Below are 56,524 nucleotides of genomic sequence, written 5' to 3' on the forward strand. Positions count from 1 at the left end.
GTCGCAGGCCGAAGAAGGCGACCAGGAACACGACGACGATAAAGGCGCCGGCATTGATCAGCGTGCCGGTGTATGTGCCGATCGAGGCGAGGATGCCCGGCTGGTCGATCGGCTCACCGTCCAGCCCGTCGATGAACTCGACCGCCGAGACATCGATGACGTCGCCGCGCTTCTCCTCAAAGCCAGTGGCGGAGGCCACCATCTTCTGGATATCGGCGACGCGCTTGGCAATCTGCTCGGGGGTGGCGTCCTTGCCGAGGATGGTCTTCAGCCGATCCTGGTTGACGACGACGGCGATCGACATCTTGGTCACCGAGTAGCCGTTGGAAACGGTGGCGATCTTCTTGGAGTTGATCTCGTAGTTGGTGATCTCCTCCTTGCGGTCGTTCTGCGAGGAGGACTGCGGCCCTTCAGTCGTGGTCGTCTGCGTCTCGGGCAAGTTCTGCTCGACGCTGGTCGGGTTCGAGGCCTGCTTCTGGTTGCTGGCCTCGTTGGTGCGCACCGACTGCACCGAACGCTCGACGCGGGATTCGGGATCGAAGATCGTTTCTTCGGTCTGACGGGTGTCGGTATTGACGTCGGCCTTGACGCTGGCGCGGAAATTGTCGGGGCCGAGATAAGGCGTCAGCGCGCGGCGGATGTTGTCACCGATCTGCGCCTCGACCGTCTGCTCGACGCCGAGCGTGCGGGCAGCACTTGTGTTCGAAGTGTCGTCGCCGGCGGCGAGCAGATTGCCGTTGGAATCGAGCACGGTCACCTTGTCGGCCGACAGGCCGGGAACCGCTGCGGCGACGAGGTGGCGGATCGACTGGGCGCTCTTCTCGGCATCGACGCCGGCATAGCGGATGACCACCGAGGCCGAGGGCTGCTGCTCGTCGCGGCGGAAATTGGCACGCTCGGACATGACGATGTGTACGCGCGCCGCCTTGACGCCGGCGATCGACTGGATGGTGCGCGCGATCTCGCCTTCCAGCGCACGCACGCGGGTGATCTGCTGCATGAACGAGGTGAGGCCGAGCGAGCCGACATTGTCGAACAGCTCGTAGCCGGCGTTGGCGCTGGTCGGCAGGCCCTTTTCGGCGAGCAGCATGCGCGCCTGCGCGGTGGTGCCGGCCGGCACCAGCACCGATGTTCCGTCGGCGCCGACATCGAAGCCGATGCCGGCCTCGCCCAGCACCAGGCCGATCTGGTTCACGTCGCTGCGGTCGAGCCCGACATAGAGCGTCTCGTAGGCCGGGCGATTGAGATAGACCGAGCCGACGCCGATGACGGCCATGACCAGCGCGGCGATGCCGCCCATGAGAGCGAGACGCCTGACGCCGAAGCCGCGGAGGTTCGCGATGAGGCTCTGGATCTGTTCCGGCACGATTCAACCGCTCCCAGCATGACTTTCCGCCGGAAGACTAGACCGCGAAGCTTGTGCGAGGATGATAGCGCATGCGGCCAGAGGCTATGCGAGGCCCGAACGGCCCGGAGGCAGCGGTCCGACGCGCAAGAAAAAGGCCGCGCTCAGGACGCGGCCTTGCGATGGAGGGGTTGCCTCAGCGGAAATATCAGCTCTTGAACAAGGCCAGGATCGACTGCGAGTTGCCGTTGGCGATCGACAGCGCCTGGATGCCGAGCTGCTGTTGCACCTGGAGCGCCTGCAGGCGGGTCGATTCCTTGTTCATGTCGGCATCGACGAGGGCACCGACGCCCTTGTCGATCGAATCGGACAGGTTCGACAGGAAGCTCTGCTGGGTGTCGATGCGCGACTTGGCGGCGCCAAGGTAGGCAGCGCCGGTGGAGAGCTTGGCAAGCGCGGTTTCAACGCTGTCGAGCGCGGTGTCGACGGCGGTGTCGGAAACGGCCGCGGCACTCGGATCGAAGAAGGTCGTCGCAAGCAGCCCGCCGACGATGCCGCCGGTGCCCGCCGTGTCGAGAACCTGCGTGTCGGTCGCTGCCACGTCGATGGTGTCGATGGAGACGGTCGTGCCGGTGCGGTTGTACGAAGCCACGACATGCAGGTCCGAGGCGGCCGTGCCGTCATTCTGCAGCAGGTTCGAACCGGCATAGCTGGCATTGGTGACCGACGACCTGATCTGGTCCTGGATGGCCTTGATTTCGGTCGCGATCTTCTGCTGGTTGTCCTGACTGGCGCCGCGCGCGGTGACCAGCTTGGCCTTTATCGCGTCGACCTGGTCCTTGATGTCGGTGATGGCGGTGTAAGCTGTGTCGACCTTGCCGGCGCCGAGGCCGAGCGCGTCCTGGACGGCCGAGAGCGCCTTGTTGTCGGACCGCATCGAGGTGGCGATCGACCAGTAGGCGGCGTTGTCGGAAGCGGTGGCGACACGGTAGCCGGTCGAGATGCGGCCCTGCGTCGTCTCAAGCGCCTTGTTGGTGGCGTTGAGGCTTTGCAGCGCGGTGAGCGCGGCGGCGTTGGTCATGATGCTTGCCAAGATACACCCCTTCTCAAAGCAGGCATGCCTCGCGCATGCCGGTCAACTCTCTGGCGGGGGCGGTCATGCCTGTCGACCGTCGGTCGGCCCGTCATAGCGATTGGTTAACCATAGCTAGCGCGTCACAGTTAACGGCGCGTTAAAAGCCAGCCTTGAAACCGCGGTGCGGTAATATTTCTCGAGGGAAGAGGCGCGCCTCGGAGGGGCAGCAGCATCAAAAATGAAAATCGGGCCGCGCTGGTGGCGCGACCCGACAAAAATGCCTGAATTTCGCTGGGCGATCAGCCGCGGAAGAGCGACAGGATCTGCTGCGAGTTGCCGTTGGCGATCGACAGCGCCTGGATGCCGAGCTGCTGCTGCACCTGGAGGGCCTGCAGGCGGGTCGATTCCTTGTTCATGTCGGCGTCGACCAGAGCGCCGACGCCCTTGTCGATCGAGTCCGACAGGTTCGACAGGAAGCTCTGCTGGGTATCGATGCGCGACTTTGCGGCACCGAGCGAGGCGGCGCCGGTGGACAGCTTGCCGAGCGCCGTTTCAACGGTGCCGAGCGCGGTGTCGATGGCGGTGTCGGCGACGGCGGCGGAGCTCGGATCGAAGAAGGTCGTCGCAAGCAGACCGCCGACGATGCCGCCGGTGCCCGCCGTGTCGAGGACCTGCGTGTCGGCAGAGGCCACCTTGATGGTGTCGATGGTGACGGTCGAGCCGGTGCGGTTGTACGAAGCAACGATGTTCAGATCGGAAGCAGCCGTGCCGTCGTTCTGCAGCAGGTTCGAGCCGGCGAAGTTGGCGTTGGTGACCGACGACTTGATCTGATCCTGGATGGCCTTGATTTCGGTCGCGATCTTCTGCTGGTCTTCCTGGCTGGCGCCGCGGGCGGTAACCAGCTTGGTCTTGATCAGGTCCACCTGATCCTTGACGTCGTTGATGGCGGTGTAGGCTGTGTCGACCTTGCCGGCGCCGAGGCCGAGCGAGTCCTGAACGGCCGAGAGCGCCTTGTTGTCCGACTTCATCGAGGTGGCGATCGACCAGTAAGCGGCGTTGTCGCTCGCGGTGGCGACACGGTAACCGGTCGAAATGCGGGACTGGGTGGTCTCGAGCTGCTTGTTGGTGTTGTTCAAGCTCTGCAGCGCGGTCAGCGCAGCGGAATTGGTCATGATACTGGACATGATACTCGTACCTTGGTTTTTGCACGGATTTTTTTGACATACCGGCTTGTCCGGTATGACGGTGCGGCATCATGCCAATGATCGCTGAGACCCGATCACCCGCCATCTGGAGCGGACTATGCGGGCAAGTTCCTACCAAACGGCTAAACTGGACGGTTAATCCAAAATAATTCGCGCGGGCTTTAGCAGCCGAGGCCTTAGCGCTTTGAATGCAGTCCTGGAGCCCGGCGGGGCGGTCAGGTAAAGGATCGCACCAGGCTGCCGACCAGAAGGTTCCAGCCGTCAATCAGCACGAAAAACAGGATCTTGAACGGCAGGGAAACCACCGTCGGCGGCAGCATCATCATGCCCATCGCCATGGTCACGGTGGCGACGATGAGATCGATCACCAGGAACGGCAGCACGATCAGAAAACCGATCTCGAAGCCGCGCCTGATTTCCGAGATCATGAAGGCGGGCACCAGAATGCGCAGGTCCACGGTGTCGCGCGAGACGGTCTGGCCGCGCTCGCGGGCGAGATCGGCAAAAAGATCGAAATCCTTGTCGCGCACATTGTGCAGCATGAAGCTGCGGAACGGATCCGAGATCTTCTCGAAGGCCTCGGCCTGGGTGATCTGGTTGTCCATCAGCGGTTTGACGCCGGTGTTCCAGGCCTGGTCGAAGGTCGGCGCCATGACATAGAAGGTCATGAACAGCGACAGCGAGATCAGGATCAGGTTGGCCGGCGTCGACTGCAGGCCGATGCCGGCGCGCAGGATCGAGAAGGCGATGACGAAGCGGGTGAAGCTCGTCACCATGATCAGCAGGCCCGGCGCCACCGAAAGCACGGTGAGCAGCCCGAACATCTGGATGAGATAACCGACGGTGGTGCCGTCGGCCTTGCCTATGCCGCCGAGATCGAGCTGCTGGGCCGCGGCGACAGAGGTGGTGACGACGATGAGCGCCGTGGCGATGAGGAACTTTCTCATTCGAGCAGCATCGTCCTGATGAGAACCTGTTTGACGTGGCCGCCGCTGCGCAGCGCCGCACGCTCGTCGAGATCGGCCTTGAGATGCTGGTAGCCGCTGGCGCCTTCGATCTGATGCATCTTCAGCGTGCGCACGAACGCCAGCAGGTCCTGATGGATCTGCTCGGTCATATCCTGCGGCTGCGGCGCGTCGTAGAGCACCGATGCTTCCAGCCTTATCCAGACTTCGCTGGGTGCGGCGAGATTGGTGGTGATCGGCGCCAGTTGGACCACCGTCGGTCCGGCGATCTGTTTGCCCACTTCGGCCGACTTCTCCGGGTTGCCAGCGTTCTCGGGTGCGGCAGGAACCGGCGCCGGGGCTTCTCCCTGCTTGAGATAGCCGCCCGAGAACCAGCCCATGCCGACGGCCGCGCCCGTCATGGCCAAGAGCATGGCGAGCTGGACCACAAGGGAAGGTCCCTTCTTGGACTGAGCCTGCTCGACATTTGCCACGACAGCGATCTCCCCGGCCTAGAAAGGAAGGACCTGGTCGAGGATCTGCTGACCGTAGGCCGGCTGCTGGACCTCGCTCACGCGTCCGCGTCCGCCATAGGAGATACGTGCCTCGGCGATGCGCTCGTAGGGGATGGTGTTTTCGGCGCCGATATCGGAGGGACGCACCATGCCAGCGATGGTGAGGACCCGAAGTTCGTAATTGACGCGCACTTCCTGCGACCCCCTGATCATCAGATTGCCGTTGGGCAGCACTTCGATGACGACGGCGGCGACATTGAGCTCGAGATTCTCCGAGCGATTGATCTCGCCGTCGGCGTTGGTCTCGGTGCTGGAGCTCAAGCCGGCATCGCCCTTGCCGCTGGTGCTCTTGCCGTCCCAACCGAGCGTCACGTCGTAGCCGAGCTTGCGCGCGGCGGTGCGGCTGCGGTCGTTCTTGTTCTTGAAATTAGCCTTGTCGTTGAGCTTGATGTTGACGGTCAGGATATCGCCCTCGCGCAGCGCACGCGGATCGGTGAAAAGCCTGCTCTGGCGATCATCCCAAAGCGAGAATTTCTTGACGGGTCTCGCCGGCGGCTCCGGATAGGAGTAGGGGGCAGCGCCGCCATTGCCGATGCCGGAGCCGACCGGTGAGAGCGCAGGCTCCCGGCCGACTTCCTTGAGATCGGTGCCGCAGCCGGACAGTGCCGCCGCCGCGACAAGGACGAGCAATTGCAACTTCATGACGGATCAACCCTTCGCGCCGCGCTGGCCATGATGCCGGTAAGCGTCGCCGCCGCCTTCTGGTCCATTTCGTTGAGGATGACGCCGGCCTTGCGCGCATCGAGCTTCATCAGGATTGCCGCAGCGAGCTCGGCGTTGACCATTGCCAGGCGCTCGGCTGCGGCGTCTGGCTTCATGCCGGCATAGATCTTGACGACGCTCTCTTCGGCGCGCGCCAGGAATACCTCGCGGCGCTTCAGCCACTGCTCGTACTCGGCGCGTTTTGTCTCCAGCGCTTTCATGCGCTCGTCGATGCCTGCCTGGAGCTGCTTCAGCTCCTCGGCCTGCAAGGCGTAGCGGCGGTCGCGAGCTGCATCGGCGATGTTGGAGCAGAAGCGCTGGATCTCGCTCTCGTCCGGCGCCTTCCCGCGCGCGAGATCAGCCGGCTGGGCCGGGGCCTGTCCGCCGGGCAGCACCTGGCGGACTTCTTCCGCGCGACCCGGAGTGCCGCCCATCAGCGCAGCGATCGCGACAGCGGCTAGCAGCTTCATGGTCGTATGAAGTCTCGGGCGACGATGCGGGTTTGAGGAGAAGAGCTCGATCATCGGCATGCCTATTGGAGAACCAGGTCGGCCTGCAGGGCGCCGGCCGACTTGATGCCTTGCAGGATGGCGATGATGCCGTCGGGCTTGACGCCGAGACGGTTGAGACCGGAGACGAGCGTTTCAAGGTCGGGGCCGTCGAGCACGGCGACGCGGGCGTCGGGTCGCGAGGCCTCGATGGCGGTGAAGGGTTCGACCGCCGTCTCGCCCTTGGAGAAGGGCTCCGGCTGAACCACTTTCGGCGCCTCGGTGATGCGCACGGTGAGCGTGCCGTGGCTGATCGCGACGCGCGAGATCTTGACGTTGTTGCCGATGACGATGGTGCCGGTGCGCTCGTCGATGACGACGCGGGCAGGCGCATCCGACTCGACGACCAGGTTTTCGATCTCGGCATAGAAGCGCGCGGCCGATACGTTCTTCGGCCGTCTGATCTGCACGGTGCGGGCATCGCGCTCGGCCGCAACCCGCATGCCGAAGCGCTGCGAGGTGTAGTCGTTGATGGCGTCCGCGATGCGGATGGCGGTCGAGAAATCGGGATTGCGCAATTGCAGCGTCAGCACGCCCTGGTCATCGAACTCGGCGGGCACCGAGCGCTCGACGATGGCGCCGTTCGGCACGCGGCCGGCGGTGGGCACGCCTTGCGTCAGTTGCTCTGCCTGGCCCTGGGCGGTGAAACCGCCCACGATCACCGAGCCTTGGCCGACGGCGTAGATCTCGCCGTCCGCGGCCTTGAGCGGCGTCATCACCAGGGTGCCGCCGGCAAGCGAGGTGGCATCTCCCATCGAGGAGACGTCGATGTCGATGCGCGCGCCCGACTGGACGAAGGGCGGCATGTTGGCGGTGACGATGACGGCGGCGACGTTCTTGGCGCGCGCGCTGCCACCTTCGGTGGCGATGCCGAGGTTCTCCAGCATGGCGCGGATCGACTGTTCGGTGAACGGCGAGTTGCGCAGGCTGTCGCCGGTTCCCGCTAGGCCGATGACCAGGCCGTAGCCGACGAGCTGGTTGTCGCGCGCGCTCTGTAACTGGGCAATGTCCTTGATGCGCGCGGCGACCTGGCCGGGCGGCAGCGTGCTCGGTCCCGTCGAGACGCGGAACATGCGGGTGGTGGTCGCCGGATCGTATTCCGGATCGTCGTAGACGCCGCCATTTTTCTGCGCAAGTTCGCGCTTGGCCTTGGACGTGAGCCCATCGGCGAATGCGGGCTGAAGACCGATCGCGGCGCTCAGCAGAAGGGCAAAGACGGGCCTCACGATGCGCCGACCCGAATCGTGCCGTCGGCCATTACCGTGCCGGAAATGATCTTGCCGCTGTCGACATTGCGAATTTTGATGAGGTCGCCGGCGGCGCCCGGCTGCAGCGTGACGCCGGCGGCCGAGATGGTCAGCGCTCCGGCGGTGAAATAGACCTGCACCGAGGCACCCTGCTCGACCAGCCAGGCATCGCGGATCGCGGCCGCCGGAATGTAGCGGCCGGGCACGAGGGTGCGCTTGGCGACCTTGCCCTGAAGTTCCTCGGAGCGCGTCGCCATTCCGTCCGGCTTGTGCTTGCCCGGGACAAGCGTCACCTGCTTCAGCGCCGCACGTTCGATCGTCTCGCCGGGATAGATGACCCGGTTGGGGATCAGCACGGCTTCGCCGACCGCTTGATTGGCGGCGAGCTGGTTGGCCGACTCCCCGGATCGCAAGGGAGATGGGCCCGTCTCTTGCGCAAGTGCCGGCACGCCGACGACCACCAGCGCAAGGGCCAGCACGACGCGACGAAAAGCAGGGCAGGAAGCCGGCATGGCCATCGTCGGTTACCTGATGTTCTTTGAGACCACCGAGGCCATGTCGTCAGCGGCCTGGATGACCTTCGAGTTCATTTCATAGGCGCGCTGCGCCGAGATCAGCTCGGTGATTTCCTTGACCGGATCGACGTTGGAGGACTCCAGATAGCCCTGCTCGATGGTGGCGAAGCCCGGATCGCCTGGAACGCCGACATTGGCCGGGCCGGAGGCCGCCGTCTCCTGGAACAGATTGTCGCCGAGCGGCGCCAGGCCCGCCTCATTGGCGAAGTTGGCGATCTGAAGCTGGCCGAGAAGCTGAAGGTCGGTCTGGCCGTCGATACGGGCAAAGACCTGGCCGGTCTTGTTGACGATGACCTCGACCGCGTCGGTCGGCACGGTGATCGCCGGAATGACGGTGGCGCCGTCGGCGGTGACCAGCTGCCCGGTGGCATTGGTGTTGAAGGCGCCGGCGCGGGAGTAGAGCGTGCTGCCGTCGGCGCCCTCGATCTGGAACCAGCCGCGGCCGGTCAGCGCTAGGTCGAAGCTGTTGCCCGTGCTGGTCAGCTCGCCCTGTGTGTGGACGTTGCGCACGGCCGTCGTCTTGACGCCGAGGCCGATCGAAACGCCCTCGGGCACCAGCGAGGTGTTGGAGCGGTTGGGCACCCCTTGGGTGCGATCGACCTGATAGAGCAGGTCGGAGAATTCGGCGCGCGCCCGCTTGTAGCCGGTGGTGTTGATGTTGGCGATGTTGTTGGCGATGACTTCCAGATTGGTCTGCTGGGCGTTCATGCCGGTCGCGGCGATGGCAAGGGCTTTCATGACGCGGTCCTAGATACTCATGCGGCTGATTTCGAGATAGGCCGAGACGACCTTGTCGCGGATGGCGATCGTCGTCTGCAGGGCCTGCTGGGCGCTCAACACCGCATCGGCCACCTGGCGGGTGTCGGCGTCGCCCTTCAGCGCCTGGATCGACATCTGTTCGGCGTTCTGCAGCGTGTTGACGGTCTTGGTCGCAGCCTGGCCGAGAGCCTCCGCGAAGCTGCTGCCGACGCTTTCGCCTGCTTTGGTGCCGACGCCGCCCTGAAGCAGGCCCGGCGAGGCGGCCTCCGCGCCGTCGATTGCCGGTTTGAACTGTAGTGCCCCGATACCGCCGATCATTACTGGTTCCTCATCAGGTCGATGGTCATGGAAATCAGATCGCGAGCCTGCTTGATGACCTGCAGGTTGGCCTCATAGGAGCGGTTCGCCTCGCTCATGTCGGCCATTTCGACCAGCACGTTGACGTTGGGCATCTTCACGTACCCTTTTGCGTCGGCGGCCTCGTTGCCGGGCTGGAACTCGATCGGGAAGTCCGACGGGTCGCGCGCGATCGAGCTCACCTCGACCAGCGAACCACCGCTCGTCCGGTCGAGCTCGGACTGGAAACTGATCGTCTTGCGGCGATAGGGATCGGCGCCAGGCGTGTTGCCCGTCGATTGCGCATTGGCGAGGTTCTCCGACACCACGCGCAGACGCTCCGACTGGGCGCCAAGGCCGGATGCCGCGACTTTGAGGGCTGCGGTCAGGGCGTCCATGGTCAGCTCTTCACCACCATCGTCATCATCGAATGGAAGGCTTTGACGATCGCCGTGTTGAGCTCGAAGGAGCGGCGCACTTCGCCGGCCTTCATCAGCTCGTCCTCGAGCACCACCGTGTTCTTCGACGGCATTATCGAGCCCGTGACATCCTCCGGCTTGAGATTGAAGCCGGCATTGGTCCCCTCGGCGCCCAGATGGCCGGTCTGGGTGGCCGCCAGCGTCACCGCAGTCCGGTCGAGGACCTTTTCGAACGGTTCGACGTCGTTTGCCGTGTAGCCCGGCGTGTTGGCATTGGCGATGTTGGATGCGATCGCCGACTGGCGCACGGCTAGCCATTGCGACTGCCGGGTGGCGAGGTCAAAGAGGTTGACGGATTCCATGGGACTCTCCGGGCGAGTACGCACAAGACTAGGCCGCCAGTCTTGCGCGGACCTTGCGCGGAGCGAGCCCGCGGCCCGTTACGAGACCATCACCTGGAAAGCTGGATCACCTTGTTGGCATCGGTGACGATCACCCACTTGCCACCGCGCTGCTCGATCGCGGCGACGCGGCTGGAGTCCGGCAGGACGGAGCCGCGCTGGACGATCCACAGGCCGGTGTCGTCCTCGATCATCGCGCGGCCATTGGCGACATGCACCATCCTGAATTCCGCCGCGGCCGCAGGGAAGGGCTGGTCGCCAGGCGCCGGCGGGGGTTCGTCCTGCACCGTTCCGGTGGCCAGCAGGTCGATATCGGCGTTGGGAACGTCCTTGGCCGTCAGCGGTCCGCTGCGTTCGGCCGCGACGCCGCCGCCGTCGCGTCCCGAATTGCTGCCGCTGCAGCCGAACTTGATGGTCTGGACGCCGAACTGCTCCTGGTTGAAAAAGATATACCAGGGAAACAGCGCGCAGATCAGGCCGAGCGTGATGCCGAGCGCTGCGACGACGAAATCGCTGCGCCGGTCCGCTTTCCTGTTCGCGAGGCGGGGGAACTGGGGCGGCGGCGGCTGCGGCCACTCCACCTTTTTCGGGAACAGGCCGTTGATGAGCGAGTCGCGGCTGGCGTCGGCCTCCTCGGCGGCCTTGGCCTCCGCAATCATCTCACGCAGCATGCGCTCGGTCTGCTGCAGGTCAGTCTCCTTGATCGCCATTCTGCTTCCCCTTGAGATGGCGGGCGAGATCGGTGAAGGGATCGGCCGATGCGCGGTCCCTCGGCGACTGCGTGAGCGCCTCGTAGATCAGCGGCACCTGGCGCACGGCGATGTCGAGCTCGGCGTCGGCGCCCCCCTGATAGGCGCCGAGCAGACGGATGTCGCGCGTGTCCTCGAAGCGCGCGATCATCGCTTTCAGCCTTGTCACCAGCATGCGCTGCTCGGCGCTCCAGGCCTTGTCGGCGAGACGTGAGATCGACGACAGCGGATTGACCGGCGGGTAGCGTCCCTGCTCGGCGATCGCGCGGTCGAGCACGACGTGGCCATCGAGGATGCCGCGCACCGAATCGGCCACCGGATCGTTGTGGTCGTCGCCGTCCACCAGCACCGAGATGATGGCGGTGATCGAGCCTTTGCCCTCGGCGCCTGGTCCGGCGCGCTCGAGCAGCTTCGGCAGATCGGTGAAGACCGATGCCGGGTAGCCGCGCGCGACCGGCGGCTCGCCGGTGCCCGTCGCCACCTCGCGCAGCGCATGGGCAAAGCGGGTGATCGAATCCAGCACCAGGAGCACGCGATGGCCCTGGTCGCGGAAATGCTCGGCCACGCGCATGGCTGTGTCGGGCGCGCGCCGGCGCATCATGGCGCTCTCGTCGCTGGTGGCGACGACCGCGACGGTCTTGGCCATGCTGTCGGCGCCGATGGTGTCCTCGAGGAATTCGCGTACCTCGCGGCCGCGCTCGCCGATCAGCGCCGCGACCACCGTGTCGAAGGCCTCGGCACCGGCGAGCATGGCAAGCAGCGTCGACTTGCCGACGCCGGAGCCGGCGAAAATGCCGAGCCGCTGGCCGAAGCAGAGCGGCGTGAAGATGTCGATCACCCGCACTCCGGTCAGAAAGCCGGTGTCGACCCGCTGCCGCGACATGGCGCCGGGCGTCAATGTGTCGGCGCTGCCGGCGGCATTCGGCCTGACCAGCGGCGGGCCGCCGTCGATGACGCGAGTCAAAGCGTCGATGGCGCGCCCGCGCCAGGAAACATCCGGCGCGACCGCGAGTGGGCCGCGCCGGAAAACGGTGTCGCCGATGCCGGCATCGGCGTGGCGCTCGAACGGCGCGACCACCACCTCGTCGCGGCCTATCCTGACGATCTCGCCGCGGCGCGTGCCGGTCTTGCCGCGCTGCTCGACGATGTCGCCGAGCCTGGCAATGTCCGAAAGGCCGCGCACCTTGTAGTGAGTGGGCGAGATCTCGACGACGCGGCCGCCGCGGCTGAGCAGCGTTTCCGGGTTGTCGAACCGCCGCCAGATGCGTTCGAGCGCGGCCAGCCGATCCGTGGGACCGGCGTCTGCAAGCTTCTCAGGCGCGCGGAGCAGGGACGAGCCGTTCGCCATCCCGTTACTTGTCGCCGAGCGTCTTGATCGCATCGTCGGTGGACGAAGCACTCTGCCGGATCAGCGCAGCCGTATTCTCGAAGGCGCGCTGCACCTGGATCAGCCGGGTCATCTCCAGCACCGGATTGACGTTGGATTCCTCGAGAAACCCTTGAGCTACGCCGACATCGGAGCGGTCGGTGACCGGTTCCGGGGTCCGCGCGGGAACGATGCCCGAATTGCCGTAGCGGACGAAATTGGCGCCGGGATCGAAATCGTAGAGGCCGATGGCGCCGACGAGCTGGTCGTTTTGGCGCAGCGAGCCATCGGCGCCGGCCTTCGGCGGACCGTTGCGCGGATCGAGCTGGATCGGGGCGCCGCCGCTGTCCAGCACCGGATAGCCTTCGATCGACATCAGCTCGCCGTTCTCGTTCATGGAGAAACGGCCGTCGCGGGTCATCACCGTGCCGGCCGGCGTCTCGATGGCGAACCAGGCGTCGCCTTGGATGGCGAAATCGAAAGGATTGCCGGTTTCGGTCAGCGAGCCGTGCGCGGTGGAAAGATAGGTCTTGCCGGAGGATGCGAAGGATACCGACTTCGGCCCGGTGCCGGAGACCACGTCCTCGAATTTCACGCCGGTGGCGCGAAAGCCGATGGTCGAAGCGTTGGCGACGTTATCGGCGATGGTGTCGAGACGGCGTTCGAGCGCAATCTGCGAGGAGAGGGCGACGTAGAGACTGTCCTGCATGGTGTTCTCAGAACTTCAGCTTCTGCATGGCCATCATCAGATCGGTCGAAATGCCGACCGTGGTCGGTTGCGCGAACAGCACGCTGACCGAGGTCACGGCAGTGGTCGTCGGGTTGTTGATCTCCCACAGGCTGGTGAAGCGGGTAAGGAAGGTGTTGAGCTTGTCGGGATCCTTGAAGTCGGCGATATCGAGCTTCTGCTCGAACATCTGCGCCTGCTTGTCGATGTCGGCGGAGGCGATGGAGTCGGGCAGGCCGAGAGCGGTGCGCACCACGCTCGAAAGGGCCGTGTCGGCGAGCACGTCATACCAGCTGTTGATGTCAGGCGCCTTACGCTGGAAATAGAGCGCCAGGCGCACGCCCTGATTGGTTTCGCCGGCATTCTCCTCCAGTGTCTGGCGCATGTACTTGTCGACCGCGCCTTGCTGGGCGGAGGGATAGAGCGTGGCGGTCGAGCCGTAAGCCGCAAAGTTGAACGCTTTGACGAAGTCGGCGTAACGCTTATCGCTCAGCTTGTTGGCGAAGCTGTCGGAGTCGGACACGCCTTCCTTGAGCGCCTTGACCATGAAGGCCTTGGCATAGGCCATGTCTTCCAGCCCGTACGCCTTCATCGCGTAGTTGAACAGCCGAGTGTTGTTGACGAAATCGTCGATGCTTTTGACGTTGCCGATATTGGCCAAATAGTAGTCGGTGTCACGCTTCACGACGGGCTGCGACTCGACCTGGTCGATTGCCTTTGGGATGTCCTTGGCGATGAGCTGATAGCTCGTATAGGTGTTCAACATCTGCGCCTCCGGCCGAAGCTTTCCGGTGACGATAGCGATGCTTCCTTGTGCGAGGCTGAATCGGTTTCCGCATCGCGATTCAAGCCTCACACAAGGCACGAGGACTATCCCTGATCCCCGACGTGACATGCGGAAGGACCTGTCGTGGGTATTCTGATCGGACTTGTGGTGACGCTTGGCTGCGTGCTCGGTGGCTTCATGGCCATGGGTGGGCATCTGCATGTGCTGATCCAGCCTTGGGAAGCGGTGGTCATCTGCGGCGCAGCGCTCGGCACTTTCCTCGTCGCCAACCCGATGAAGACGGTCAAGGACACCGGCAAGGGCATTCTCGAGGCCTTCAAGCAGGCCGTGCCGAAGGAGCGCGACTATCTCGAAACGCTGGGCGTCCTGCACAGCCTGATGCGCGAGTTGCGATCGAAGTCGCGCAGCGAGGTCGAGGCGCATATCGACAATCCGGAAGAGTCGGCGATCTTCCAGGCGTTCCCGACCGTGCTCAAGAACCACGACCTGACGCATTTCATCTGCGACTATTGCCGCATCATCATCATCGGCAATGCGCGCTCGCACGAGATCGAGGCGCTGATGGATGAGGAGATCCAGACTATCCGCACCGACAAGCTGAAGGCCTATCACGCGATGGTCGCCGTCGGCGACGGCCTGCCGGCGCTCGGCATCGTCGCGGCCGTGCTCGGCGTGGTGAAGGCGATGGGCGCGCTCGACCAATCGCCGGAAATCCTCGGCGGGCTGATTGGTGCTGCGCTCGTCGGAACCTTCCTCGGCATCTTCCTGTCCTATGCCGTGGTCGGTCCGGTCGCCACCAAGATCAAGACGGTGCGCGAGAAGAAGAACCGCCTCTACATCATCGTCAAGCAGACGCTGCTCGCTTACATCAACGGCGCCTTGCCGCAGGTCGCGATCGAGTTCGGCCGCAAGACCATCTCGTCCTATGAGCGTCCGACGATCGATGCCGTCGAGCAGAGCACGATGAGCACCGGCACCGCCGAGAAGAAGGCGGCCTGAGCATGCAGAACTTCAGCCGGGGCCGTTTGGCGTCATGACCAGTCCGGCAAGTCCGTCGCAAACCCGGGCTCTCATCATCGAGCGTCTCGTCGGCGACAGCGGCGAGGCCGCACAGGTGATCGGCGTCGGCCGCGGCATGGCCGAGCGCTCGCTGCCGCTGCTGCAGAAAGCGCTTTCCGGAGAGCTTGGCGCGCCGGTCACCGTCGACCTGCAAGCCGTCGAAGTTGGACGTGTCCCCGATGCGCGTATGCGCGCAGGCGAAACCTTCGCCATGACCATCATTCCTTCGCCGACGTCGGCCGACGCCATGACGCTCGTCATGGACGCGCCGGCGATCGCCGTCATGGTCCAGGCGCTGTTCGGCGGCGATCCCGACCAGCCGGTGGCGCCGATCGAGCGCGACCTGTCACAGATCGAGACCGACATCGCCACCACCGTCTTCCAAGAGGTCGCGATGGCGCTGAACGGATCGGGCCGGCGTTCTCTCGAGCTGCGCCAGCCTGTCCCGAGGGCGATGTCCGGCAACGAGGCAAAACGGCGCGTGCTGCGCGACGGGGCGGCTGTTCGCATCATCTATGGCATCTCGACGCCGACCGACACCGGCACGGTGACGGTGATGATCCCGCAGCGAATCCTTTTGGCGACCCGCGGCGCCACCGCCGATCACGGCGGCGACCAGACGACGGAATTCGACTGGCGAGCCCGCTTTTCGGAAGAAGTGATGCGCTCGGCCGTGCGGCTCGAGGCCACCATGCCGCTCGCCCGGCTGTCGCTTGGCGATCTCGCCGCCTTCCAGCCCGGACAGGTGATCGAGTTCGAGGAAGATGCGCAGCTGCAGGCAAAGCTCAGCGCGCGCGACAAGACGCTGTTTGTCTGCGAGTTCGGCAAGCTCGGACAGAACTACACGGTCCGCATCCGGCATCCCCACGATGGCGGGCAGGATTTCATCGACGGATTGGTGCCGGGCTGAGGCCTGGCTTGGGATTATTGGAGACGAGGCATGGCAAAGACCAAGGTGGAAGCCGAACCCGAAGCCGACCAGCCGGACGAGCAGCTCGACCGCGCCATCGAGGAATTGCGGGGCGTGCTGCGGGAGGAGGAGAACCGCCCCGACGCCGCCCTGCAGGCCGGCGCCAATTCCTCGATCATCATGACGATTCCGGTCGATGTGCAGATCATTCTGGGCAGCACCGAAATGCCGGTGTCGGAGCTGATGGCCCTGCAGAAGGGCTCGACGGTAGCGCTCAACCGCCGCATAGGCGAGCCGGTCGACGTGGTGGTCAACGGCCGCAGAATCGCGCGTGGCGAGATCACGGTGCTTGAACACGATCCGACACGCTTCGGCATCAGGCTTACCGAAATCAACGCTGCTACCAAGAGCGCCTGAGCATGGACGGCGAGAGCATTCACCGGCAGCGGAGCCAAGCCCAATGACGTCGTTGACGCTGACGCGCCCGCAAAAGGCCGCCGCCATCCTGGTGGCGATGGGCAAGCCGTCGGCCAGCCGGCTGCTCAAATTCTTCAAGCAGGAGGAGCTGAAGGCGTTGATCGAGGGCGCGCGGCTGCTGCGCACCATTCCGCAAACCGACCTGGAGCGCATCGTTGCGGAATTCGAGGCCGAGTTCACCGAGGGCGCAGGCCTGCTCGACTCGGCGGACCGGATGGACACGATCCTCAACGAATCGCTGTCGCCGGAGGAAATGAGCGCCATCATGGGCGAGAAGAAGTTCGAGCCCGCTCCTGAGGGACCGCCGCCGATCTGGCCGGATCTGGAAAAGCTCGAGCCGACGCGCCTGGGCACCTTCCTCGCCGGCGAACATCCGCAAACGTCCGCCATGGTGCTGTCGAAGCTTGCGCCGCAGACCGCGGCCAATGTGCTGCTGACGATGGAAAAGCCGATTCGCAGCCAGATCATCAAGCGCATGGTGACGATGGCCAACATTCCGGATGCGGCAGCCAGGATCGTCGAGAACCAGTTGCGCGCCAGCGTGCTTTCGCAAAAAGCGACCAGGGACACGTCGGTCGGCCAGGAGCGCGTCGCCAGCGTGCTCAACGAGATGGCCAAGCCCGAGCTCGACGAACTCATGCAGGACCTGGAGGAAGCCGGCACGCCGGATCTGGCCGGGGTCAGGTCGCGGCTGTTTGCCTTCGACGACTTGCCGCTGCTCGCCCAGAAGGCGCGCGTGCTTCTGTTCGACGGACTGTCGACGGAGCTCGTCACACTGGCTTTGCGCGGCGCGCCGGCGGAGCTTACCGAATCCGTGCTGTCGGCGATCGGCGCACGCTCGCGCCGCATCATCGAATCCGAGCTCGGACAGGGATCGGAAGGTATCGCGCTGGACGACATCATGGCGGCGCGAAAGACGATCGCCGTGGCGACCATTCGTCTCTCGCGGCAGGGAGCGTTCGAGCTTCCCTCGATGCAGACCACTGCCGAAGCCGCCTGACGACAGCAATGCGGTCAGGGCATCATGGCTGAGGCGGTCGACAAGGATTCCAAAACCGAGGAAGCCACAGAAAAGAAGATCCGCGACACGATCGAGCAGGGCAAGCTGCCTCACTCGCGCGAGACGGCGATCTTCGCTTCCTTCCTCGCCATACTGGTGTTCAGCGTCTTTTACGCCAAGGACGCCATCGTCAATCTCGGCATGTTCCTCGCCATGTTCCTGGAAAAGCCGGAAGCCTGGCCGATGGACACCGAGACCGACGTCATCGAGCTCTACAAGACCGTGCTGTTCGAAATCGGCCGCGCCGTCGTCAGCCTGCTGGTGCTGCTGGTGGTCGCCGGCGTCGGCGCTTCAGTGTTCCAGAACATCCCGCAATTCGTCGGCGAACGGATCCGGCCGCAGCTGTCGCGCATTTCGATCGCCAAGGGCTGGAGCCGCCTGTTCGGCGCGCAAGGCTTCGTCGAATTCGCCAAGTCGCTGGCCAAGCTTGCCTTCGCCATCGCCGTGCTCGCCTTCACGCTGTCGGAAGATCACCGCAGGCTGCTCGCCGGCATGATCACCAACCCGGTGTCGTTCGGCATGGTCATCCGCGGCATCTTCGTCGACATATTGGTGGCGATCGTGTTCGTCATGGGGGTGGTCGCGGTCGCCGACATCGTCTGGTCGCGCTTCCACTGGCGGCGCGACCTGCGCATGACCAAGCAGGAAGTGAAAGACGAGCTGAAGCAGTCGGAAGGCGATCCGATCGTGAAGTCGCGCCTGCGCTCGCTGGCGCGTGACCGGGCGCGGCGGCGCATGATGACGGCGGTGCCGCGCGCGACGCTCGTCATCGCCAATCCGACGCACTATTCCATCGCGCTGAAATATGTGCGCGAAGAGGACTCCGCTCCGCTGGTGCTCGCCAAGGGCCAGGATCTGGTGGCGCTGAAAATCCGCGAGATCGCGAGAGAGCACAACATCCCGATCTTCGAGGACGTGGCGCTTGCCCGCTCCATGTACAAGCAAGTTTCAGTTGATAGCGTGATCCCGTCGCAATTCTACCAGGCGGTCGCCGAATTGGTGCGGATCGTCTACTCGAAGAAGGCCGAGCGAAAAGTAACCCAATGATCGGACGCTGTTTCTATCCATGAACCGGCAACCATACGCCAATTCACGCGAGCAGATCGTCGCCAATGCCATCCAGGACGTGGTGGGCGAGCTGCGCCTGATCGAGGTCGCGGATTATATCGCCTTTATCCGGCTGGAGCATTTCGCCTGCCTGTCGGACCTGGTGGACTCGGCTGCGGAGCTCTATTTCCAGCCGGGCACGCTCAGGCTCGGTCATGGCGGCGAAGCGCATGTCGAGTGGAGCGGCAGCCCGCGCATCGTGCTCGATCTCGAGCTTCGGCCGCGCGGCGTAACCGTCTATTTCCAGCTGATGCTGACCGGGCAGGGCACGTCCGTGATCGTCAATTACGTCTCTTTCGAGAAGCCGGGCGAGACGCCGGAGCACAACACCGCCCTGCTCGAGGACGCGATCGACGAGGCGCGCATCCGGAGGACCGAGCCGCTCGCTTTTCCCTGACGATGTTTCAGGTCTCGGCGCCTGGCCTGGGCGAGCTACTCGATCAGGCCAAGCCGCAGCGCCTTCGCGACCGCCTGGTTGCGGTTGACAGCGTTGAGCTTCTGCGTCGACTGGGTGAGATACTGGTTGGCGGTGTGCACCGACAGTTTCAGGAGCTTCGCGATCTCCTCGCTGGTGTTGCCGTTGGCGGTCAGCTTCAGGCATTCGAGTTCGCGCTTGGAAATGGCGCGCGTCCTGCCGGTTTCGCTTGGACGGATGCGGGCGACCGACGCAAACAGGGCAAAGCAGCGCGCGTGGATTTCACATAGCGTGTCGTCCGAAAGGGTCATATCCGGCCCCAGGAAGACGACCAGCCCGCACTGGCCGCGCTCCGCATGCACCGGAAAGGCGATGCCGTCGGTGCCGGGCGCCAGCGGCGCGGTCGGTTCGGACCATGCCAGGCTCTCCAACCTCTGCTGCGAAACGGCCATGCCGCTGTCGGCCCACCAGCGCGGCGTCGTCGAGATGCGGCTGTGGCGCACCATTTCCTCGCCGCTGGCGCCCGAGATGAATTTGGTGGTGAGGCCGGTCGACGGATAATCCGAATCGAAGCAGGCGACCAGGCGCGCTCGCTCCAGCGAGGGGCTGACGAAGAACAGTCCGAAACCAGAAGCGTTGATATCGACCGCGATCCAGCGGCAGCGGCGCACGGCGTCCGGAATGGTCACCGCGTGATGCGTCTCCGATCCGAGCGAGAAGGCGCCGAACGGATTGCGCTGCTCGTTGAAAAGGGCGGCAGCGGCCTCTTTGATCTGTGCGTGCTTCAAATGATGCCGCTCCTGATCGCGGTCGCAATCGCCATCGCCCGGTTCGAGGCCGCGAATTTCTGGATGGCATGCGTGATGTAGCTGTTGACGGTGTTCGACGAGACGCCAAGGATGAGGGCCACCTCGTCGGTGGTCTTGCCCTCCGATACCCAGAACAGGCATTCGCGCTCGCGGTCCGACAGCGGATCCTGCATGGATGCCGCGGCGATCAATTGCGGGATGCTGGACAGCGCGTAGCAGCATTTCAGCTGCGCCTTCATCAGGGCCGTAAGGTCGATCTTGCCGGGCTCGGCGGCGGAAAACAGCACGAAAAGACGCTGGCGGCCGACATTGAGCCTGAGCGAATAGATCTCGGCGTGGCCGAGCACATCGAGCAGACGCGCTTCCTCGCCGCTCAGTAGCGCGCCGGCATCGGGCGCATGAGCCGCGACCAATGGCTTGGGACGTACGCCCGGCGCTGCCGTCAGCGGGCCGAGCGCAAGATTGGCGATCAGCCTCTTGCCGATCAGCTCGATGGCGTCGAAAATCCAGTTCGACGACACGATACGCGCGTCGTTTCGATCCTGATCGTGCACCATGGCGACCAGCATATAGCTGTCGGCGCCGATATCGGCTGAAAGCTGCATGAAGAAACTGGTGAGATCGCCGCGCGACGCCAGGCGCGAGCCTGAAGCGTCGGATTGAAGAAGCACGGCGGGACTGCTCATTTTGATATTCTGACCGGAATCGATCCTTGCGCCCGGTGCTGGCATTGGCCAGCGCTCGGACCCGAAACGCGTCACGTTTACGAAGACACACTCACGGGCGCGCACAGCGCCCAACCGAGCCGAATCCTTACAGGGAACGCGAAGCCGTCCGCGTCTGGTACCGGCAGGACGCCGGAACTTGAGACTTTGGGTGGTCGCCGCGCCCCCCGTGGACCGGCTGATTCGGGTCTAATCTACCCGCAGATGAATCCGACATCAAACGCGATTTGACAAAATCGAATCCGCTGGACTCGTGTTGCGACTCAGCGGCTGCTCATCGCGTTGCTTGGGGGTGGCTTCAGAGCTGAATCGAGCCGATGATTTCCCGGTGACGTCCGTTGCAGGCGGAAGCGCGTCCTTTCAATCAGATATGGCTCAGAGGTCCTCGAAGCCGGTCAGCACGCCGACGGCGTTGATGCCGATTTCCTCAACCGCGTAGCCGCCTTCCATGACGAACAGCGTCGGCAGGCCGAGCTTGGCGATGCGGCGGCCGATCTTGGGATAGTCTTCGCTCTTCAGCTTGAACTGGCTGATCGGATCCTTCTCGAAGGTGTCGACGCCGAGCGAGACCACGACCACGTCCGGCGCATAGACGGCAAGCTTGGTGCAGGCGTCTTCCAGCGCCGCGTTCCAGCCGTCCCAGTCGGTGCCGAAGGGCATCGGGTAGTTGATGTTGAAGCCTTCGCCTTCATCCTCGCCGCGCTCGTCGGCATGGCCGAGGAAGAAGGGGTACTCGACCATCGGATCGCCATGCAGGTTGAGCACCTGGACGTCGCCGCGGCGATAGAAAATCTCCTGCGTGCCATTGCCGTGGTGGTAATCGACATCGAGAATCGAGACACGGCTTGCGCCCTGGTCGCGGAACCATTGCGCGACGACGGCGGCGTTGTTGATGAAGCAGTAGCCGCCCATGAAGGCAGCGCCGGCGTGGTGGCCGGGCGGGCGGCAGAGCGCGAAGGCGGTCCGCTCGCCGCCCTTGACCAGGGCGGCCGCCGTCAGCGCGACGTCATAGGATGACTTGATCGCCTTCCATGTGCCTTCGACGAAAGTGGCGCCGGCATCGAAGGAATAGTAGCCGAGCAGGGCGTCAATGCGCTTCGGCGGGACATCGCCGCGCAGGCCGCGCGTCGGCCAGGTGAAGCCCATCGCCGAGCCCTTGAAGCCGGCGGCGACCCATTCCGGCCAAACCGTCGGCAGGAAATCGATGTAGTGCGCTTCATGCACGCGCTTGGCGGCGGCAAGGTCGTGCTCGACCGGCCCGATGATCGGCCCCAGCTTCTCGCTTTCCACCCTTGCCTTGATGAATTCGGCCCGCGAGGGCTTCTCGAAACCCGGCACGATCGCCGAGGTGACCAGTTCCATCTGGCTGGCGTGACCGGCGTGAAGCGGCGAAAAAACTGTCTTCATTTTGGGAGTTGGCTCGCTGTTCGAGTTCTGGTTACGGGGCCTCAAACAGCTTTGTGGCAGAGAGTTCCGGCGCCGCCAAGGGGCATTTCAAATTTGTCGTTCGGGCCAGCATGGGACGGCTTGCCAGGCGCCAATACTCTGCTAGCCTAGGCACAAATGGGAGAAAATGATGCCGCAAACGGCCGATCTTATCGTCGAGAACGCCAGCATATTGACGATGGATCCGGATACCCCCGCCGCCCAGGCCATTGCCATCAAAGGTGATAAGATTATTGCGATCGCAGATCGCGATAGCGTCCGCGACTGCAAAGGCCCTGCCACTCGTGTCGTCGATGCTCAGGGCGGCTCCGTCCTGCCGGGCTTCATCGAAGCGCACATGCATTTGTTCGGCGGCGCGGCCGAGCTCGACAATCTGCATCTTGCAGGCGTGCAGGGCTTCGACGCGCTTCGCGACGCGATCCAGGGCTTTGCGGCGAAGCGTCCGAAAGCTGGGCTGCTGATCGGCGCCGGTGTAGACTATGCGATCCTGCCCGAGCCGGTGACCCGCCATCACCTCGACCGCATCATTCCCGACCGGCCCTTCGCCATGTCGGCCTCCGACCATCACACGATGTGGGCGAACACCAAGGCGCTGGAAGAGGCCGGCCTGCTGCATGGCAAGCAGGTGGGACCAGGCAACGAAATCGTCATGGGCGCGGACGGGCTTGCCGCCGGCGAGTTGCGCGAAGGCGAGGCGTTCGGTCCCGTGCTCGACCATTTCGGCGCGAACCGGACACGGCTCGGCCTCCAAGGTGCGGAGCCGGATCCCTATCCGTCGGCAGCGGAGCTTGCCGCCGACCGCGACCTCATGCATCGCGGGCTTGAGTGGTGCGCAAAGCACGGCATCACCTCGATCCAGAACATGGACGGCAACCTCTACCAGCTCGAGCTGCTCGCCGGGCTGCAAGAGGAAGGACGGCTCATCTGCCGCACCAAGATCCCGTTCCACTTCAAGAATTTTATGAAGCTGGACATGCTGGAAAAAGCCTCGCGCATGGCGGCGGCGTACAATTCCGAGTGGCTGTCGTCCGGCATGGTCAAGGTCTTCTACGACGGGGTGCTGGATTCCTGGACCGCGGTGATGGTCGACGATTATGCCGACCGTCCGGGCTGGCGCGGCGAGCCGCTTTTTTCCCCCGAGCATTTCGCCGAGGTTGCGGCCGAAGCCGACAGGCGCGGCCTGCAGATCGCCGTTCATTCGATCGGAGACGGAGCGGTGCGCGCCGTGCTCGACGGTTACCAGGCGGCAGCGAAGAAAAACGGCAGGCGCGACAGCCGGCACCGCATCGAGCACATCGAAGTGATCACCCCGTCCGATGTGCCGCGTTTCGCCGAGCTCGGCGTGCTCGCCTCGATGCAGCCGCCGCATCCGCCGGGCGCGATGAATTTCCCGCTGGAGCCGACGATCTCGCGCATCGGCCGCGATAAGTGGCCGCTGAGCTATGCCTGGCGCACCTTGAAGAATGCCGGCGCGCGGGTCGTCTTCGCATCCGACTGGCCGGTCTCGCCGGTTGACCCGATCCTGGGCATCCAGGCGGCGGTCTTGCGCAAACCTTGGGCAGAAGGCCTGCCGGACCAGAGCTTCTCGCTGCATGAAGCGATTGCCGGCTACACGGTCGAAGGCGCCTATGCCGAGTTCATGGAACACCGCAAGGGGCGCCTGAAGCCCGGATACCTCGCCGATATCGTGGTTTTGTCGGCCGATATCGAGAAGACGGCGCCGGAGGCGCTGCACACCGTGCGGCCGGTTACCACCATCTGTGGCGGCAAGATCACTTTCCAAGCTTAGATTGTCCAGGCCTGAGGCTGGCATGGGTATTGCGTTAAAAAAACGAGTAGCAGCTCCGCAGTTGCCAAGCCGGTCGGCTTATGGTGACAATCAAACAGGAACGCACCTGCCGCCAAGAGCAGGCTCTCTCAATGGGGTAATCGTGCCGGAACAACCGGGTAAGAACGCGATCGAAGTTCGCGGCGTACGAAAAGTGTTTGGAACCGGTGAAAACCAGGTAGCGGCTCTCGACACGGTGTCCGTCTCGATCCGCGAGAACGAGTTTTTCACGCTGCTCGGCCCGTCCGGATGCGGAAAGACGACGCTGTTGAGACTGATTGCCGGCTTCGATTTCCCAAGCGCCGGCGAAATCATGCTGCACGGCCAGGACATCGCGCCGTTGCCGCCGTTCAAGCGACCCGTCAACACCGTCTTCCAGAGCTACGCGCTGTTCCCGCATATGACGGTGGCGCAGAACATCGGCTTCGGTCTGGAGATGCTCGGCAAGCCCAAGGGCGAAATCGAGGCACGGGTCGCTCAGATGCTGAAACTGGTCAAGATGGAGGCGCTCAAGGCGCGCCGCACCAGCCAGATATCGGGCGGCCAGCAGCAGCGCGTGGCGCTCGCCCGGGCGCTCGGGCCACAGCCGAAGGTGCTCTTGCTCGACGAGCCGCTCTCGGCGCTCGACTACAAGCTGCGCAAGGAGATGCAGATCGAACTGAAGCGTCTGCAGCACGAGACCGGCATCACCTTCATCTTCGTCACTCACGACCAGGAAGAAGCGCTGACCATGTCAGACCGCATCGCGGTGATGTCGGCCGGCAAGATCCTCCAGGTCGGCACGCCGCGCGACATCTATGATCGCCCCGCCGAGCGCTTCGTCGCCGACTTCATCGGCGAGACGAATTTCTTGGCCGGCACGGTGGTGTCGAAGAAGCCAGGGATGGCGACGGTCAAATTCGCCAGCAACGCGACGATCGCCGCCGGCTATCCGGAGGGCTTCGATCCGACAGGCGAGGTGACGCTGGTGGTGCGCCCCGAGCATGCCGACCTGGTGCCCGATCCGGCCAAGGGCACGATCGCTGGCACGCTCTCCAACATCGTCTATTTCGGCACCGATACGCATTATCACGTGAGGCTCGATGGCGGTGAAAACTTCATCGTGCGCCATCAGAACAGCCGCTCGTCTCCGGTGACCTACGAGACCGGCGCCAAGGTCGGCATCCAGTTCGAGGAGGGCGCCGCGCGCGTCCTGAAAGACTGATGACGACAGCCACGCTCTCCCCGACCATGCCTTCCAAGGCCGCGTTGTTCGAAGCCCAGGCGGTGAAAGCCGGCGCGCGACGCAACCGCCTGCTGTCGCTGCCGGCGCTGCTCATCATCGGCATTTTCGGCGTGCTGCCGCTTTTGATCATCTGCGTCTATTCGTTTCTGGCCGCCGCGCCCTATGGCGGCGTGCAGTGGCGGTTCTCGACCGACGCCTATCTGAACTTCCTGTTCCAGCGCGACATCTTCGACGACACCCTCCAGTTCACGCCGGACTTCCTGATCATCTATCTGCGCTCGTTCCTGTTCGCGGTAGTGACGACGATCATCTGCCTGCTGCTTGGATTTCCGACGGCCTATTTCATGGCGACGCGACCGCCGGCGCAACGCAACTGGTGGGTGCTTCTGATCACCATCCCGTTCTGGTCGAACCTTTTGGTCCGCACGCTGGCGATCATGTTCATCATCCGCGACGAAGGGCTGATCAATAACGCGCTGCTGGGGCTCGGCGTGATCGATAAGCCGATCACCATGCTCTACACCAATTTCGCCATCCAACTCGGCCTGCTCTATGCCTTTCTGCCGTTCATGGTGCTGCCGCTCTATTCCAGCCTCGAGAAGCTCGATTTCCGGCTGATCGAGGCGGCCTACGACCTCTATGCGACGCGCCGCCAGGTGTTGTGGCGGGTGATCATCCCGCTGTCGAAGCCCGGCATCATCGCCGGCTGCCTGCTCGTCTTCATCCCGGCGCTCGGCGCTTATGTCACGCCGCTGATCCTCGGCGGGGGCGTCCACCTGATGATCGGCGATCTCATCGCCCAGCAATTCGGATCGGGGCGCAACTGGCCGCTCGGCTGCGCGCAGGCGCTGATCCTGATGGCCGCGGTGCTGGTGGCGCTGTTCTTCTACGTCCGCAATACGTCGGGGAAGGTGCAGCATGGCTGAGCCGCGCAGCATCGACATCAAGGAGCAGCCGGGCTTCCGCTCGATTGCTGTCATCTGCCTGCTGGTGCTCTACGTGCCGGTGCTGATCCTGATGATCTTCTCGCTGAACAGCGGCTCGCTGGTCACGCATTGGGAGGGCGTCACGCTCGGCTGGTACGGCAGCGCATTGCGCAACGAGGAATTCCACAACGCTGCCCGCAACACGCTGATCATCTCGATCAGCGCCACGATAATCTCTACCGTGTGCGCGACGCTCGCGGCGATCGGCATGACAAGGGTGAAGCCGTGGCGCGGGCTGGCGGCGGCCTTCATGGTCATCAATCTGCCACTGATGGTGCCGGAAATCATCACGGCGGTGGCGACGCTCTCCTTCTTCGCGCTGATCGCCGGCACGTTCGGGCTGAATTTCGGCATCGGCAATCTGATCCTGGCCCACACCGTGTTCTGCATTCCGTTCGCCTACATGCCGATCCGGGCGCGGCTGGAAGACATGGACCTGACGCTGGAATATGCCGCCGCCGACCTTTACGCGACGCCGTGGAAGGCCTTCAGGCGCATCACGCTGCCGTTGCTTGTTCCCGGCATCATGTCGGGCGCGGCACTCGCCTTCATCGTCTCATTCGACGATTTCACCATCACCCAGCTCGTCGCCGGCCCCGGCCAGACGACTTTGCCCCTCTATATCTGGAACCAGATCCGGCGGCCGATGACGCCGGAGATCAACGCCATCTCCACCATCCTGCTTTTGGTGTCGATCCTGTTCGTCTCGGTCTCGTTCCTGATCGCGCGGCGACGCGCCAAATGATCCGTGAGCTCCACCACAAAACAATGGGAAGGCAAGGAGAACATTAAATGTCTGGAAAACTGATGGCGGCCGTTTCCGCGGCCGTGCTGTTATGGGCCGTTCCGGCGCTCGCCGACGGCGAATTGCATATCTACAACTGGGGCGACTACACCAACCCCAAGCTGATCGAGAAGTTCGAAAAGCAGTACAACGTCAAGGTGACGCTGGACGACTACGATTCCAACGAAACCATGCTGTCCAAGGTGCGCGCCGGCAATTCCGGCTACGACATCGTCGTGCCGTCCGACTACACCGTGAAGATCATGATCGAGGAGGGCCTGCTCGAAAAGACCGAGCCCAACGCGATGCCGAACGGCAAGAACATCGATCCGCGCTTCCTCGATATCTACTGGGACTCCGGACGCCATTACACCGCGCCGTGGCAATTCGGCACGACGGCGTTCTCCGTCAATACGGATAAGTTCAAGGGCGACATCAACACGCTGGCCATCCTGTTCAACCCGCCGGACGAACTGAAGGGCCAGATCAACGTGCTCGACGACGTCAACACCGTCATGCACGCGGCCGAGCGCTATGCCGGCGTGCCGCGCTGCGGCGCTGACAAGGCCAGCCTGAAAAAGATCAACGATATACTGATGGCCGCCAAGCCGTCATGGAAGACCTTCAGCTACGACACGATCACCAAGATCACTTCCGGCGACGTGATCGTGACAGAACAGTGGAATGGTGCGGCTTACCGCTCGCGTCAGAAGATCCCGGCGATCAAATATGCCTATCCGAAGGAAGGCATCGAGGGCTGGATGGACAATGTCGCCGTGCTGAAGGGCGCCAAGAACCTGGAGAACGCCAAGCTCTTCCAGGATTTCGTCATGGCGCCTGAGAACGCGGCGCTGATCTCCGAGTATGCCGGTTACGACAATGGCATCGCCGGCAGCCACAAATTCCTGCCGGCGGAGTTCGCCAACTCGCCGGAAATCAGCCCGCCAGCCGGTTCGCCGACGCCGGAATTCGTGCCGCCGTGCCCGCCAGATGTGGTGGAGATCTACAACAAGATCTGGACCAACCTGCGCAAGTAACTGAGCGGGAACGCATGAAGGGAGGGGAGGCTCCGGCCTCCCTTTCTTATGTGCAGGGAGGATTGATGACATCTTACCGCAACTCCGATCCGCGGCCGCCGATCATGCAGGGCTCGCCGCCGGCCATGGCTCTGCCGAAGCTCGACTGGGATCGGCCACCGTGGAACCGCTGGGCCTTCCAGCACGTGCGTGAGTTTTTGCCGACCGTCGAGGTCTGGCGCGGCCAAGGTCATCGCCGTCGGCTCGAGCGCGCCGAGGTCGATCTCGACGACCTGGCGGTGGCGGATAGCGAGGGCCGGCCGACAACGCTCGCCGGCTTGCTCGACGAGACCTACACGGACGGTTTCCTGGTGTTGAAGGACGGCACGGTCGCCTATGAGCGCTACTTCAACGGCATGGACGAGCGCACGCTGCATCTGTCGCAATCGATGGCAAAGTCGGTCACGGGATCGGTGTTCGGCATCCTGGTCGGGCGCGGCCTGATCGACCCGGCCAGGCTGGTGACGGATTATCTTCCGGAGCTCGGCGAGACCGCCTGGGCGGGGGCCACCGTGCAGCAAGTGCTCGACATGACGACCGGCGTGCGCTTCTCGGAAGAGTACACGGATCGCTATTCCGAGATCGGCCAGGTCGATGTCGCCACCGGCTGGAAGCCGATCCCGCCGGGCAGCGATCCTGATTTCCGGTGGCCCGCGCATCTGTTCGAGCTGATCCTGCGGCTGAAGGACAAGGTGCGCGAACATGGCGAGGCCTTCGAGTACCGCTCGATCGAGACCGATGTGCTTGCCTTCATCATGGAGCGGGTGAGCGGCAAGCGCCTGGCGCAGCTGGTCTCGGAAGAACTCTGGCAAAAGCTCGGCGCCGACGAGAGCGCCTGTTTCACCGTCGACAGCGCCGGCTATGCGCTGGCCGATGGCGGCTTCAACGCGACGCTGCGCGATTATGGCCGCTTCGGCCAGCTCATCCTCGACAATGGCGGCGGGGTCATCCCTGCCGAGTGGATCGAGGCGACGCGCAGCGGCAAGCACGGACCGGACTTCAGCCCGAGCCTTCCGGACGGCAGCTACCGCAACCAGTTCTGGATCGAGGATCCACGCTCTCGCGCACTGATGTGCAAGGGCGTGTTCGGCCAGATGATCCATATCAGCTGGGAGCATAAGATGGTCGTCGTGAAGCTTTCGACCTATCCGGATTTCCTCAACGCCGCCTATTCGGTGGCGACGCTTAAGGCCGTGCACGCCATAGCCGCCGCGCTAGGCTGAAAGTCAGAGATAGACGACCGGGAGACAATCGTGACCGGCAACACCGCGTTCGAGACCAGATACGGCTTTGCCCGCAAGGATGTGCGGCTCGACAATTGGCGGCTGAGGCCGTTCAGCCAATGGTCGTTCCAGAATGTCGGCGAACTGGTGCCGAGCGTCCACGTTGCCGCCGCGCCCGGCGGCGAGGAAGAGGTGAAATCGCTCGGCGCGCTGCTCGAGGAGAAAGTCACCTTGGCCGGCGGCGCCGAAACAGTCGAAGCATTCCTGAAGCGCTCCGACACTGACGGGCTGACGATCCTGAAGGGCGGCAGGCTGGTCGGCGATTGGTCGGCCCCGCATATGGCGTTCGGTCAGCGCCACATCATCTTTTCGATCAGCAAGTCGGTGACGGCGATCCTCGCCGGCATCCTGCAAGGCGAGGGGTGTTCGACCCGGAAGCGCCGGTGACAGAATACATCCCCGAAGCCAAGGGCTCGGCCTATGGCGATGCGAGCGTGCGCAATGTGCTCGACATGACGGTCAGCCTCGACTTCGAGGAGGCCTATCTCGATCCGGACAGCGCCTTCGCCCGCTATCGCCGCGCGACACTGTGGAATCCGGGCGGCGGCTCGGAAAGCCTCGCTGCTTTTCTGTTGACGTTGCCGCGCCTCGCCGAGCCGCATGGGCAGACCTACCGTTATCGCTCACCCAATTCGGATATGCTGGGCATCCTGGTGGAGCGGGCATCCGGCAAACGTGTCAGCGACTTGCTCAGCGAGAAACTGTGGCTGCCGCTGGGCGCCGCGAGCGAGATGTCGGTGACGGTCGACATGGAAGGCACCGCGCGTACCGCCGGCGGCATGTCGATGACGCCGCGCGACCTTGCCCGTATCGGCGAAATGATGCGGCAGGGCGGCGCGGCCAATGGCCGCCGCATCGTGCCGGAGGCCTGGGTGCGCGACACGGTTGCCAGCGGCGGCAGCCATGAAGCCTGGCGGCGCGGTACGATGGTGTTCCTCTTCCCCAAGGGCCGCTACCGCAACAAATGGTACCAGATGGGCACGCCAAGCGGCGCCTTCTGCGGCATCGGCATTCACGGACAGTGGATCTACGTCAACCCGAGCGACGAGGTGGTCATCGCCAAGATGTCGTCGCAGCCGGAACCGGTCGACGATCAGCTTGATCTCGATGTCGTCGCCTTCTTCGAGGCCCTGAGCCGGATGGTTTGAGCCGTTCGGCTGGTCGTTCCTCGCAGCTCTTTCCTGTGGAGCTTTCCTGTCGGGTGGAGACAGCGCGGTTGGCGCAGCCGTCGTCCCGGCCTATTGTCGCCGCTCTTTTCGGCAGGAACCAGCATGGCATCGGACATCAAGCGCATCGCAGCAATCATCGCGGCCGAGATCGGCTCGCGGCCGGAGCAGGCGGCAGCCGCAATCGGGCTGCTGGACGAGGGCGCAACGGTGCCTTTCGTGGCGCGCTACCGCAAGGAGGTCACCGGCGGCCTCGACGACACGCAGTTGCGCGACCTTTCCGAGCGGCTTGCCTATCTGCGCGAGCTGGATGCGCGCCGCGACACCATCCTCGGTTCGATCCGTGAGCAGGGCAAGCTGACCGAGGACCTCGAGGCAAAAATCGCGGCGGCGACCACCAAGGCCGAGCTCGAAGACATCTACCTGCCATACAAGCCGAAGCGCCGCACCAAGGCCGAGATCGCCAGGGAACGTGGACTGGTGCCGCTGGCCGAGGCGATCCTCGCCGACCGTTCGGCGGTGCCTGCCGAGCTCGCGCTAGCCTATCTCACAGAGGAGGTTCCCGACGCCAAGGCGGCGCTCGAAGGCGCGCGCGACATCCTGTCGGAGCAGTTGGCCGAGAATGCCGATCTGGTCGGCAGGCTGCGCGCCTATATGAAGGAGCGCGCTTTCCTGCGCGCCAGGGTCGTCGACGGCAAGCAGGAGGCGGGCGCGAAATTCTCCGACTATTTCGATCATGTCGAGCGCTGGGCGAACGTGCCCAGCCATCGCGCCTTGGCCATGCTGCGTGGCCGCAACGAAGAGGTGCTGTCGCTCGACCTCGAAATCGATGCCGACGATCAATCGCCGGTCAAACCGGTCGAGCGGATGATCGCCAACGCCTATGCGATTGGTAGCACCCTGCCGGGCGACCGTTGGCTGATGGAGGTCGCCGGCTGGACCTGGCGGATAAAACTATCACTCCATCTGACGCTTGATTTGATGCGCGACCTGCGCGAGCGGGCCGAGGACGAGGCCATCCATGTCTTTGCCCGCAACCTCAAGGACCTGCTGCTCGCCGCGCCCGCCGGCTCCCGCCCCACGATGGGTCTCGATCCCGGCATCCGCACCGGCGTCAAGGTGGCTGTGGTCGACGGTACCGGCAAGCTGATGGCGACGACCACCGTCTATCCGTTTCCGCCGAAGAACGATGTGCGCGGCACGCAGGCGGAACTTGCCAGGCTCATTCGATTCCACAAGGTGGAGCTGATCTCGATCGGCAACGGCACCGGCAGCCGCGAGACCGAAAAGCTGGTGGCCGACATGCTCGCCAGCCTGCCGTCCGACGGCGGGCCGAAGCCGATCAAGGTGATCGTCAGCGAAGCCGGCGCGTCGGTCTATTCAGCCTCGGCGACGGCGGCCGCCGAGTTTCCCGACCTCGACGTGTCGCTGCGCGGCGCTGTGTCGATCGCGAGACGCCTGCAGGACCCGCTCGCCGAGCTGGTCAAAATCGAGCCGAAGTCGATCGGCGTCGGCCAGTATCAGCACGATGTCGACCAGTACCGGCTCGGCCGCTCGCTGGAGGCGGTGGTGGAGGATGCGGTCAATGCTGTCGGCGTCGACCTCAACACGGCATCGGCGCCGCTCTTGGCGCGCGTCTCGGGACTGGGGCCATCGCTTGCCGAAGCGATCGTCGCGCATCGCGACGTCGGCGGTCCGTTCGCTACGCGCCGCGATCTGCTGAACGTGGCGCGGCTTGGACCGCGCGCGTTCGAGCAGTGCGCAGGCTTCCTGCGCATCCCGAACGGCTCCGAGCCGCTCGACGCTTCATCCGTGCATCCGGAAGCCTATGGCGTGGCAAAGAAGATCGTCGCCGCCTGCGGCCGCGACGTGCGCGCGCTGATGGGCGACAGTGCCGCGCTCAAGGCACTCGACCCTCGTGTCTTCGTCGACGAGCGCTTCGGCCTGCCGACGGTACGCGACATCATCGCGGAACTGGAAAAGCCCGGACGCGACCCGCGGCCGGGCTTCAAGACGGCGACCTTTGCCGAAGGCGTCGACGACATCAAGGACCTGAAGCCCGGCATGCTGCTCGAAGGCACGGTCACCAATGTCGCCGCCTTCGGCGCCTTCGTGGACATCGGCGTGCACCAGGACGGGCTGGTGCATGTCTCGCAGCTGGCCGACCGCTTCATCAAGGACGCGCATGAGGTGGTGAAGGCCGGCGATGTCGTGAAAGTTCGGGTGGTCGATGTCGACATCAAGCGCAATCGCATCGGCCTCTCGATGCGCAAGGATGGCGGCCAGGGTGGGGCGCCTCGGGTCGGCCAGCGCGACAGCGGCGGCGGCAAGCCCGAACCGCGCTCGCCGGCGCCGCAGCGCCAGCCCGAACGGCCGGCGCAGGGTGCGTTCGGCGCGGCGCTCGCCGAGGCGATGAAGCGGAAATAGCTACCACGCCAGAACAGCCGGCTCCTTCTCAACCTGGCCCCGCAGCCAGTCGCGAAAGCTGGCAACCGGCGGATGGCCGCGCTTGGCGTGCGGCACGACGAGATAATAGGCACTGCGGCTCTGCATCGGCTTGCCCGGCGCCGGCACCAACTGGCCGCGCTGCAATTCTCCGGCGATCAGGATCTGCGGCAGCAGCGCCACGCCGAGCCCCGCCAGGCAGGCCTGCGCGACCGTGCCGAACTGCTCGAACTGCATGCCGGGGCCGGTCGGCGCGTCGAGCTCCTGATGCTCGAACCATTCGCTCCAGGCGTCGGGACGCGTTGCCATGTGCAGCAACGGCAGGCGGCCGATATCGGCCGGCGTCGCGACCTTCCGCTGCGCCAGGAATTCGGGCGCGGCGACCGGCATCACGGTCTCGCGCATCAAAAGCGTGCAATCAGCGTCCGGCCAATCAGGCATGCCGTGGTGGATTGCGGCGTCGAGCCGCTCACGCGCGAAGTCGAAGCGGCCAATGCGCGTGGCGAAATTGATCGTGATGTCCGGATGACGGGCGACGAAATCTGGAATGAGCGGCATCAGCCAGCGCGTGCCGAAGGTCGGCAGGATGGCAAGGTTGAGAACACCGCTATGCCGATTGCTCATCAATCCAAGCGCCGCATCGCGCAATTGCGCAAGTGCTGAGCGCACCGCGCCGGCATAGATTTCGCCCGCCGTGGACAGCCTGACATTGCGGCTGTCGCGTTCGAAAAGCCGGCGCCCGAACTGCTCTTCCAGCAGATTGATCTGCCGGCTGACGGCACCTTGCGTGAGATCGAGCTCGCGGGCCGCGGCGGTGAAGGAGCCGAGACGCGCCACCGCCTCGAAGGCGGCAAGCGCGCTGATGTTTGGCAAGAGGCGACGCTGGACGTTCATGATCTATTACTATCGCTCATTGATGCTTGATGCAATTTCGTTTGATTTTTTCCAGATGGAGGCGGATAAGCCGGGCCATCCAAGATTTTACCGGGAGACCCACCTCATGGCCGCCGAGAAGAACGCCTTCGTCTGGAACGATCCCTTCCTGATCGAGGACCAGCTTTCCGAAGACGAGCGGATGGTGCGCGACGGCGCAGCGGCGTTCGCCGCCGACAAGCTGGCGCCCCGCATCGAGGAAGCCTATGCCGATGAGAAAACCGATCCCTCAATCTTCCGCGAGATGGGCGAGGCGGGCCTGCTCGGCATCACCATTCCGGAGGAATATGGCGGGCTCGGCGCCAACTACGTCACCTACGGGCTGGTGGCGCGCGAAGTCGAACGCATCGATTCCGGCTATCGCTCGATGATGAGCGTGCAGTCGTCGCTGGTCATGTATCCGATCCATGCCTACGGCTCGGAAGAGCAGCGCAAGAAGTACCTGCCGAAGCTCGCCTCCGGCGAATGGATCGGCTGCTTCGGCCTCACCGAGCCGGATGCCGGCTCCGATCCGGGCGGCATGAAGACACGGGCCGAGAAGACGGCGAACGGCTACAGGCTTTCCGGCTCCAAGATGTGGATTTCCAACGCGCCGATCGCCGACGTCTTCGTCGTCTGGGCAAAGTCGGCCGCGCATGACAACCAGATCCGCGGCTTCGTGCTGGAAAAGGGCCTGAAGGGGCTGTCGGCGCCGAAGATCGGCGGCAAGCTTTCGCTGCGAGCCTCAATCACCGGCGAGGTTGTGATGGAAGGCGTCGAGGTCGGCGAGGAGGCGCTGCTGCCCAATGTCTCGGGCCTGAAGGGACCCTTCGGCTGTCTCAACCGCGCGCGCTACGGCATCTCGTGGGGCGCCATGGGCGCGGCCGAGGATTGCTGGCACCGCGCGCGGCAGTACGGCCTCGACCGCAAGCAGTTCGGCAAGCCGCTCGCCGGCACGCAGCTCTTCCAGAAGAAGCTCGCCGACATGCAGACCGAGATCGCGCTCGGCCTGCAGGGTTCGCTGCGCGTCGGCCGGCTGATGGACGAAGGCAAGATGGCGCCGGAGATGATTTCGATCGTCAAGCGCAACAATTGCGGCAAGGCGCTCGACATCGCCCGCCAGGCTCGCGACATGCATGGCGGCAACGGCATCCAGATCGGCTATCACGTGATGCGTCATGCCCAGAACCTGGAGACGGTCAACACCTATGAGGGCACGCATGACGTGCATGCGCTGATACTGGGTAGGGCGCAGACGGGGCTTCAGGCGTTTTTCTAAGCCGGCAACGCTGCTTAAATTAGGTGCAGCGCAACATCTCTGCTTGGAGAATGCCCAGCACTTATGTCAGGGTTCGGCGATTGAAACGTCGTTCCCCGGGGCACCATGGCAATTCTGGCAGCCGTCCACCACCTGACCCATTACAAATACGACCGGCCGGTCGTTCTCGGCCCTCAGGTGATCAGGCTGCAGCCGGCGCCGCATTCGCGCACCAAGGTGCTCAGCCATTCGCTGAAGGTCGAGCCGAAGAACCATTTCGTCAACCTGCAGCAGGACCCGTACGGCAACTTCCTCGCCCGCTTCGTCTTCCCGGAGCCGGTGACGGAACTGAAGATCCAAGTCGATCTCGTCGCCGATATGACGGTCTATAATCCGTTCGATTTCTTCGTCGAGGAATCAGCCGAGAATTTCCCGTTCGAGTACCCGGAAGAGATCAGGCAAGACCTCGCCATATACCGCACGCCCGAGCCGGCCGGCCCGTTGCTGTCGGCCTTCCTGAAAACCATCGACCGCAGTCCGACAAACACGGTCAACTTCCTGGTCGGCCTCAACGCGCGGCTGCAGCGCGAAATCGCTTATATCGTGCGCATGGAGACCGGCGTCTATTCGCCGGAGGAGACGCTGGCCGCCGGCAAAGGCTCGTGCCGGGATTCAAGCTGGCTGCTGGTGCAGATCCTGCGCAACCTCGGCATCGCAGCGCGTTTTGTCTCCGGTTACCTGATCCAGTTGAAGCCGGACCTCGTCTCGTTGGACGGACCGCCTGGAACCTCGGTCGATTTCACCGACCTGCACGCCTGGTGCGAAGTCTATATTCCGGGCGCCGGCTGGATCGGTTTCGACCCGACTTCCGGTTTGCTCACCGGCGAAAGCCATGTGCCTCTGGCGGCGACGCCGCACTTCCGCAATGCCGCGCCGATCTCCGGCATGGCGAGCTTCGCCAATGTCGATTTCGGCTTCGACATGCGCGTCCAGCGCATCGCCGAGCATCCGCGCATCACCAAGCCGTTCTCGGATGAAAGCTGGGAGGCGCTCGACGCCTTGGGCAACAAGGTCGACGCGGTTTTGCGGGAACAGGATGTGCGGCTCACCATGGGCGGCGAGCCGACCTTCGTGTCGATCGATGATTTCGAGGCTGCCGAATGGAACACGGCGGCCGTCGGGCCGACCAAGCGCGACAAGGCGGATCAGCTGGTCCGGCGGCTGCGCGAGCGCTTCGCGCCGGGCGGTTTCCTCCACTACGGGCAAGGCAAGTGGTATCCGGGCGAGAGCCTGCCGCGCTGGACCTTCTCGCTCTTTTGGCGCACCGATGGCGAGCCGGTCTGGCGCGACCCGTCGCTGATCGCGCGCGAAACGAGCACCGTCTCTGTCGGGCCTGAGCAGGCCGCAAGCTTGCTCACGGCGATCGCCGCCGAGCTCGGCATCGACAAGGCGATGGTCGGCGAGGCCTATGAGGATCCGGCCGAATGGCTGCTCAAGGAAGGCAAGCTGCCGGATAATGTCGACCCGTCCAACTCGAAGCTGGAGGATCCGGAAGAGCGCAGCCGCATGGCACGTGTGTTCGAGCGCGGCCTGACCAAGCCGTCAGGCTATGTGCTGCCGGTGCAGCGCTGGAACAGCCAGGCCGCCGGGCAGCGCTGGCGTTCGGAAAAGTGGAAGACGCGGCGCGGCCGGCTGTTCCTGGTGCCGGGCGATTCCCCGGTCGGTTATCGGCTGCCGCTCGGCGCGCTGCCTTACGTGCCGCCGGGGCAATACCCCTATATCGTGCCGGTCGATCCGTCGCTGCCGCGCGCTACGCTGCCGGCGCGCGACGCTCTCTTGCCGGAACCTGCCCCAGCAGAACTTGAGGGCCCCGACGAAATGGCGCGCCGCCAGCTGGCAGCGTCCTTCACCGCGACAACGGGCCAGCAGGACCGCGTCGAGCAGGAGATCACCGAGATCGGCGGTGCGGTGCGCACGGCGCTCACCGTCGAGCCTCGTGACGGGCGGCTCTGCGTGTTCATGCCGCCGGTCGAGGCGCTTGAGGACTATCTTGAGCTGGTGGCGGCGGCCGAGAACGCGGCCAAGGCGATCGGCCTGCCGGTGCATATCGAGGGTTATGGGCCGCCGCACGACCCGCGCCTCAACGTCATCCGCGTGGCGCCCGATCCCGGCGTCATCGAGGTAAACATCCACCCGGCCGCCGACTGGCGGGAATGCGTCGCGACGACCGCGGCGATCTATGAGGAAGCCAGGCAGTCGCGGCTCGGCACCGACAAGTTCATGATCGACGGCCGTCACACCGGCACGGGCGGCGGCAATCATGTCGTTGTCGGCGGCGCGACGCCCAACGATAGTCCGTTCCTGCGCCGGCCGGACCTGTTGAAGAGCCTGGTGCTGCAATGGCAGCGGCACCCATCGCTCTCCTATCTGTTTTCCGGCCTGTTCATCGGCCCCACCAGCCAGGCGCCGCGCATCGACGAGGCACGGCATGATTCCCTCTATGAACTCGAGATCGCGCTGGCCCAGGTGCCGCATCCCGACAAGGGCGAGGCGCCGTTGCCGTGGCTGGTCGACCGGCTGTTCCGCAATCTCTTGACCGACGTGACCGGCAACACGCACCGTTCGGAAATCTGCATCGACAAATTGTTCTCGCCGGACGGTCCGACGGGACGGCTCGGTTTGGTCGAGTTCCGCGGCTTCGAAATGCCACCCAATGCCCGGATGTCGCTCGCCCAGCAATTGCTGGTCCGCGCTATCATCGCGCGGGCTTGGAAGAACCCGCTCGACGGCCGCTTCGCGCGCTGGGGCACGTCGCTGCATGACCGTTTCATGCTGCCGCATTATGTCTGGGCGGATTTCCTCGACGTGCTGGAAGATCTGAAGCTCAACGGCTTCGACTTCCGCCCGGAATGGTTCGCAGCCCAACTCGAATTTCGCTTCCCGTTCTGCGGCGAGGTGCAGCATGGCGGCGTCAAGCTGGAGCTCAGGCAGGCGCTCGAGCCCTGGCATGTGATGGGCGAGCAAGGCGCGATCGGAGGCACCGTCCGCTTCGTCGATTCGTCCATCGAGCGGCTGCAGGTGAGGACGCAAGGCCTCAATCCGGAGCGTCACGCGGTCGTCTGCAACGGCCGCATCGTGCCGATGAAGGCGACCGACAGCAGAGAGGTCGCGGTGGCAGGCGTGCGCTTCAAGGCTTGGCAGCCGGCCTCCGGCCTGCATCCGGCCCTGCCGGTCAACACGCCCCTGGTGTTCGACATCTACGACCGCTGGTCGGGCCGCTCGTTGGGGGGCTGCGTCTATCATGTCGCGCATCCGGGCGGCCGCAACTACGAGACCTTCCCGGTCAACGGCAACGAGGCGGAGGCGCGGCGGCTGGCCCGCTTCGAGCCGCGCGGCCATACGCCGGGTGCCTATGTGCTGCGTGAAGAACAAGGTTCTGAAGAGTTTCCCATGACCCTTGACCTCAGGCGACCGGCGAGATTCTGATCGAGCATGGCCAAGGGGAATCAGAAACGGGCGGGCGGCAGGCCGCGGGCGCAGAGCCTGTTGGAGCATTACCGGCCGATCGAAGGCGTCGTCGACGAGATGGTCGACGCGTCGGGCAATCCGCGCCCGGCCTGGCGGTCCTTCATCGGAGCGCTGGACGATCTGGGGGCTGAGGCGCTCGGACAGCGCTTTGCCCGCGCCGACCAATATCTGCGCGATGCCGGCGTCTACTACCGCGTCTACGACAAAGCCGGCGCCAACGAGCGCGAATGGCCGCTGGCGCATGTCCCGCTGCTGATCGACGAGAAGGAATGGGCCGAGATCAGCGCCGGCCTCGTCCAGCGCGCCGACCTGTTCGAGACGATACTGGCCGACATTTACGGGCCGAACCGGCTGATCGAGAAGGGAATCCTGCCGGCGGGGCTGATCGCGGCGAGCCCGGAATATCTGCGCCCGGTGGTCGGCGTCCGTCCGGCCAGCGGCCATTTCCTGCACATGGTCGCCTTCGAGCTTGGCCGCGGCCCCGACGGCCGCTGGTGGGTTCTGGGCGACCGCACGCAGGCGCCGTCGGGCGCCGGCTTTGCGCTGGAGAACCGCGTTGCCACCACGCGCGCCTTGTCTGACATCTATGGCGAGCTGCATGTGCATCGCCTGGCCGGCTTCTTCCGCCGCTTCCGTGATGCGCTGAACGGCATGGCGAAGGATTCCGGCGGCCGCGTCGCCATCCTGACGCCCGGACCGCTCAACGAGACCTATTACGAGCACGCCTATATCGCGCGTTATCTCGGCATTATGCTGCTCGAAGGCGAGGACCTGACGGTGTCCGGCGGCCGGCTGATGGTGCGCACGGTTTCGGGCCTGATGCCGATCGGCGTTTTGTGGCGGCGGCTCGATGCCGCTTTCGCCGATCCGCTGGAGCTCAAACCGGACTCGCAGATCGGCACGCCGGGGCTGGTCGAGGCGATCCGGCGCGGCACCGTCTCGGCCGTCAACGGGCTCGGTTCCGGCTTGGCGGAAACGCGGGCGCTGCTTTCTTTCCTGCCGCGGATCGCGCGGGAATTGCATGGCGAGGAACTCAAGCTGCCGAACATTGCGACCTGGTGGTGCGGACAGCAGGCCGAACGCGACCATGTGCTGGCCAATATTGACCGCATGGTGGTCGGCCCGGCGCTGTCGACACGGCTTGCCTTCGAGGACGATGGCGCGACCAGGCTCGGTTCGGCGCTTTCGGCCGGAGAGCGGGCGGATCTTATCGCGCGGATCGAAGCCGACGGGGTTGGCTTCGTCGGCCAGGAGGCGGTCACGCTCTCGACTACGCCGGTCTTTGCCGGCGGCCGCTTGGAGCCGCGGCCCGCCAGTCTGCGCGTCTACCTGGCGCGAACACACGAAGGCTGGACGGTGATGCCCGGCGGCTTTGCACGCGTCGGCTTCTCGCTCGACCCGACCGCGATGGCCATGCAGCGCGGCGGTCAGGCGGCGGATGTCTGGGTGGTCAGCGACAGGCCTGTCGAGCGGGAGACGTTGCTGCCGCAGGAGACCGACGGCTTCACCCGCACCATGCCCGGCAGCCTGCCGAGCCGCGCCGCGGAAAACCTGACCTGGCTTGGCCGCTATATCGAGCGCTCGGAAGACACGGTGCGGGTGCTGCGCGCTTATCACGTCAGGCTGGCGGAGACATCCGACCCCGAGATGCCGCTGCTCGCCGACATCAGAGACTATCTCGAACCGTTCGGCATCGAGGTCGAAACCGCGATCCCGCTTGGATTGATCGGCACCTTGGACAGCGCCGTCTACAGCGCCGGCCAGATCCGCGACCGCTTCTCGCCGGATGGCTGGCTGGCGCTGAAGGATCTGTCGAAGACCATCCACAAATTCGCGGAGACGGTCGCGCCGGGCGACGACGCGACGCGGGCGATGACCGTGATGCTGCGAAAGCTTGCGGGCTTCTCGGGGCTGCTGCACGAGAACATGTACCGCTTCACCGGTTGGCGCTTCCTGGAGATCGGACGCCGACTGGAACGTGGCATCCAGATCGCGCGCACGCTAGCCAGGCTGACAAAGGCAGACGCGCCCGACGGCGCACTCGACATGATGCTGGAGATCGGCGACAGCGTCATGACCCACCGCCGGCAATATCCGGTGCAGTCAGGCCGGCGCACGGCTATAGACCTCTTGGCGCTCGATCCGCTCAACCCGCGCTCGATCCTGTTCCAGTTCGAGCGGCTCAAGGCCGAGATCGGCATGCTGCCTTCCGTCGGGGGCGAGGGACATATGTCGCCCGCGGCGAAAGAAATCCTGCAGCTCAACACGGCGCTCGCCGTGATGGAGCCTCAGGACATGACCGCGAAGGTGCTGGACGATCTCGCCATTCAGATCGGCGATCTCTACAACAGTCTCGCCAAGGCCTATTTCGGATAAATGCTCTACGACGTCAGGCTTCATCTTCATTACGGCTATGCGGCTGCAGCCGGCGGCGGCAGGCACCAGGTGCGCGTGCTGCCGCAGACGATTGCCGGCGTGCAGCGGGTTATCGCCGCCTCGCTGTCGTTCCAGCCGAATCCGGCCGAGCGCGCGGATTTTTCCGATTTCTTCGGCAACAACGTCACTGCGATCGCCGTTCGCGACGCGCATGAGGAGCTCCACGTCAGGATGAGCGCCCGTGTGTCGGTGTCGCGGCCGGAAGCCGGCCTCGACGTCTCGCCCGACATTCACGGCTTGAGGGCGGAACTCGACGCGGTGCGTTCGCTGTCCGCCGAGGCGCCGCATCACTTCCTCGCCGCCAGCGACCACGCCGGCATCGATCCGGTAATCACGGCATATGCGCGGGAAAGCCTCGCCGGTTCGGCGATCGCCACGGCGGTCGATCTCTGCAATCGGATCCACCGCGATTTCACCTATGACGGCAAGGCAACCACGGTGCAGACGCGCGCCAGCGATGCCTTTGCGCTTCAGCGTGGGGTTTGCCAGGATTTCTCGCACATCATGATCGCCGGGCTGCGCGGGCTTGGTATCCCCGCCGGCTATGTCAGCGGCTTCCTGCGCACGATCCCGCCCAAGGGTAAGCCGAGGCTCGAAGGCGCCGACGCCATGCATGCATGGGTCAAGGCCTGGTGCGGGCGCGATGCCGGCTGGCAGGAATTCGATCCGACCAACGGCATGCGGGCGAGCAACGACCATATCACGGTGGGATACGGCCGCGACTATTCCGACGTGGCGCCGATTGTCGGCGTCCTGAAAATCACCGGCGAGCAGATCGGCGAGCAGGCGGTCGATGTCATCCCGGTCGCTGCCTGAAGGCGCACGATCGGTGATGCGGCTGCTTCTCAAATCGCGATCCCGCCGCTATCTTGCCGCCGGACCGTGGACCGGCCTGCCGGGCACTTGCGCGGAGTTCAATTGTTGACATCGGTCAGCATCATCATTCCAGCACACAACGCGTCGGCAACCGTTGCAGACACGTTGGCAACCTTGCGCTCGGAAGCCGAGATCATCGGCGAAGTGATACTGGTCGACGATTCCTCGACGGACAACACGGCGGCCGTGGCCGCGGACGCAGCCTCGCGGCTGGCGCTGCCGTTCCGGATCATCCGGTCCAATTGTCGAGACGCGGGCGGCTCCCGCAATCTTGCGCTGGCCGAGGCGCGCTTCCCCTGGATCTATATGATCGACGCCGACGATCTGCATATCGAGGGCGGGTTGCGGACGCTGCTGTCCAAGGCCAGGGCCAAGCCAGGCGCCGATATGGTGGTCGGCGCCTACCGCCGGCGGACCGATGGCCGGGACCGACAGTTCAAAACGCCGGCCGGCTACATGACTGCCGGACTCGCCAATGCCTCCGCCTATGTGGATGGCAGGATACGGTCGATTGCCGTCGGCAGCGCGCTGGTGTCGCGGCATACGGTCGGCGACACGCGCTTCCCGACCGGTCTTGCCTACGACGAGGACACATTGTTTTGGGCGCGGGTTATGAGCAAGGCATCGCTCGCGGTCGTGAGGCAACCGATCATGATCTACTTCGTATCGTCGGACCGTTCGGATGACCGCTTCGCGATAAAGCCTGCGCGACGCTTCCTCGAATGGCGCCTGGCGCTGCGCGAACTCGCCGACTGCGGCATTGCGAAATCGTCGTTGAAAGCGAGGGAAGGGCTTGTGGCGCTCAAGATCGCCCGCGTACACTACGCTCGCGGCGATCTCGAAACGGCGGCAAAATTCCTGGCGGTTGCCGAAGCGGCGCCCAAGGTTTCCACCGACATCTGGCGCTGCATGCGCTACCGGCTCAAAATCGCGGCGCGGCGCCGGTTCCCAGCCCATCGCGTCCAGCTGCAAAGTGCCTGATGGCCGACGGGCCGGAACTTGCAGTCGTGGTGATAGGTTTTCGGGCTCCGACCGATCTGGTCGCGGCGGTCAGGTCGGTGCTCGGCCAGAACATCCCGCTCGAGGTGGTGGTCGTGAATTCCGGCGGCGGGAATGCCCAGGCGCTTCTGGCCAATGCCGGACTCGACGTGCCAGTCATCGAGTGCGAAGAAAGGCTCTTTGCCGGGGCCGCGAGAAATCGCGGCATAGCGGCGACGAAAGCTCCTTTCATCGCCTTTCTCGCGGATGATTGCCTGGCATGCCCGCGATGGGCAGAGGTCCGGCTGCGCCATCACCGGGAAGGCGTCGCGGCCGTGGCAAGCGCCATCGCCAACAGTCATCCGCGCAATCTGGTCGCGTGCGCGGCCCATCTCGTTACCTATATGCGGCGCCTGCCAGGTCTTCCCGCTCATAAGGCACTTCGCTACGGTGTTTCTTTCGACCGAAAATTGTTCGATCGGTATGGGCTATTCGACGAACAAATGGCGACGGGAGAAGACACGGAATTCCTGGAAAGGCTGCCGAAGGCGATAGTGCCGCTATGGGAGCCGGCGGTGCTTACCGTCCATCGCAACGAGACACGGCTGATCCGAGTGATTGTCGACCAGTATCTGCGCGGATACCGATATGGGACCTACCTCAAATCCGTTGGGCACCGAAAGCCATTGCGGATTTTCAAAGGGGTGTTTCGGGACCGGCGCAATGTCGGCAAGTTCGCAAAAGAAGGCCTGGCCGAAGAGGATAGACGTTTCGCGATGTTATCGCTGCCGATCGTATGGGCGGCATTGTTCGCAAAATCGCTGGGGGCAGCCGTCGGCGTAACGCATGGCGATAGGACAGGCACGCGGCCATGATCACCATGGAGATGAAGCAGCCGCGCCGGCGGCGCGGTCGATGGCTTTGGTCGCGGCAAAGGATCGTCGCCATTTTCAGTTATCGCTACGATGCGCATCTGGTGCCAGACCTCCTCGCCAATCTCGACGCAATCGTCGATGGCTGGATCGCCTATGACGATCGCTCGGCGGATGCGGTCTTCAGCAATGAACCGCAGAGGCGGCGCGCGCTTGTTGCCGCGGCCTATGAGGCGGGTGCCGATTGGCTTTTGGCGATCGATCCGGACGAAAGGCTGGAAGATGCCGTGGCCAGCCGGATCGGCCAACTGACCAGCGGGTCGAGGCGCAATGCCTGGGGATTTCGCCTAAGGGAGATGTATACGCCGGCAAGCTATCGCATCGACGGCGTCTGGGGCCAAAAGATGCAGCACAGGCTTTTCCCCGCCTATCACCCGGATCTGAGCCGGTCGCAAGGGCCGCATGACGCCTGGTTCCCCGAACATCTGCGCTTCAAGCTTCGGGACAGCGGCCTTAACCTTTATCATTTGAAGATGATCGAGCCGAAACGGCGCGCGGCACGTCGCGACCTCTACAATCATCTCGATCCGGAGCAGCGTTTGCAGCAGATCGGCTACGACTATCTGACGGACGAGTCGGGAGCGGTTCTGGAAGCGATACCGGCCGGGCGAGACTACTTTCCCGCCCATGTCGACGACGGCGGGCTTTGGATGGCTGAGGTGTCCGCCGACCGGCGGAGCTGAAGGACGCTCTCTGGGGACGGCGGAACCAGCCGCTGTCGCGCGGCTTATTTACGGACCAGTTCCGTGGAGTTACCATGCTGCAACGAGCACAATCGTCCTTCGGCCGCCTGGCGGGTGGTCTGGAAATACAAGGGAACGGCGCGCAGAGTTCCGCCGAGCGCGCCGCGCTCAGCTATGTCAGCGATGCCGATCCGGGCATCCGGCGCCTGAGAAAAGGCAAGGGATTTTCCTATGTCGGCCCGAACGGGAGTGCGGTCACCGCGGCGACGCTCGACCGTATCAAGGCGATCGTCATTCCGCCGGCGTGGACGGATGTATGGATCTCGCCCGACCCGAACGGCCATATCCAGGCGACCGGCCGGGATCAGCGCGGACGCAAGCAGTACCGCTATCATCCGCAGTGGACCGAGGAACGGGACGGCGTCAAATACTCCAGCCTCGTTGCTTTCGCGGAAAGCCTGCCCTCCTTGAGGCGCCAGGTCGATGCCGATCTGCGCCGTCATGGACTGCCACTGGAGCGCGTTGTCGCCTCTGTCGTCTGGCTGCTCGACAACACCATGATCCGTGTCGGCAATGCCGCCTATGCCCGCGACAACAAGAGTTTCGGCCTGACCACGCTGCGCGACCGCCATGTCGAAATCACTGGTTCCAGCCTGCGCTTCTCCTTCATGGGCAAGTCCGGCAAGGAATGGAAGCTGAAGCTCGTCGACCGACGCATCGCCAAGATCGTGCGCGGCGCGCAGGACCTGCCTGGCCAGAAGCTGTTTCAGTATCTTGATGACGAGGGAACACGCCGGCCGCTGCGGTCGGAGGACGTCAACCGCTATATTCGCGAGGCATCTGGCCCGGAGTTCAGCTCCAAGCATTTTCGCACCTGGGGCGGCACCATCCATGCGGCATCCCTGTTCGCGCAGGCGGAGTTGCCCGAGAGCATCACCCAGAAAAACCGCGTGATGAACAGTATCGTCGACAAGGTCGCCGAACGACTCGGCAATACGCGAGCCGTCTGCCGCCGGTGCTATATCCATCCGCTCGTATTCGAGGCGTGGGCCGAAGGGAAGCTGCTCGGCGAAATGGCCGAAGCCAACAAACGAAAGCGCCTTATACCGGGCCTCGACGAGGAGGAGACGCTGGTGCTGAGATGGCTGCAGGCGCGCGAAGCCTGACCACACCCGGGTGACAGTGTAAACCCGTGATCGCCCTACAACTTTTTTGTCGACCATGTGTCGGGAAGGGTCTTACTGTTGCGTCCTTTGATACGGAAAGGACGCGCCATGCTTTATGCCATTCTCTGCTATGCCTCCGAAGACGTCGTCTGCTCCTGGAGCAAGGAACAGGACGAGGACGTCATGGCAAAGCTCCTCAACGTACAGGACAAATACGCCAGGGCAGGCCGGCTGGGGCCGGTGGCGCGCCTGCTGCCGACCACAGCCGCGACGACGCTTCGCAAGGTCAAGGGCGAATCGGTGGTGCTCGACGGCCCGTTCGCCGAGACCAAGGAGCAGTTCCTCGGCTTCTACACGCTCGAATGCAATCACCTGGACGAAGCCGTCGAGTTCGCCCGCGAACTCTCCGAGGTCAATCCGAGCGGTGGTTCCTACGAGATCAGGCCGATCTCGGTCTTCAATCCGACAAAGGTTCCCGCATGACCGAACTTGCCTGGATCAGCAACGCGATCAGCACCGCCCGTCCGCAGGCGATGGGCGCGCTGCTGCGCTATTTCCGCGACCTCGACGCCGCAGAAGAAGCTTTCCAGGATGCGTGCCTGAGGGCGCTGAAGAACTGGCCGAAAAACGGGCCGCCGCGCGATCCGGCGGCCTGGCTGATCTTCGTCGGCCGCAACAGCGGCATCGACGCGGTGCGCAAGCGCGCCAAGCAGGCGCCGATGCCGGAAGAGGACCAGATCTCCGATCTCGAGGATGCCGAAGGCGATATGGCCGAGCGGCTCGACGGCGCGCATTATCGCGACGACATCCTGCGGCTCCTGTTCATCTGCTGCCATCCGGACCTGCCGGCGACGCAGCAGATCGCGGTCGCGCTGCGCATCGTCTCCGGCCTGACCGTCAAGCAGATCGCGCGGGCCTTTCTCGTCGGCGAGAGCGCCATGGAGCAGCGCATCACCCGGGCCAAGGCGCGCATCGCCGATGCCGGCGTGCCGTTCGAGACGCCAGGCGCGGTCGAGCGTTCCGAGCGCTTGGCGGCGGTCGCGGCCATGATCTATCTGATCTTCAACGAGGGCTATTCGACCAATGGCGGCGAGGCGCCGGCCCGCGCGCCGCTCTGCGAGGAGGCGATCCGGCTCGCCCGGCTGCTGCTCAGGCTGTTTCAGCAGGAACCGGAGATCATGGGGCTGACGGCGCTGCTGCTTCTCCAGCATGCGCGCGCGCCGGCGCGCTTCGACGCGCATGGCGAGATCGTGCTGCTCGAGGATCAGGACCGGTCGCTCTGGAGCCGCAAGATGATCGACGAGGGCCTTGCCCTGGTCGACAAGGCGCTGCGTCATCGCAAGCCTGGCCCATACCAGGTGCAGGCGGCGATCGCGGCATTGCATGCGCGGGCGGCAAAACCCGAGGATACGGACTGGACTGAGATCGACCTGCTCTACGGCCTGCTCGAGCAGATGCAGCCGTCGCCGGTGGTGACGCTGAACCGCGCGGTTGCGGTGAGCAAGGTGCGCGGCCCCGAAGCGGCGCTGGCAATGATCGAGCCGCTGGAAGATCGGCTGGCAGGCTATTTCCACTTCTTCGGCCTGAAGGGCGGCCTGCTGATGCAGCTTGGCCGCAGCGAGGAGGCGCGCGTGGCCTTCGACCGCGCGATCGCTTTAGCCAATACCGCCGCCGAAGCCGCTCATATCCGCATGCATATCGACCGGCTGATCAAGGAAAGCACCGAGACGTCGCAGGCCAAGAAGGCGCGCTGATCCCACTTTCACTGCTGGCCCAATTTTGCGCGCCGGGGTTGGACCATCCCGGGGTGGCGGTTTTTCCCTGAAACGAGTAATGCCACGCCATGAAAGCGCCGTCGTGCCTCAGGGCGGCGACAAGACGTGGCGCAAGGCTTCGACGCTCGCCATATCCAAGGCGAGATCTGAAAAGGAACAAACATGACGATTGCGAAGGAAACGGCCTCACTTCTGGAGAAACTTGGCGTCGCCAAGGATACGCTTTCCGGCGGCGACCTCATCGTGCGCAGCCCGGTGACGGGCGAGCAGATCGCGGCACTGAAGTCGATCTCGGCGGTCGATGCCGGCAAGGCTATCGATGCCGCGCACAAGGCCTTCCAGGCCTGGCGGCTGGTGCCGGGGCCGAAGCGGGGCGAGCTGGTGCGCCTGCTCGGCGAGGAGTTGCGTGCTCACAAGGCGGAGCTCGGCCGGCTGGTGTCGATCGAGGTCGGCAAGATCCCGTCCGAGGGCCTCGGCGAAGTGCAGGAGATGATCGACATCTGCGATTTCGCGGTCGGTCTTTCGCGCCAGCTCTACGGCCTGACCATCGCCACCGAGCGCCCTGGACACCGCATGATGGAAACCTGGCATCCGCTCGGCGTCGTCGGCGTGATCTCGGCCTTCAACTTCCCCGTCGCGGTGTGGTCGTGGAACGCGGCACTTGCATTCGTGTGCGGTGACGCGGTGGTGTGGAAGCCGTCGGAAAAGACGCCGCTGACGGCGCTTGCCTGCGGGGCGATCTTCGAGCGCGCCGCCAGGCGTTTCGGCGCCGATACGCCGGAAGGACTACTCCAGGTGCTGATCGGCGACCGCGCCGTCGGCGAGGTGCTGGTCGACCATCCGAAGGTGCCGCTGGTCTCGGCCACGGGCTCGACCCGCATGGGCCGCGAGGTCGGTCCGCGGCTGGCCAAGCGTTTTGCACGCGCGGTGCTCGAGCTCGGCGGCAACAACGCCGGCATCGTCTGCCCGAGCGCCGATCTCGACATGGCGCTGCGCGCCATTGCGTTCGGCGCCATGGGCACCGCCGGCCAGCGCTGCACGACGCTCAGGCGTTTGTTCGTGCATGAGAGCGTCTATGACGCGCTGCTGCCGCGCCTGAAGAAGGCCTATCAGAGCGTTTCGGTCGGCAATCCTCTGGAGACCTCGGCGCTGGTCGGTCCGCTGATCGACAAGGCCGCCTTCGACAATATGCAGAAGGCATTGAAACAAGCGGAAGCGCATGGCGGCAAGGTGACCGGCGGCACGCGGTTCGAGAACGGCCATCCCGAGGCCTACTATGTGCATCCGGCGCTCGTCGAAATGCCGAAGCAGGTCTCGCCGGTGACGGAAGAGACCTTCGCGCCGATCCTCTATGTGATGAAATATGCCGATTTCGAGGAGGCGCTCGACCTGCACAATGCGGTCGGCGCCGGCCTGTCGTCCTCGATCTTCACACGCGACCTGCAGGAATCGGAGCGCTTTCTCGGCGTCGACGGTTCGGACTGCGGCATCGCCAATGTCAATATCGGCACGTCGGGCGCCGAGATCGGCGGCGCATTCGGCGGCGAGAAGGAAACCGGCGGCGGCCGCGAGAGCGGCTCGGACGCCTGGAAGGCCTATATGCGGCGCGCCACCAACACGGTGAACTTCTCCAAGGCGCTGCCTTTGGCGCAAGGCGTGTCGTTCGACATCGACTGAGGACATTGAGCGGTTCACCGTTTCACGGAAACGGCAAACCGCCCTATCTCTTTGATTTGACAATTCCGGACGGAAAACCGTTTCGCAATATCCTGGAATTGCTCTGAGCGCCGCGTCATCGTCGAAGCGGCTCAACGGCGCGTCTCTTTGCGCGCCGTCACGGCAAGCTCGGAGCAGGCGCCGCGGCGCTCAGCCTTCGCTCGCGCCGGAAAAACACGCCTCGAAGGCTGCGTCGACGATCGCGAGCTTGGCTGCCTGAACGGCCATATACTCGTCGAAGAACTGCCGCGACACCCACATGACGGAATGTCCGCGCTGCCCGACCCAGCCGATGCTGCCGAGCGCCTCGGCGTCGCGGAGCTTGCGCGCCAGATGCGTGCGCGACAGTTTCAGCCAATGCGCGAATTCGCTGATCGAAATGACGCCGGTCGGAATCTTCTCGAGGCTGGCGTCCTCCGGATCGATACCCGACATCAGCCAGTCCATGACGATGCCGCCGTTGTTGAGCCAGATGAACAACGAGAAGGTTTGCTGGGGTTCCCGCACCGGAATGGATGCGAGCAATCCGTCGCAGATCAATGGCTGCAGCTTGGCCAGCATATCGGGGTGTTCGAGGAAAGTCGTCAGCCGGGCTCCGCCATCGATGCGGTCGAGCGTTCGCAAATGGGCATGTATCCAGCCGGTAAAGGTCTCGATTGTGGCCGCGGTCACCCGCAAGGGATGAGCCCGGCCATCGCCACGCGATGAAATGTATTCGGCGACGTTGTAATGGAGCATTTCCTTGACGAACGCTTCGGCGGTGTTGCGGCTGGCGACTGAGTTGCGGCGCACGACCTCGATGAAACGCGCTACGGTCATTTCGGTGCGGCGGTCATCGGGGTCGCGCCTGAAATGCAGCGCAAGTCCGACATGGCCGAGCAGCCAGCGCTGCTGGGTGGCAAAAACGGCGGCAAGGCGCGGGCTGGTTTCGTAGATATGGATGAGCGCGCGCGACTGCTCCTTGACACCGCGCAGAGCTGCCGGATGACTGGCGATTTCTTCGGCGCTCAAGGGCATTTCCTGCGGCACTCCATTCAATTCGAAGCAACGACCAAAGAAGATTCCCCGCCTTCCACGGTCGTGTCCAGTTACCCATTGGAACAACAGCTGATGTTTCGGCGCGTTCTTGCTAACCCTTTGCATCGATTCGAAAAACCCGGATAATAATCCGCTCGACGGTCTAGCGTTCAATGGGCGGCCTCTTCGCCGAATCGGCGAAGTAGCATCGACGCTTGGGCTTCGTGAGTGGACAGGTCGGCAACGTCCAAAACCGGTCTTTGCAACCTGCTGGCGGCGACCTATCCTGGAGGCTTGAAATCCGTTGCCTCTAGGCCGCCGCCGAGTGAAGCCATGCCGAGAACGATCCGGACGCTGACCGCCAGCGAGGTGGAAACGCTCGTCGAGTGGGCGGCGGGGGAGGGATGGAATCCGGGCATCGGCGATGCCGCCGCGCTCAGGGCCGCCGATCCGGCAGGATTTGTCGGTGCCATCGCCGGCGGCGAGATGGTGGCCGGCATCTCGGCCGTCGCCTATGGCGCGGAGTTCGGTTTCATCGGCCTCTATATCTGCCGGCCCGATCGGCGCGGTGAAGGCCATGGCAAGGCGGTCTGGGATGCCGGCATGGCTCGGCTCGGCGACCGCATTGTCGGCCTCGACGGCGTAGCCGAGCAGCGGGCCAACTACCAACACAAAGGGTTCGTGCCGGCTTATGAGACCGTCCGCTTCAGCGGTCGTCCGGCGGGACTGACCGGGGGGCGGGAAATCCGGTCCGTTGAGGCCGCCGAGACAGCCGAGATCCTGGCCTATGACCGCCAGTGCTTTCCGGCGCCTCGGGAGGCCTTCCTGCGGGAATGGCTGCGGCCGCCCCGGATCGCGATGATGTCCACTGGCTCGACCGGCCTTGCCGGCTACGGCGTGGCGCGCCGATGCCGCGAAGGTTTCAAGGTCGGTCCGCTGTTCGCGGATGACATGGAAACAGCTCTGGCTTTGATGGTGGAACTGACGGGAAGGACGGCGGGCGAAGCCTTGCATATCGACGTGCCGGCCACTCAGATCGGCTTTACCGCCGTGCTTCAGGCTGTCGGCATGGTCCCCGGTTTCACGACGACCCGCATGTACCGCGGCGGGAAACCAGGCAATGCGCCGTCGAAGGTTTTCGGCATCACGACGCTGGAGCTGGGGTGATCGCGAAGCGAATGGCTTCGGTCCTGTGATCATTGATTGTCGGGCTTGGCGCATGCGAGATGTCTCTCCGACGTGGTTCGGATGCCGGACTGTGTCTCGCCGCAACGCTCATCGCACAGCGGAGGTTGTCGAATGGCTGGAAGAACCGTCCTGATCGCGGGCGGCGCCGGGGGAATGGGTCTTGCGACGGGGCTGCGCCTGGCGGCTGACGACGAGCGGATCGTGCTCGCCGACCTTCCCGGCGCGAAACTCGACGAGGCCGTGTCAAAGATTGCTGCGACCGGTGCGAACGCGATCGGTCTGCGGCTCGACGTCCGTTCCGTCGCCGCCTGCCGGGGGGTTGTGGACCAGGCGCGCGAGTGGGGAGGCGGCCTGGACATTCTCGTCAACGCCGCCGGCGTCTGGCTCGAGGGAGCGGCAAGCGAGGTCCGCGAAGAGCAATGGGACCTGGTGCTGGATGTCAATCTCAAAGGCGCCTTTTTCCTGATCTCGGCCGCCATTCCGCACCTGTCGGCGGCGCAGGGCGTTATCATCAATATCGCCTCCGACGCGGGCATCGTCGGCAACAGCGGCGCGGCGGTCTATTGCGCCTCCAAAGGCGGGCTGGTGCTGCTGACCAAGGCTCTCGCCCTGGAGCTTGCGCCGCACGGCATCAGGGTCAACGCCGTCTGTCCTGGCGACACGGCGACGCCGATGATCGAGTATCAGGCAAGGACCTATGGCGGAGATGACCCGGACGGCTACAAGCGCCGGCTCCTTGGGCACTACCCGCAAGGGGAAAGAGCACGGTTCATCGGCGTGGAAGAGATCGCCTCCTTCATCCATTATCTTTGCCAGCCCGGCGCGGCGCCGATCACCGGGGCCGCGCTTTCGATCGATTTCGGCATCAGCGCCGGATACTGACTCGCGGCATTGGCGTCATCGCCTTGGAGGGCTCATGACCACGTTTCGCAAATCCCGCACGGCGCTGGTGACCGGCGCGGGCGCCGCCGACGGCATCGGCGCCGCGGTGGCGCGTGCGCTCGGAGACGCCGGGCTTGCGGTCGCGATCACCGCCTCGTCGCATCGCGTCGAGCAGCGCGCCGAAGAGCTGCGGGCGGAGGGGCTCGACGTTCGTGCGGTGGTGGCCGATCTGACGCGTGCAGCGGATGTCGAGCGGCTCTGCTCGGAGGTCGGCGAAATCGATATCCTCGTCAACAATGCCGGGATGGGAACAGTCGCCCAGCCGGCGCTGCAGCGGCGATTTCTCGATCTCAGCGAGAGCGACTGGGACCGCGGCATCGATGTCAGCCTGAAGACCACATTCCTTGCCACACGCGCATTTCTGGCCGGCATGGTCCGACGCGGTCATGGACGCGTGGTGAACATGGCCTCGGTCACCGGCCCTTACGTCTCCAACGAAGGCGAGGCCGCTTATTCCGCCGCCAAGGCAGGCATGGTCGGGCTGACGCATGCGCTTGCGCTGGAGGTCGGCCGCAGCGGCGTCACCGTGAACGCCGTGGCGCCGGGCTGGATCGCGACGGGCGCCTCGACACCGGAAGAGCTCGTCGCCGCGCAAAACACGCCGCTTGGACGCGCCGGCGCTCCGGAAGAGGTCGCCGCGGCTGTGCTGTTCCTGGCGTCCGACGGCGCCAGCTATGTCAACGGAGCCGTCCTCGTCGTGGATGGCGGCAACATCCTTCAGGAGCGCAAGGGCTAGACTAACCGCGAAGGTCAACCGTCGGCCGCCGCCATCGGTCGCTACTTGTTCGTGTCGGCAATCGCGTCCGGCACCACCACCAGCTTGCCGACGAAGTCTTTGGCCATGAAGTCGGTCTGGGCGCGGTGGAAGTCCGACAGCTTGTAGACGCCGCCGACCAGCGGGCGGATTTTCTTCTCCTCGATGTAGCGCACGATGCGGCGGAAATCGGCCCTGGTGCCCTGGCTCGATCCGTGCAGCTGAAGCTGCTTGAGATACATGGTGCGCAGGTCCAACTGCACCACCGGCCCCGCGATGGCGCCTGCGGTGGTGTAGCGTCCCTCGGGCCGCAGGATGCGCAGCAGATCATTGAAAATGGCGCCGCCGACAAGGTCGGCAACCACGTCGATGGGTTGGCCAGCGGTCGCTTCGTTGACGGCGGCAGGCAGGTCGGCCACGCCGCGCGTGACCACTTTCTCGGCGCCGATGTCGAGCACCGCTTGCTCCTTGCCCTTGCCGACCACGGCATAGGGAATGGCGCCACGCGCCCGCGCCAGCTGCACGATGCCGGAGCCGACACCGCCGGAGGCGCCGGTGACCAGCACCCGTTCGCCGGCCTTCAGGCCTGCACGTTCCAGCATCTGCTCGCCGGTGAGATAGGCGCAGCAGAAGGTGGCGAGCTCGACATCGCTCAAATCGGTATCGACGACATGCGCGTTCTCGGCCGGCAGCGCCTGGTATTCGGCATAGCCGCCGTCACGGCCGTGGCCCATATAGTCGATGTCGGCAAGCGAATCGTCGTCACGGTTGTAGATGGAGAAGTCGACCATGACGCGTTCGCCGATGCGCTCGGCGGGTACGCCGTCACCGACGGCGACGATGGTGCCCACCGTATCCGTGCCCTGGATGCGAGGAAAGGTCAGCGTGTTGCCTTGCCGGCGCCAGGTCGATACCGCGGCCGCATCTTCTTCCGTACCATAGGCGCCCTGGCGCACCCAGACGTCGGTGTTGTTCATGCCGCAGGCGCTGACCTTGACCAGCACCTCGCCGGCAGCCGGCGACGGCACCTTCACATCGGTGCGGTAGACGAGTTTTTCCAGGCCGCCGTGGCCGGTGAGCTGCACGGCGGCCATCGTGGCGGGGACGGTTCTGGTCATGGCATTCATGTCGCTCTGTTCCTTTGCTTTCACGCAACTCCGGACGGAAAACCGTTCACACCTTTCCTGGATTGCTTCAGAGGCTGGCAAACACGCTGTTCACGGCGTCGGCGGTCTTGGCGACGATGGTGTCGGCCTCCTCGCGCGTCAGGCAAAGCGGCGGCGCGAAGCCGAGGATGTCGCCCTGCGGCATGGCGCGGCCGATGACGCCGCTTGCCGCGAGCGTCGTGGCGATCTGCGGGCCCACTTTGAGCGCCGGATCGAAGAAGACGCGATCGTCGCGATCCCTGACGAACTCGACCGCAGCCAGCATGCCGTCGCCGCGGACCTCGCCGACGTTTCTGTGGCCGCCGACGGCCTTGGTTAGCTCGGCGCGGAAATAAGCGCCGGTCTCGCCGGCATTTCTCACCAGATCCATCTCGTCGATCAGTTCGAGATTGGCGACGCCCGCGGCGACGCAGATGGGATGCGCCGAATAGGTCCAGCCGTGGCCCAGCGAGCCGAGCTTGTCGGAACCCCTGACCAGCACCTGCCAGACCTTGTCGGAGACGATGACGCCGGAAAGCGGCGCATAGGCAGACGTCAGCCCCTTGGCGATGGTGATCAGGTCCGGCTTGATGCCGTAATGGTCGGAGCCGAACATGGTGCCGAGACGGCCGAAGCCGGTCACCACCTCGTCGGCGACAAGCAGCACGTCGTATTTGTTCAGCACCGCCTGGATCTTTTCCCAATAGCCGGCGGGCGGCGGCACGATGCCGCCGGTGCCGAGGATCGGCTCGCCGATAAAGGCCGCGACCGTCTCCGGGCCCTCGGCGAGGATCATCTCCTCGAGCTTGTCGGCGCAATATTGCGAAAACTGCTCCTCGCTCATCGAGCGGTCGTCGCGGCGGAAGTAATAGGGGGCCTCGGTGTGCATGATCGGCGCGCGCGGCAGGTCGAAGGCGTTGTGAAACAGCTCGAGCCCGGTCAGCGATCCGGTCATGACGCCGGAGCCGTGATAGCCGCGCCAGCGCGAGATGATCTTCTTCTTCTCCGGCCGACCGAGAACGTTGTTGTAATACCAGATCAGCTTGATGTTGGTCTCGTTGGCGTCGGAGCCGGAGAGGCCGAAATAGACCCTCGACATGCCCTTCGGCGCGCGGTCGATGATCATCTTGGCGAGCGTAATCGAGGCCTCGGTGCCGTGCCCGACATAGGCGTGGTAATAAGCTAGGTTCTTGGCCTGATCGGCAATGGCATTGGCGATCTTCTGGCGGCCATAGCCGACATTGACGCAATAGAGCCCGGCAAAGGCATCGATGCTCTTCTTGCCGGTGTTGTCCCAGACGGTGACGCCTTCGCCGCCGGCCATGATGCGCGCCGGGGACTCGCCCCGCGCATGCGTGCCCATATGCGTCGAGGGATGGAAGAAGTGGTCGCGATCCCAGGCCGAAAGTTCGTTGGACTGTTCGAGCATCTTTTTTCTCCTTGCAGGGAATTCTTCCGGCGTGCGCTAGGCGACGTCCAGACAAAGGTATTTCAGATCGGTGAAGGCTTCGAGGCCATGGCGCGAGCCTTCGCGGCCGATGCCGGACTGCTTGACTCCGCCGAACGGGATCGGCGCGCCGGTGATCTTCACCCGGTTGATCGCGACCATACCGTATTCCAGCGCGCGACCCATGCGCGCCTGGCGCGCGCCGTTCTCGGTCACGACATAGGCGACGAGGCCATATTCGGTAGCGTTGGCGCGGGCGACGACTTCCGCTTCCTCGTCGAACGGGGTGACGGCGGCGACCGGGCCGAAGGTTTCCTCATGCATGATCAGCGCCTCGTCCGGCACATCGACGAGCAGCGTTGGCTGATAGAACAGCGGCCCGGCCGCATGGCGCTTGCCGCCGATGAGGCAGCGCGCGCCGCGAGCCAGCGCGTCTGCGACCTGCTCCTCCACCTTCTTGACGGCGCGCTCATGCATCAGCGGGCCGATATCGGCGTCGGGTGAAAGCCCGTTGCCGGTGCGCAGGCGCTCGATGCAACGGGCGAAGGCGGCGCAGAAGCGGTCATAGATCTGGCGCTGCACATAGATGCGGTTGGCGGCAAGACAATCCTGGCCGGAGGTGGCGAATTTGGCGTCGAGGGCGATCGTCACCGCCTTTTCGATATCGGCATCACCGAAGACGATCAGCGGCGCATGGCCGCCGAGCTCCATGACCAGCCGCTTCATCGTCGGCGCGCTCTGCGCGGCAATCAGCCGGCCGACGTCGGTCGAACCGGTGAAGCTCATGGCGCGCACCCGGGCGTCAGCGCACATCGCGCCGACGATGGTGCGCGCATCCCCGGTGACAACGTTGAAGACGCCGGCGGGCAGGCCGGCACGCTCGCCGAGCTCGGCCAGCGCCAGCGCCGAAAGCGGCGTTTCCGAGGACGGATGCGCCACCACGGTGCAGCCGGCGGCAAGCGCCGCAGCGGCCTTGCGGGTGAGCATGGCCGACGGAAAGTTCCATGGGGTGACGACGCCGACGACGCCGAGCGGCTCGCGGCTAACGGTCATCTGAGCATTCGGCAGATGGCTGGTGACGCTTTCGGCATTGAGGCGCTTTGCTTCCTCGGCATACCACTCGACGAAGGAGGCGGCGTAGTCGATCTCGCCCAGCGATTCCTTTAGCGGCTTGCCCTGTTCAAGCGTCATCAGCAGCGCCAGGTCGTCC

General features: G+C 64.5%; 52 protein-coding genes and 1 pseudogene. 28 read left to right on the forward strand and 25 right to left on the reverse strand.

Annotation, left to right across the window (positions count from 1 at the left end; translation table 11 throughout):
- The 17 genes from fliF to EOA32_RS02070 form a co-directional block, all read right to left on the reverse strand.
- The coding region (gene fliF / locus EOA32_RS01990; protein ID WP_128370696.1) for a flagellar basal-body MS-ring/collar protein FliF at positions 1-1,366 on the reverse strand (1,366 nt) is incomplete at its 3' end.
- 187 nt (positions 1,367-1,553) lie between these two features.
- Entirely contained in the window at positions 1,554-2,438 is an 885-nt protein-coding gene (locus EOA32_RS01995; RefSeq protein WP_067002412.1) for a flagellin, read from the reverse strand.
- Between the two features lie 281 nt (positions 2,439-2,719).
- The gene (locus EOA32_RS02000) at positions 2,720-3,604 is read right to left on the reverse strand and encodes a flagellin (RefSeq protein ID WP_067002410.1); all 885 of its coding nucleotides are present in this window, start codon (positions 3,602-3,604) and stop codon (positions 2,720-2,722) included.
- Between the two features lie 236 nt (positions 3,605-3,840).
- Positions 3,841-4,572: a flagellar type III secretion system pore protein FliP gene (gene fliP, locus EOA32_RS02005; RefSeq protein WP_095777164.1), complete on the reverse strand. Its 732-nt coding sequence runs from the start codon at positions 4,570-4,572 to the stop codon at positions 3,841-3,843.
- Positions 4,569-5,063: a flagellar basal body-associated FliL family protein gene (locus EOA32_RS02010; protein ID WP_095800441.1), complete on the reverse strand. Its 495-nt coding sequence runs from the start codon at positions 5,061-5,063 to the stop codon at positions 4,569-4,571. Before EOA32_RS02010 ends, fliP begins: the two co-directional genes overlap by 4 nt.
- 18 nt (positions 5,064-5,081) lie before the next feature.
- Positions 5,082-5,786, reverse strand: a complete 705-nt coding sequence (flgH, locus tag EOA32_RS02015; protein ID WP_128370697.1) for a flagellar basal body L-ring protein FlgH — start codon at positions 5,784-5,786, stop codon at positions 5,082-5,084.
- A complete protein-coding gene (locus EOA32_RS02020) occupies positions 5,783-6,316 on the reverse strand; it encodes a MotE family protein (RefSeq protein ID WP_095800636.1) in 534 nt (177 codons plus the stop codon). Before EOA32_RS02020 ends, flgH begins: the two co-directional genes overlap by 4 nt.
- Positions 6,317-6,378: 62 nt before the next feature.
- On the reverse strand, positions 6,379-7,467 hold the full coding sequence (locus tag EOA32_RS02025) for a flagellar basal body P-ring protein FlgI (RefSeq protein ID WP_245499121.1): 1,089 nt from the start codon (positions 7,465-7,467) through the stop codon (positions 6,379-6,381).
- Positions 7,468-7,616: 149 nt separating this feature from the next.
- The gene (flgA, locus tag EOA32_RS02030) at positions 7,617-8,159 is read right to left on the reverse strand and encodes a flagellar basal body P-ring formation chaperone FlgA (protein WP_128370699.1); all 543 of its coding nucleotides are present in this window, start codon (positions 8,157-8,159) and stop codon (positions 7,617-7,619) included.
- Positions 8,160-8,165: 6 nt separating this feature from the next.
- On the reverse strand, positions 8,166-8,954 hold the full coding sequence (flgG, locus tag EOA32_RS02035; RefSeq protein WP_067002397.1) for a flagellar basal-body rod protein FlgG: 789 nt from the start codon (positions 8,952-8,954) through the stop codon (positions 8,166-8,168).
- 9 nt (positions 8,955-8,963) lie between these two features.
- Complete coding sequence (locus tag EOA32_RS02040; protein WP_095781157.1) at positions 8,964-9,293, reverse strand: flagellar hook-basal body complex protein FliE; 330 nt, start codon at positions 9,291-9,293, stop codon at positions 8,964-8,966.
- On the reverse strand, positions 9,293-9,709 hold the full coding sequence (flgC, locus tag EOA32_RS02045) for a flagellar basal body rod protein FlgC (protein ID WP_067326083.1): 417 nt from the start codon (positions 9,707-9,709) through the stop codon (positions 9,293-9,295). Before flgC ends, EOA32_RS02040 begins: the two co-directional genes overlap by 1 nt.
- 2 nt (positions 9,710-9,711) lie before the next feature.
- Positions 9,712-10,092 carry a flagellar basal body rod protein FlgB gene (gene flgB, locus EOA32_RS02050; RefSeq protein WP_067002392.1) on the reverse strand — a complete coding sequence of 127 codons (381 nt, stop codon included), beginning with the start codon at positions 10,090-10,092 and terminating at the stop codon, positions 9,712-9,714.
- Between the two features lie 89 nt (positions 10,093-10,181).
- On the reverse strand, positions 10,182-10,841 hold the full coding sequence (locus EOA32_RS02055) for a hypothetical protein (protein ID WP_128370700.1): 660 nt from the start codon (positions 10,839-10,841) through the stop codon (positions 10,182-10,184).
- Positions 10,822-12,228, reverse strand: coding sequence for a flagellar protein export ATPase FliI (fliI, locus tag EOA32_RS02060; RefSeq protein ID WP_128370701.1), 1,407 nt, complete (start codon positions 12,226-12,228; stop codon positions 10,822-10,824). Before fliI ends, EOA32_RS02055 begins: the two co-directional genes overlap by 20 nt.
- 4 nt (positions 12,229-12,232) lie before the next feature.
- Positions 12,233-12,955, reverse strand: a complete 723-nt coding sequence (gene flgF / locus EOA32_RS02065) for a flagellar basal-body rod protein FlgF (protein ID WP_128370702.1) — start codon at positions 12,953-12,955, stop codon at positions 12,233-12,235.
- Between the two features lie 7 nt (positions 12,956-12,962).
- On the reverse strand, positions 12,963-13,739 hold the full coding sequence (locus EOA32_RS02070; protein WP_067326092.1) for a DUF1217 domain-containing protein: 777 nt from the start codon (positions 13,737-13,739) through the stop codon (positions 12,963-12,965).
- A gap of 144 nt (positions 13,740-13,883) precedes the next feature.
- Between EOA32_RS02070 and motA the strand changes: the two genes are divergently transcribed.
- The 6 genes from motA to EOA32_RS02100 are packed head-to-tail and all read left to right on the forward strand — an operon-like array spanning position 13,884 to position 18,770.
- On the forward strand, positions 13,884-14,759 hold the full coding sequence (motA, locus tag EOA32_RS02075; RefSeq protein ID WP_128370703.1) for a flagellar motor stator protein MotA: 876 nt from the start codon (positions 13,884-13,886) through the stop codon (positions 14,757-14,759).
- A 34-nt stretch (positions 14,760-14,793) separates the two neighbouring features.
- The gene (locus EOA32_RS02080; protein ID WP_128370704.1) at positions 14,794-15,729 is read left to right on the forward strand and encodes a FliM/FliN family flagellar motor switch protein; all 936 of its coding nucleotides are present in this window, start codon (positions 14,794-14,796) and stop codon (positions 15,727-15,729) included.
- Between the two features lie 30 nt (positions 15,730-15,759).
- Positions 15,760-16,146, forward strand: coding sequence for a flagellar motor switch protein FliN (gene fliN / locus EOA32_RS02085; RefSeq protein ID WP_128370705.1), 387 nt, complete (start codon positions 15,760-15,762; stop codon positions 16,144-16,146).
- A gap of 43 nt (positions 16,147-16,189) precedes the next feature.
- Positions 16,190-17,206 (forward strand): flagellar motor switch protein FliG, encoded by a 1,017-nt coding sequence (locus EOA32_RS02090; protein WP_128370706.1) that lies wholly within the window; start codon positions 16,190-16,192, stop codon positions 17,204-17,206.
- A gap of 24 nt (positions 17,207-17,230) precedes the next feature.
- Positions 17,231-18,313, forward strand: coding sequence for a flagellar biosynthesis protein FlhB (gene flhB / locus EOA32_RS02095; RefSeq protein WP_128370707.1), 1,083 nt, complete (start codon positions 17,231-17,233; stop codon positions 18,311-18,313).
- A 19-nt stretch (positions 18,314-18,332) separates the two neighbouring features.
- Entirely contained in the window at positions 18,333-18,770 is a 438-nt protein-coding gene (locus EOA32_RS02100) for a hypothetical protein (RefSeq protein WP_128370708.1), read from the forward strand.
- Positions 18,771-18,805: 35 nt separating this feature from the next.
- On the opposite strand, the gene EOA32_RS02105 is transcribed toward EOA32_RS02100, so the two are convergent.
- From EOA32_RS02105 to EOA32_RS02115, 3 genes are all read right to left on the reverse strand, one after another.
- Entirely contained in the window at positions 18,806-19,576 is a 771-nt protein-coding gene (locus tag EOA32_RS02105; RefSeq protein ID WP_067326107.1) for a helix-turn-helix transcriptional regulator, read from the reverse strand.
- A complete protein-coding gene (locus tag EOA32_RS02110) occupies positions 19,573-20,283 on the reverse strand; it encodes a helix-turn-helix transcriptional regulator (RefSeq protein WP_128370709.1) in 711 nt (236 codons plus the stop codon). Before EOA32_RS02110 ends, EOA32_RS02105 begins: the two co-directional genes overlap by 4 nt.
- A gap of 414 nt (positions 20,284-20,697) precedes the next feature.
- Entirely contained in the window at positions 20,698-21,729 is a 1,032-nt protein-coding gene (locus EOA32_RS02115) for a histone deacetylase family protein (protein ID WP_128370710.1), read from the reverse strand.
- 169 nt (positions 21,730-21,898) lie between these two features.
- On the opposite strand from EOA32_RS02115, the gene EOA32_RS02120 reads away from it, so the two are divergent.
- From EOA32_RS02120 to EOA32_RS02155, 8 genes and pseudogenes are all read left to right on the forward strand, one after another.
- Positions 21,899-23,557 carry an amidohydrolase gene (locus EOA32_RS02120; protein WP_128370711.1) on the forward strand — a complete coding sequence of 553 codons (1,659 nt, stop codon included), beginning with the start codon at positions 21,899-21,901 and terminating at the stop codon, positions 23,555-23,557.
- 142 nt (positions 23,558-23,699) lie between these two features.
- Positions 23,700-24,800 (forward strand): ABC transporter ATP-binding protein, encoded by a 1,101-nt coding sequence (locus tag EOA32_RS02125; RefSeq protein WP_128370712.1) that lies wholly within the window; start codon positions 23,700-23,702, stop codon positions 24,798-24,800.
- The gene (locus EOA32_RS02130; protein ID WP_082953946.1) at positions 24,800-25,747 is read left to right on the forward strand and encodes an ABC transporter permease; all 948 of its coding nucleotides are present in this window, start codon (positions 24,800-24,802) and stop codon (positions 25,745-25,747) included. The genes EOA32_RS02125 and EOA32_RS02130 overlap by 1 nt, the downstream gene beginning before the upstream one ends.
- Positions 25,740-26,552, forward strand: a complete 813-nt coding sequence (locus tag EOA32_RS02135; protein WP_067002359.1) for an ABC transporter permease — start codon at positions 25,740-25,742, stop codon at positions 26,550-26,552. Before EOA32_RS02130 ends, EOA32_RS02135 begins: the two co-directional genes overlap by 8 nt.
- A gap of 47 nt (positions 26,553-26,599) precedes the next feature.
- Entirely contained in the window at positions 26,600-27,628 is a 1,029-nt protein-coding gene (locus EOA32_RS02140) for an extracellular solute-binding protein (protein ID WP_067002357.1), read from the forward strand.
- Positions 27,629-27,693: 65 nt separating this feature from the next.
- A complete protein-coding gene (locus tag EOA32_RS02145; protein WP_128370713.1) occupies positions 27,694-28,890 on the forward strand; it encodes a serine hydrolase in 1,197 nt (398 codons plus the stop codon).
- 30 nt (positions 28,891-28,920) lie between these two features.
- Positions 28,921-30,098, forward strand: a pseudogene (locus tag EOA32_RS02150) (serine hydrolase).
- 123 nt (positions 30,099-30,221) lie between these two features.
- The gene (locus EOA32_RS02155; RefSeq protein WP_128370714.1) at positions 30,222-32,543 is read left to right on the forward strand and encodes a Tex family protein; all 2,322 of its coding nucleotides are present in this window, start codon (positions 30,222-30,224) and stop codon (positions 32,541-32,543) included.
- Here the strand turns inward: EOA32_RS02155 and EOA32_RS02160 are convergent, their stop codons facing one another.
- Positions 32,544-33,455, reverse strand: a complete 912-nt coding sequence (locus EOA32_RS02160) for a LysR family transcriptional regulator (RefSeq protein WP_067002349.1) — start codon at positions 33,453-33,455, stop codon at positions 32,544-32,546. It lies immediately after the preceding gene.
- 106 nt (positions 33,456-33,561) lie between these two features.
- On the opposite strand from EOA32_RS02160, the gene EOA32_RS02165 reads away from it, so the two are divergent.
- From EOA32_RS02165 to EOA32_RS02215, 11 genes are all read left to right on the forward strand, one after another.
- Positions 33,562-34,752: an acyl-CoA dehydrogenase gene (locus EOA32_RS02165; protein WP_067002729.1), complete on the forward strand. Its 1,191-nt coding sequence runs from the start codon at positions 33,562-33,564 to the stop codon at positions 34,750-34,752.
- Between the two features lie 105 nt (positions 34,753-34,857).
- Positions 34,858-38,217 (forward strand): transglutaminase family protein, encoded by a 3,360-nt coding sequence (locus EOA32_RS02170; RefSeq protein WP_067002347.1) that lies wholly within the window; start codon positions 34,858-34,860, stop codon positions 38,215-38,217.
- 6 nt (positions 38,218-38,223) lie between these two features.
- A complete protein-coding gene (locus EOA32_RS02175; RefSeq protein ID WP_128370715.1) occupies positions 38,224-40,635 on the forward strand; it encodes a circularly permuted type 2 ATP-grasp protein in 2,412 nt (803 codons plus the stop codon).
- A complete protein-coding gene (locus EOA32_RS02180) occupies positions 40,636-41,511 on the forward strand; it encodes a transglutaminase family protein (RefSeq protein WP_067002343.1) in 876 nt (291 codons plus the stop codon).
- A gap of 105 nt (positions 41,512-41,616) precedes the next feature.
- On the forward strand, positions 41,617-42,552 hold the full coding sequence (locus tag EOA32_RS02185) for a glycosyltransferase family 2 protein (protein WP_067002342.1): 936 nt from the start codon (positions 41,617-41,619) through the stop codon (positions 42,550-42,552).
- Positions 42,552-43,424: a glycosyltransferase gene (locus EOA32_RS40735; RefSeq protein ID WP_067002340.1), complete on the forward strand. Its 873-nt coding sequence runs from the start codon at positions 42,552-42,554 to the stop codon at positions 43,422-43,424. The genes EOA32_RS02185 and EOA32_RS40735 overlap by 1 nt, the downstream gene beginning before the upstream one ends.
- A complete protein-coding gene (locus EOA32_RS02195) occupies positions 43,421-44,164 on the forward strand; it encodes a hypothetical protein (protein ID WP_128370716.1) in 744 nt (247 codons plus the stop codon). The genes EOA32_RS40735 and EOA32_RS02195 overlap by 4 nt, the downstream gene beginning before the upstream one ends.
- Positions 44,165-44,238: 74 nt before the next feature.
- Positions 44,239-45,330 carry a DNA topoisomerase IB gene (locus EOA32_RS02200; protein ID WP_095830718.1) on the forward strand — a complete coding sequence of 364 codons (1,092 nt, stop codon included), beginning with the start codon at positions 44,239-44,241 and terminating at the stop codon, positions 45,328-45,330.
- 108 nt (positions 45,331-45,438) lie between these two features.
- On the forward strand, positions 45,439-45,813 hold the full coding sequence (locus tag EOA32_RS02205; RefSeq protein WP_095777191.1) for a YciI family protein: 375 nt from the start codon (positions 45,439-45,441) through the stop codon (positions 45,811-45,813).
- Positions 45,810-47,084, forward strand: coding sequence for an RNA polymerase sigma factor (locus tag EOA32_RS02210; protein WP_128370717.1), 1,275 nt, complete (start codon positions 45,810-45,812; stop codon positions 47,082-47,084). The genes EOA32_RS02205 and EOA32_RS02210 overlap by 4 nt, the downstream gene beginning before the upstream one ends.
- A 183-nt stretch (positions 47,085-47,267) precedes the next feature.
- Complete coding sequence (locus EOA32_RS02215) at positions 47,268-48,782, forward strand: aldehyde dehydrogenase family protein (RefSeq protein ID WP_128370718.1); 1,515 nt, start codon at positions 47,268-47,270, stop codon at positions 48,780-48,782.
- A 189-nt stretch (positions 48,783-48,971) separates the two neighbouring features.
- Here the strand turns inward: EOA32_RS02215 and EOA32_RS02220 are convergent, their stop codons facing one another.
- The gene (locus EOA32_RS02220; protein ID WP_095826664.1) at positions 48,972-49,838 is read right to left on the reverse strand and encodes a hypothetical protein; all 867 of its coding nucleotides are present in this window, start codon (positions 49,836-49,838) and stop codon (positions 48,972-48,974) included.
- A gap of 333 nt (positions 49,839-50,171) precedes the next feature.
- Here EOA32_RS02220 and EOA32_RS02225 point away from each other — a divergent pair, with 333 nt between their 5' ends.
- From EOA32_RS02225 to EOA32_RS02235, 3 genes are all read left to right on the forward strand, one after another.
- Positions 50,172-51,005: a GNAT family N-acetyltransferase gene (locus EOA32_RS02225; RefSeq protein ID WP_128370719.1), complete on the forward strand. Its 834-nt coding sequence runs from the start codon at positions 50,172-50,174 to the stop codon at positions 51,003-51,005.
- A gap of 132 nt (positions 51,006-51,137) precedes the next feature.
- Positions 51,138-51,908, forward strand: a complete 771-nt coding sequence (locus EOA32_RS02230) for an SDR family oxidoreductase (RefSeq protein ID WP_128370720.1) — start codon at positions 51,138-51,140, stop codon at positions 51,906-51,908.
- A 34-nt stretch (positions 51,909-51,942) separates the two neighbouring features.
- Positions 51,943-52,704 (forward strand): SDR family NAD(P)-dependent oxidoreductase, encoded by a 762-nt coding sequence (locus tag EOA32_RS02235; protein WP_095826663.1) that lies wholly within the window; start codon positions 51,943-51,945, stop codon positions 52,702-52,704.
- A 41-nt stretch (positions 52,705-52,745) separates the two neighbouring features.
- On the opposite strand, the gene EOA32_RS02240 is transcribed toward EOA32_RS02235, so the two are convergent.
- The 3 genes from EOA32_RS02240 to EOA32_RS02250 form a co-directional block, all read right to left on the reverse strand.
- On the reverse strand, positions 52,746-53,849 hold the full coding sequence (locus tag EOA32_RS02240; protein WP_095781457.1) for an alcohol dehydrogenase family protein: 1,104 nt from the start codon (positions 53,847-53,849) through the stop codon (positions 52,746-52,748).
- Positions 53,850-53,916: 67 nt separating this feature from the next.
- Complete coding sequence (locus EOA32_RS02245; protein ID WP_128370721.1) at positions 53,917-55,296, reverse strand: aspartate aminotransferase family protein; 1,380 nt, start codon at positions 55,294-55,296, stop codon at positions 53,917-53,919.
- A 36-nt stretch (positions 55,297-55,332) separates the two neighbouring features.
- Positions 55,333-56,524, reverse strand: a 1,192-nt coding sequence (locus tag EOA32_RS02250) for an NAD-dependent succinate-semialdehyde dehydrogenase (RefSeq protein WP_145971268.1), incomplete at its 5' end; no start/stop codon positions are given.

The sequence above is a fragment of the Mesorhizobium sp. M1A.F.Ca.ET.072.01.1.1 genome (assembly GCF_004023325.1).
Lineage (GTDB): Bacteria > Pseudomonadota > Alphaproteobacteria > Rhizobiales > Rhizobiaceae > Mesorhizobium.

Bases quoted from the DNA above. Each gene is read 5' to 3' on its own strand.
- fliP (WP_095777164.1), bottom strand. From the start codon at position 4,572: ATGAGAAAGTTCCTCATCGCCACGGCGCTCATCGTCGTCACCACCTCT.
- EOA32_RS02000 (WP_067002410.1), bottom strand. From the start codon at position 3,604: ATGTCCAGTATCATGACCAATTCCGCTGCGCTGACCGCGCTGCAGAGC.
- EOA32_RS02225 (WP_128370719.1), top strand. From the start codon at position 50,172: ATGCCGAGAACGATCCGGACGCTGACCGCCAGCGAGGTGGAAACGCTC.
- EOA32_RS02240 (WP_095781457.1), bottom strand. From the start codon at position 53,849: ATGAATGCCATGACCAGAACCGTCCCCGCCACGATGGCCGCCGTGCAG.
- EOA32_RS02080 (WP_128370704.1), top strand. From the start codon at position 14,794: ATGACCAGTCCGGCAAGTCCGTCGCAAACCCGGGCTCTCATCATCGAG.
- EOA32_RS02025 (WP_245499121.1), bottom strand. From the start codon at position 7,467: ATGTTCCGCGTCTCGACGGGACCGAGCACGCTGCCGCCCGGCCAGGTC.
- EOA32_RS02090 (WP_128370706.1), top strand. From the start codon at position 16,190: ATGACGTCGTTGACGCTGACGCGCCCGCAAAAGGCCGCCGCCATCCTG.
- EOA32_RS02230 (WP_128370720.1), top strand. From the start codon at position 51,138: ATGGCTGGAAGAACCGTCCTGATCGCGGGCGGCGCCGGGGGAATGGGT.
- flgB (WP_067002392.1), bottom strand. From the start codon at position 10,092: ATGGAATCCGTCAACCTCTTTGACCTCGCCACCCGGCAGTCGCAATGG.
- EOA32_RS02110 (WP_128370709.1), bottom strand. From the start codon at position 20,283: ATGAGCAGTCCCGCCGTGCTTCTTCAATCCGACGCTTCAGGCTCGCGC.
- EOA32_RS02070 (WP_067326092.1), bottom strand. From the start codon at position 13,739: ATGTTGAACACCTATACGAGCTATCAGCTCATCGCCAAGGACATCCCA.
- flgA (WP_128370699.1), bottom strand. From the start codon at position 8,159: ATGGCCATGCCGGCTTCCTGCCCTGCTTTTCGTCGCGTCGTGCTGGCC.
- fliN (WP_128370705.1), top strand. From the start codon at position 15,760: ATGGCAAAGACCAAGGTGGAAGCCGAACCCGAAGCCGACCAGCCGGAC.
- EOA32_RS02235 (WP_095826663.1), top strand. From the start codon at position 51,943: ATGACCACGTTTCGCAAATCCCGCACGGCGCTGGTGACCGGCGCGGGC.
- EOA32_RS02120 (WP_128370711.1), top strand. From the start codon at position 21,899: ATGCCGCAAACGGCCGATCTTATCGTCGAGAACGCCAGCATATTGACG.
- EOA32_RS02040 (WP_095781157.1), bottom strand. From the start codon at position 9,293: ATGATCGGCGGTATCGGGGCACTACAGTTCAAACCGGCAATCGACGGC.
- EOA32_RS02130 (WP_082953946.1), top strand. From the start codon at position 24,800: ATGACGACAGCCACGCTCTCCCCGACCATGCCTTCCAAGGCCGCGTTG.
- EOA32_RS02140 (WP_067002357.1), top strand. From the start codon at position 26,600: ATGTCTGGAAAACTGATGGCGGCCGTTTCCGCGGCCGTGCTGTTATGG.
- EOA32_RS02155 (WP_128370714.1), top strand. From the start codon at position 30,222: ATGGCATCGGACATCAAGCGCATCGCAGCAATCATCGCGGCCGAGATC.
- flhB (WP_128370707.1), top strand. From the start codon at position 17,231: ATGGCTGAGGCGGTCGACAAGGATTCCAAAACCGAGGAAGCCACAGAA.
- EOA32_RS02200 (WP_095830718.1), top strand. From the start codon at position 44,239: ATGCTGCAACGAGCACAATCGTCCTTCGGCCGCCTGGCGGGTGGTCTG.
- flgC (WP_067326083.1), bottom strand. From the start codon at position 9,709: ATGGACGCCCTGACCGCAGCCCTCAAAGTCGCGGCATCCGGCCTTGGC.
- flgH (WP_128370697.1), bottom strand. From the start codon at position 5,786: ATGAAGTTGCAATTGCTCGTCCTTGTCGCGGCGGCGGCACTGTCCGGC.
- EOA32_RS02135 (WP_067002359.1), top strand. From the start codon at position 25,740: ATGGCTGAGCCGCGCAGCATCGACATCAAGGAGCAGCCGGGCTTCCGC.
- flgG (WP_067002397.1), bottom strand. From the start codon at position 8,954: ATGAAAGCCCTTGCCATCGCCGCGACCGGCATGAACGCCCAGCAGACC.
- EOA32_RS02145 (WP_128370713.1), top strand. From the start codon at position 27,694: ATGACATCTTACCGCAACTCCGATCCGCGGCCGCCGATCATGCAGGGC.
- EOA32_RS02210 (WP_128370717.1), top strand. From the start codon at position 45,810: ATGACCGAACTTGCCTGGATCAGCAACGCGATCAGCACCGCCCGTCCG.
- EOA32_RS02175 (WP_128370715.1), top strand. From the start codon at position 38,224: ATGGCCAAGGGGAATCAGAAACGGGCGGGCGGCAGGCCGCGGGCGCAG.
- EOA32_RS02205 (WP_095777191.1), top strand. From the start codon at position 45,439: ATGCTTTATGCCATTCTCTGCTATGCCTCCGAAGACGTCGTCTGCTCC.
- EOA32_RS02180 (WP_067002343.1), top strand. From the start codon at position 40,636: ATGCTCTACGACGTCAGGCTTCATCTTCATTACGGCTATGCGGCTGCA.
- EOA32_RS02165 (WP_067002729.1), top strand. From the start codon at position 33,562: ATGGCCGCCGAGAAGAACGCCTTCGTCTGGAACGATCCCTTCCTGATC.
- EOA32_RS02055 (WP_128370700.1), bottom strand. From the start codon at position 10,841: ATGGCGATCAAGGAGACTGACCTGCAGCAGACCGAGCGCATGCTGCGT.
- EOA32_RS02020 (WP_095800636.1), bottom strand. From the start codon at position 6,316: ATGAAGCTGCTAGCCGCTGTCGCGATCGCTGCGCTGATGGGCGGCACT.
- flgF (WP_128370702.1), bottom strand. From the start codon at position 12,955: ATGCAGGACAGTCTCTACGTCGCCCTCTCCTCGCAGATTGCGCTCGAA.
- EOA32_RS02245 (WP_128370721.1), bottom strand. From the start codon at position 55,296: ATGCTCGAACAGTCCAACGAACTTTCGGCCTGGGATCGCGACCACTTC.
- EOA32_RS02100 (WP_128370708.1), top strand. From the start codon at position 18,333: ATGAACCGGCAACCATACGCCAATTCACGCGAGCAGATCGTCGCCAAT.
- EOA32_RS02160 (WP_067002349.1), bottom strand. From the start codon at position 33,455: ATGAACGTCCAGCGTCGCCTCTTGCCAAACATCAGCGCGCTTGCCGCC.
- fliI (WP_128370701.1), bottom strand. From the start codon at position 12,228: ATGGCGAACGGCTCGTCCCTGCTCCGCGCGCCTGAGAAGCTTGCAGAC.
- EOA32_RS02115 (WP_128370710.1), bottom strand. From the start codon at position 21,729: ATGAAGACAGTTTTTTCGCCGCTTCACGCCGGTCACGCCAGCCAGATG.
- EOA32_RS40735 (WP_067002340.1), top strand. From the start codon at position 42,552: ATGGCCGACGGGCCGGAACTTGCAGTCGTGGTGATAGGTTTTCGGGCT.
- EOA32_RS02170 (WP_067002347.1), top strand. From the start codon at position 34,858: ATGGCAATTCTGGCAGCCGTCCACCACCTGACCCATTACAAATACGAC.
- EOA32_RS02195 (WP_128370716.1), top strand. From the start codon at position 43,421: ATGATCACCATGGAGATGAAGCAGCCGCGCCGGCGGCGCGGTCGATGG.
- EOA32_RS02220 (WP_095826664.1), bottom strand. From the start codon at position 49,838: ATGCCCTTGAGCGCCGAAGAAATCGCCAGTCATCCGGCAGCTCTGCGC.
- EOA32_RS02215 (WP_128370718.1), top strand. From the start codon at position 47,268: ATGACGATTGCGAAGGAAACGGCCTCACTTCTGGAGAAACTTGGCGTC.